Here is a 56,678-nt window from a genome sequence, read left to right on the forward strand (position 1 = left end):
GGGGTAGCGTCGGGCACGTCGAGGTCTTTCGGATGGATGGCGTAGGAACCTCCATCGTCGGGAGACCTCGACGTCTATCTGCGGACCGACGCGCCCGGCCGACCTACACCTTCATCTGGGAAGAGCCTGCAAAAATGAGTGTTGAAAAGTAGGTAGAACGAGTCGGGTAAGGGGATCCTCACGAAATACCACGGGCCGGATCCACTGCCGCGAAGGTCTGGTCCGGCGGAGTCTGGAAGACACCGAATCCGAGGGCTGGCATCTCCACCCCGTTGTTCAGGGTGACGTGTGGAGTGCTCCAGCCCTCTCCCGCTAGGTCGCCGGTGACCTGCGGAGGAGTCCCTATCGAACCAGGTACTCGCGGTGGTCTCCTACCGGAACGGAGCGGGCGAGGTCGTGCGCGTCGAGGTCCCTACCAGTCCTGGCGCCTCGAGTACGGGTTCCACGCCGCAGTGGCGCATGTGGCCTTCGGTGCCGCACCGGGGCAGTCCGGACCGAGGAGGAGGCAACGCTGGACGCCCTTCCCGACACGGATGCCCTGGTCTGCGGCTTCGACGGCGTCGCCGCGACCGTGCCGCCCCGGCCTCCGCACTTCGTGGAGTGCGGGGCCAGCGGGCACGGTGCGGATCTGGTCAGTCCAACTCGGGGTCCTCGGGCTTTTCCCGTTCCAACCCCGGGCGGGCGTCCTTCCAGTGGCCTCGGGTGAAGTCGGGCACTCGCACGGTGCCGCCTCGCTTGAGGGAGAGCTCCGACAGCGGCACCACCGCGGACAGCGAAGCCGAATCGTAGACGTCGATGTCGGGAGTGAGCCCCAGACGCATCAGCTGGATGGTCCGCCACTGGAGGATGTAGTCCATTCCGCCGTGGCCCCCGCCCTCATCACCGATCTCCTTCCAGAGCCAGTGGTCGTACTCCTCGTAGGAGTCGTCGAAGTCTCGCCATTGGTGGTCGTCGTGGCCGAGGGACTCCAGGCAGATCCGCTGCGGGTCGCTCATCCACACCCCACGTGTCCCGGCGAGGGTGTTGGCCCGGGAATAGGGGTGCGGCGTGTTCACGTCGTGTTCGACCCGGATCATCCTCCCCAGGGCGGTGCTGACCAGACAGGTGTTGCGGTCCCCGGAGATGTAGTCGTCTTCCCAGGCGGGGTGGTCGGAGTCCAGGTTCTCCTCGCGGTACTCGGTCAGGGCCAGCGCGGGGGAGGAGAACGACACCAACTGGTCCAGGCGGTCACCCCGGTTGATGTCCATGGCGGCGGTGATCGGAGCCATGCCGTGCATCGGGTAGTGGCTCGCGTTCATCCTGGTCTGCCAAGCGCGGCGCCAGTCCTCCGGGTGGTAGGCGCCGTGGAACAGGTAGGGGTCGCGAAGGTCGTGGACATATCCGCCGGACCCGTGCAGTAGGTCCCCGAAGAGCCCTTCCTTGGCCATCATGAGGATACGGAGCTCCTCCTGGCCGTAGTTGACGTTCTCCATCAGCATGCAGTGCTTGCGGGTGCGCTCGGACGTGCGCACCAAGTCCCAGATGTCGTCCAGCGTGACGGCGATGGGCAGTTCCACCGCGGCGTGCATGCCGTTCTCCATCGCGTCCTTGGCCTGGGGGTGGTGCAGCTCCCAAGGCGTCGCGATGAAGCACAGGTCGACGTCCTCGCGCGCGGTCAGCTCCTTCCAGGCATCGGCGGAACCGGCATGGACCGCCGGGCGTTCGCCGCCTGCCGCCTCCGCGGCGTCGGCGGCGCTCTCGGCCCGGTCCTGTTCGAGGTCGCACACGGCGGTCGCACGGACCCCGTCGATCTCCAGGAACCGCTCGAACATGCCGGTGCCACGGTTGCCGAGCCCGATGATTCCGAGCCGGACCTCGTCGTGGGGTTCGAAGGGGACGTCGGTCATCGTGGACTCATTGTCGGCACGCGGGGGTGCGTCGTCGGCGGATGCGGGTTGGGCGGTGACCGCGAGACCGGTGGCGGCACCGGCCGCGGCTCCGGTCCGGAAGAGGTCGCGGCGGCTGGGGGGACGGATCACGGGGGGGGTCCTCCTTGGGGGCTCCGGCTCGATCTGCTCGTGGGGTTTCCGGTTCGGTCAGTCCAGGTAGGGGTGTTCCTGGTCCTTCACGGTGTGGACCGCGTAACCAGCGGCCTCCATGGCCTCTCGGGCACTGCGGGGTAGCCGGTCGTCGGTGATGACGGACTGGAAGATGTCGGCCTTCCCGATAATGCCGAAGGACCGTTGGTCGTATTTCGAGGAGTCCGCGACGACGGCAGCCCGGCCGGACCGCTGGGCCATGAGCCTGTTGATGCTGGCTTCGTTCTCGTTCACGGTTCCGGCGCCGATCTCCGCGGAGAAGGAGTTCACCCCGATGAACGACCTGTCCAGCCACAGGCTCTTCAGTATCAGTTCGGCGAACGTGCCGACGAGCTCGTAACTCTTGCTGTTCAGTCGGCCGCCGGTGACCAGAATCGATATTTCCGGGTGAACGGCCAGGCGCCTGGAGATCTCCACCGAATTCGTGACCACCGTCAACTCGCTGTGCAGGTCATCCCGCCTGCCAAGGGCATCGGCGATCGCGTAGGTCGTGGTGCCTCCGGAGAGGCCTATCGCTTGACCCGGTGCGAAAGTCGACAGCGCGTATTCGGCGATGAGCTCCTTCGACCGCCGGTGCTGCTGTGTTTCGCCGCGAAGCGCCAGAGAATAGGAAACGGATCGGCGCCGAGCGCCGCCGTGGCGGCGCTCGATCAGGTTGTCCGCAGCCAAGTGGTCGAGGTCGCGCCGTGCGGTCGCCTCTGAAACACCGAGGGTATTGACGATATCGGTGATGGATATCGTCCCCGATTCCTCGATGGTCTCGAGAATGTAGTAGATGCGCTGCTGACGGCTCATCGGCCTCTGCCCCGCGCCGTGAGCCGTGTCTGGAGTCGCCCGAGCATGTGGTGTCCGGTCATCGAAACCCCGCCAAACCCGCATCACCGTGATGCAGGCCATGAAGTTAACACCAGATTCATGCTTGGTCTAGGGGTGTTCCCGTCATTAATGTGAGCGGTTTGGCCGCCAGGCCAGTCGTCCTCGCGCACTGCGGGGAACTCGCTCCGCAGTAGGTGCAGGACGGACTGGATCAGCGTCACGTGCAGAAGGTCCGGCGCCGCTGAGCGTTCGCGCATGCTGGTGCCGCGTCAGCCAAGGTTCACCCCGTCGCGACGCTCAGCACGACACCTCGCTGCATTGGCGAAAAGCCCACTTAGGAACCACTAGGAGGACTCTCCGCCGCCTTGCGATGCACCATCCTGAACGCCGCTCCGTAACGGGCAAACCCCGACTGACGCGGCACTAGAACGGTGACTCGCCGAACACCAGCGGGACCAAAGTGCAGAGCACGCCCATCAGTACGGCGAGGCCGACGACGTTGAGCAGGAAACCCCCTCGGACCATGGCACGGATGGGAAGCTCGCCCGAGGCGAACGCAACTGCGTTCGAGGGAGTGGCTACGGGCAACATGAAGGCGCTGCTGATCGCAAAGGTCACCATGACCGTCATGAGCAGCGGACTCATTCCGACGCCGACGGCCACCGCACCCATGATGGGGAGGAAGGCGGCTGCCATGGCCGTGTTGCTGGTCAGCTCGGTGAGCAGGATGAGGAGTGCGGCAGCGGCCAGGAGAATGACGACCGGGTGCAGGTGGGAGAGCCCGCTGACCCCGGAGCCGATCCAGTCGCTCAGTCCCGTCTCGGTGAACTGGGCGGAGAGTGTGAGTCCACCGCCGAAGAGTAGAAGCACACCCCAGGGGACTTCACGGGTCGCGGACCAGTCCAGAAGTGCTTCACCGTTGCCGCGGGAGCTCGGGATCGCGAACAACACGGCTGCGGCGAGGATCGCGATGCTCGTGTCGTCGAGCCTGCCCAGCAGAGGCACAGCTTGGGCCGCGGCCGGGATCGCCGCGATCAGCGGGAGAACGAGCCAGCAGAACACCGCGCTCCCGAAGACGTAGATCACGCGTCGTTCCTCGACGGTGACCCTGCCGAGCTTCGCCAGCTCCTCCTGGATCAGGCTGCGTCCGCCTGGGATTTCCGCGACCTCGGAACGGAAGACGATCTTGGTCAGCACGACCCAGATCAGCAGCAGCATGATCGCGGCGAAAGGCACACCGACCAGCATCCACTGCCCGAACCCGATGGTGATGTCGTGGCCTTCTTGGAGGTAGGCACGCATCATCGCCATCGGCGGCTGACCGATGAGCGTCGCCGCGGACCCCACAGTCACCGCGTAAGCGATACCGAGTAGAACCGCCGCGGTGAACTTCGGTGTCGCGTACTCCTCGCCGAGTGAACGGACCAGGCTGAGAATGGCAGCGCCGATGGGCACCATGATCACCGCCGTGGCGGTGTTGCTGACCCACATCGAAAGGAACGCGCTGGCCAGCATCAGGCCGAACACGATCTGGCTCGGTTTGGTGCCGACCATGAGCACGGTCACCAACGCGATCCTCCGGTGCAGGTTCCACCGCTGCGTCGCGAGGCCGAGCAGAACCCCGCCGAGTACGAGGAAGATCACCTCGTTGGCGTAGGGAGCGGCTGCCGGACCGATCTCGGCGACGCCGAACAGCGGGAAGAGCACGAGCGGAAGCATCGATGTCACCGGGATCGGGATCGCCTCCGTGACCCACCAGGTCGCCATCAGTCCTGCGATGGCAGCCACAGCCCTGGCCTCCAGTGCGAGACCGCTGGGTAGTGCCAAGAAGAGTGCCGTCGCCACCGCTGGCCCGAAAACGAGTAGCGCGGCCCGCTTCAACGGTGAGGCGGCCGCCCCCGTCCCTTTACCGGCCGCCGAAGTGGGTGGCGCACTGCTGGACGTCATACTTGCCGAACCTTTCGTGGGACTGGGCGCCAGCTGGTCTGGGCCTCCTAGCTGTCAGGGACGCCCTCGAGCAAGCGATTGGTCCGAATGCTGCGCGGAGTCGCGACTTCTTCGTCGCCCGCACTCGCGCTCAGAGGGGAAAGTGGTGGGTTCCCGTGGTTTCTTGCCGGGACCTACGTGTCCTGCTCACAGCATCTGTGCACGCTATGCGTACAATTCGAACGCTGTGCGTCACATGCGAGAGTGCACCAGCTCACAAGTAACGTCAAGCCTTCGGGCGTGAAAAGTTGCGGTTACGTGCTTGTCTGCGTCGATCGTCCGCCGGCGGGAGGGGATAGGCCGGGTTGCTGGTGCGCGATGGAGCCTGGGGCGTGTGCCGGGGCCGCTGCTAGTCGGCCTTGCCAACCTGCCCCTGCTCTCAGAGCCGGAGTACGCGCGGGCTCAGCGGAGCTGCCTGGTAGGGATTGATCCGGTTCTTGGCGGCGCAGATTCGTCCTGCAGGGGGATAGCCTCCCTCGCCCGGAAATGTCACATCCCCCGGCTACGGTCCGATCCAGGACTAGCGGGAGGTGTGTTGTGCGGTGTGGAACACCGACGGGGCCACCTCCGAGGGCGGATTGTTCGACCGCACCTTCCCCACCCGCACGGAGGCCGAACGCGAGCGCCGCCTGCTCCGTTGCGCGAGCATGGCGGAGCCTGCCAGTAGGGGAGGGAGACCTATGGGTTGCCGTGTCGCAGAAGCAGGAACCAGCTGTCGCAGGGATTCGGTCAGCGCCACCAGACTCCGGTCTGGTCGGAATCTCTCTCGTTTGAGGTAGTGGGGGAAGTCAAGCCCGTATCGTCGCGGTACGGTCGGCGCGGCAGGTGCAGGCACCCTGTCCGCTACCGGTACGTGAGGTGTCCCCGTACCCACTGAGCCTCCTAGAGGCGGAAAGGCAGTGGCTCGCGTCCCGAGCCCAGGTGCCCGATGGCCGACAACACCGCCAAGACCGACTTCAAGAAGACCCTCGACGCCTACCGGGCGCGACGGGGCCGGTTCCGGATCGTGGACGTGCCCGACATGCGGTACCAGATGGTCGACGGGCACGGCGACCCCAACCGTTCGCCGGCCTTCACCGGTGCCGTTCAGGCGCTCTACCCGGTGGCGTACAAGCTGAAGTTCGCCAGCAAGCGGGACCTCGGGCTCGACTACGTCGTTCCGCCCTTGGAAGGCCTGTGGTGGGCCGAAGACATGGACTCTTTCACCACCGAGCGCGACAAGTCCCGGTGGTCCTGGACCCTGATGCTCATGGTCCCGGACTGGATCGAGGCGGGCATGGTCGACGCCGCCGTCGAGCAGGCGGGCGCGAAGAACCGGCCGACGCGCCTCGACGACGTCCGCCTGGAGAACCTGTCCGAGGGGCGGTGCGTGCAGACGCTGCACGTCGGCTCCTTCGACGACGAAGCCCCTGTCCTGGCGCGGTTGCACCACGAGTTCGTCCCCGAGAACGGCCTGCGCATGGTCGGCAGGCACCACGAGGTCTACTTCAGCGACTTCCGCAAGACCGCACCCGAGAAGCTGCGCACCCTCCTCAGGCAACCGGTCACCGAGGCATCCGAGCGGTAGGGCCCACAGCGGTCCGGGGCTCCACACGGTCGATCTTGGTCAAGCAGTCGTGTGGGGGCCGGGGTGCACGCCGGAACGGCCGAGGGCTCGGCGGGCGGCGGGGGCCAGCCCTTCGGAGGCGGTGCGGGCCCAGGCCACGTGGCGGTCCGGCCGGACCAGGATCCACCCCTGCCGCGCGCCGAGCAGCCCGCGCAGGGTTCCGGAGGGGTCACGGTAACCGCCCGGGCCGACGTGCAGGACCGGCAGCCCCTCGGTCTCCGCGAGCCGGGCGGTATTCCCGGTCGGCACTTCTTGGTCGTCGAGGTGCAGGAGCGCGGCTCCGGCGGGCAGTGCGCCGTGCAACCGGAGGCGCTCACCCTCCGCTCCGCGGAGTTCGGGGTCGGGCAGCCGCACCCCGGCAGCGCGTTCGGCCGGGTCCAGCAGCGGTGAGGCGGCGTACCCGCGGTCGAGCATGGCGAGGCTGCGCAGGCTCCGGTTGCGTGCTGCGGGCACGGCCAGCGCGAGCCGCATCACCGCCAACATCGCGGAGCGCACGGCCCGGGGTGCCTGGACCCCCAGCCGCGCGCGGCGCTCGACGTACCGGGAGACGGCGCCCACGGCGTGACGGCGCTCCTCGTCGTAGGAGGCGAGCAGGGGCTCGGCGTCCCCGCCGTTCAGCGCGGCGGCGAGCTTCCACGCGAGGTTGTGCGCGTCCTGGATCCCGGCGTTCATGCCCTGGCCCATGACCGGCGGGAAGACGTGGGCCGCGTCCCCGGCGAGCAGGACCCGCCCCACGCGGTAGCGCGGCGCGGAGCGCCGCTGGAACTGGAAGCGGCTAGCCCAGATCACCGGTGCGGGGCCCGGACCCAGCACTTCGCGTACCCAGCCGTCCACCTCCTGCTCGGTGACGTCCCCGTCCCCGGTCTCGGCCCGTGTGCGGCCGCCCTTCGCCGTCCTGCCCGGGGAGGTTCCCTGCGACTCCACCCTGACCAGGCGCCAGTGCCCGGGTGCCAAGCGCTGCGCCCCGGTGAAGCCCCGCGCCCCGTTGTGGTTGCGCGGCCACGGCAGGCTGTCGCGCTCGTCCGCCACATGCACGTCGGCGAGCGTGGCCCGCACCGGCAGAGTGGCGCCGTCGAAGGAGAGCCCGAGGGAGGCGCGGACCATGCTGCCCGCCCCGTCGCAGCCCACTGCGTAGCGTGCGTGCACGACGCTGCTCACCCCCTCACCGGTGTAGGTGACGGCGGTGCTGTCCGTTTCGGGTTCCACCGAGGTGACGTCGGCGCCGAAGCGAATGTCGCAGTACCCGGTGGCCCGCAGCGCTTCGAGGAGCAGGCGCTCGGTACTGCCCTGTTCCAGGAAGAGGATCCCGGGCCGTTCGGCCTCCCCGGCCAGTCGGGTGAAGTCGAACTCCAGCATTCGGCGCCCGGAGGCCGTGTACACCGGCATCGTCTCCAAGAGGGTTCCGGCCTCCCGAAGGACGTGTTCCACCCCCCACTGCCGCAGGATCTCGCGGGTACGCAGGTGCAGGGCAGGGGCCTTGGAGCGCTCGCTGGTCGTCCGCTCGCGTTCCAGCAGCACCGAGCGGACCCCGTGCCGGGCCAGGCCCAGCGCCAGGCTCAGGCCGACCGGGCCCGCTCCGATGATCACTACGGGGACTGTCTGCGGCTCTTGGCTGTGAAGGGTCATGTCCTGAACGCTAGGATCTATTTCCTTATCCGTGAACACTCTGCCAACGGTGAGTCCGAGCCATAGGAAAGCGAAACCGGCATCAAGTCCGAATGAGAGCGGCATACTAGAGTTGTGCCACCTGTTGCGCGCGGCAGAGCATTGCAATGACTATCGTCTGTCATCCATACTCATTGCAATGGACCCTCGAGGGAGGTGCCGTATGCCGGGAGCAAGGCTGACCGGGAGGGAGCGCGAACGCATCGCGGCCGGTCTACGCGGTCGAGAAGGCTATGCCGCCATCGCGCGGGATATCGGCCGACCTACCTCCACCGTCAGCCGGGAGGTGGCGCGCAACGGCGGGCGCGCGGGCTATGCGCCCGATCGCGCGCAGCAGGAAACGCACCGGCGTGCCCGCAGGGGACGGAACGATCTCCACCGGTCCGCACACGCCACTCCGCGGACCGCCCCGGCCGACACAGAGACCGACACGGGACGGGTGCGCGAGTTCGCCGAGGGCTTCGCGGGCGTCATCATGCTCTCCGGTACACCGCGCATGCCCGCCCGCGTCCTCGCGCACCTGCTGGTCACCGACGCCGGGGCCCTGAACGCGCACGAGCTGTGCGTGAGACTCGCGGTGAGCCCCGGAGCGGTCTCCAAAGCGGTGCGCTTCCTGGAGGCCTTCTCCCTCGTCCGGCGGGAACGGTTGCCGGGCCAGCGGCGGGAACTCTACCGGTTCAGCGGGGACTGGGCGGAGACGTTCGCCCGGCGCGAGGAGCTCTTCTCCCCCTGGGAGGACGGAGCCCGGCGCGGTGCGCACCTGCTGGGTCCGGGGACCCCCGCCGGGGCGCGGATGGCCGAACTCGCCCACTTCATGCGGGTCGTGCGCGGCACCATCGTCCAGGTGGGTGAACGCTGGCGCCGCGCACGGCACCACAAGGCACCTCAGGGATAGCCGCCCGGTCTACCCGAGCGAGCCGAAGTGGGCCACCATGCGGTCGTGGTCCGGTGCGAGACCCGTGATGAGCTCGAACGCCTGGGCCGCCTGGAACACCGCCATGCCGCCGCCGCTCAGGGTCGCGCAGCCGATCCGCTCCGCCTCGGTGAGGAGCTCGGTGCGCAGCGGACGGTAGACGATGTCCGCCACCCACAAGGACGGGCGCAGGTGTTCGGCCGCCACCGGCATCCCCGGGTGGTGGGCCATCCCGATCGGGGTCGCGTTGACCAGTCCGTCCGCGCCCGCGATGAGCTCGGCCACCTCAGTGGTGGAGGAGGCGCGGCAGCGCTGTCCGGGGAAGCGCGCCTCCAGGTCCCGGGCCAGGGCGGTGGCGCGCTCTCCGTCCACGTCCGCGATCACCAGCTCGCGCACCTTCGAGGACAGCAGAGCGTGGGCGACGGCCGCACCGGCCCCGCCCGCGCCCAGCTGGACCACGCGGTCCCTGCCCGCACCGGGCAGGCCGAGTTCGAGTGAGCGGGCGAAGGCCGACCAGTCCGTGTTGTGCCCGACGGCGGTGCGGCCGTCGAACACCACCGTGTTCACCGCCCCCAGGGCCGCGGCGTCCGGGGTGAGGTCGTCCAAGTAGGGCAGGACGAGCTGTTTGCAGGGGTGGGTGATGTTGAGCCCGTCGAACCCGTAGTGCGGCGCCGAGCGCACGAGTTCGCCCACGGCCTCCGGCGGCAGGTTCAACACGTCGATGTCGATCCTGCGGTACACCAACCGCCGCCCCAGTTCGGCCGCCTCCCTCTCGTGCATGGGCGGCGTCAGGGAGGGGCCGATGCCCGAACCGATCAGCCCCACCAGGAACGAGGCCCTCTCGTCCCCGCCCGTCGAAGTGCCCATGGTCGTACCGTTTCCCCTGCTGGTCGTCGTGGCGTTCCCCGTACTGATCGTCATGCGGTGCGCCCCGCCCGGTGCGCCGCCATGCGGACCGGGGTGTTGACGGCCCCGTAGCCCTCGTATCCGCCGATCCGCTGTACGACCTCGAAGAACAGGCGGCCCTCCAGCAGCGGCGAATAGAGGTGCAGGAACTCGCCCGCCGTGTCCCTGTCGTGGAGGATCCCCAGTCCCCGCAGCTGTTCGCACCGTGCCGGGGACAGGTCCGTCCTGGCGGCGAGGTCGGCGTAGTAGTTGTCGGTGACGCGCAGCGGCGGCTCACCGGCGGCGACCATGGCCTCGGCCACCGCGACGATGTCGTCGCAGCTCAGCGCGATGTGCTGAGCCCCTCCGGCGGCGTCCGCCTGGTACCCGCGGCCGAGCACCGACACGTTCAGCGCGATCCGCGGACCGCTCGCGGGCTCCTCGCGGGTCAGCACCCGGCTGCGTACCAGGCCGTCGGGCGAGGCCAGGTCCGTGCTCTCCGACGGGTGGAGGCCGAACAGCGCTTGGTAGAACAGGGACGCCTCGTCGAAGTGGTCGAAGGGCTGGTGGAGCCCGACGTGGTCGATGCCCGTGACGGGGGTCGCCGTGCCCTCGCGGGCGTTCTCCACCGCCGGGGCGGAGAAATCCTCGGACCAGGTCATCTCTTCGGAGGAGCCAGCCGGGCACAGGAAGACGGCGGTCCCGTCCGGGGCGGCGACGGCGCGCAGCTTGGCTTCGGAGGGGTCGCGCCTGCGCGGCAGGGGAGGGGCGGACAGCTGTTCGGCCCGCGCCGCGGCGCGCTCCGGTTCGGCGACGCGGATCCCCAGCGCGGTAACGGCGGCGTCGTCACTCCAGGTGTGTCCGAGGTGCGGGTCGGCGGCGTTGAGGAGGATCCGCGTCCGGCCGTGCTCCCACAGTTCCACGGGTTTGGAGCGGTGGTCGCGGGTGTGCGCGAAGCCCAGGGCGGCCAGGACCGCGCGGGTACGCCGCGCGGCGGGTTCGGCCGCGGCGACCTCGACGAACCCGAAACCCTCGGTGTGCGTCGGGTCGGGCAGCCGGTTGAGCGCCACGGAATCGGAACCCGGGGTCCCGGCGCTACCGGACTCGGCGGGCTCCCGGAGCCGGGCCACGGAGTCCTCCAAGGCCGTCAGGGAGCGTAGGGCGTCCGCGGCGGTCCGGTCGGGGTCGGACGCCCGGAAGATGTCGTTGAACACCTCCAGGGAGAGGGGCCCTTCGTAGCCGGCCGCGATCACGTGGTCGGTGAACGCGGTCAGGTCGAATCCGCCCTGACCGGGGAAGCAGCGGTGGTGGCGGCTCCACTGGAGGACGTTCATGTCCATCCGCGGCGCGTCGGCCAGCTGGAGGAAGAAGATCCGGTCACCGGGGATGTCGCGGATCCCGGCGGGGTCGTCGCCCCGGGACAGGATGTGGAAGCTGTCCAGGCACACTCCGAGGGAGGAGTGGTCAGCCTCGGCGACGAGCTTCCACGAGTGCCCGTAGGTCGAGACGTGGCGCCCCCAGGCCAGGGCTTCGTAGGCGATTCGCACCCCGTACGGCTCGGCGGCCTCCGCGAGGGCGCGGAGCTGGGCGGCCGCCAGCCCGTCGTCGTCGACCGCCGCAGCGGTGGCGTTGGAGCAGACCAGGACGGTGTCCACACCGAGATCGACCATGAGGGAGAACTTGGCCTCGGCCCGGCGGAGGTTGGCGGCCAGGCGTGCGTCGTCGACCCCCTCGAAGTCCCGGAAGGGCTGGTAGAGGTCGATGCTCAGCCCGAGCTCCTCGGTCAGCGCGCGGATCTCGCGCGGTGCCATGGGTGAGGCGATGAGGTCGTTCTCAAAGATCTCCACACCGTCGAAGCCGACCCGGGCGGCCGCTCTCAGTTTCTCTTCCAGGGTTCCGCTGAGCGAAACCGTGGCGATGGATCGCCGCATGTCCTTCAAACTCCGATTCCGTTCGTGGGCGCGCGTACGGGGACGCCGCCAGGGGAGCGCGGTGGCCCTCGCCACCGCGCCGGCTGGTCTACTCGGCCTCGCGGAAGGCCTCGAAGAGCTCCAGCTCCTCGCCCTCGAGGGTGTCGAGGAAGTGGGCGTGGGACTGGTCGCGGAAGGCGTCCACGTCCACGTCCTCGACGACCTCCATGGCGCCGGAGGCCTCCCACTCGGTGAGGACCTCCTCCTCCGCTTCCTCCATGCAGGCGCGGTTCTCCTCGCGGACGTCGCTGACCGCCTCCTGCAGCACCTCCTGCTGCGCCTCGGAGAGCTGCTCCCAGGTCTGCCCGGAGACCACGATCATCTGCGAGCCGACCTGGTGCCCGGTGAGGCTGACGTGGGACTGCACCTCGGTGTAGTTGTCGGCGTCGATGGTCGCGATCGGGTTCTCCTGGCCGTCGACGGTTCCCTGCTGGAGGGCCATGTAGACCTCCTCGAAGGCGACCGTGGTGGGGCTCGCGCCCATCGCGTCGGCGTTGGCGAGGGAGATGGGCGAGTCCGGGAAGCGCATGCGCAGGCCGGAGAGGTCGCCCGGGTCGGTGATCGGCTCGTTGGCGGTGAAGTGGCGGTCGCCGAAGTACCAGATGTCGAGGATCTTGGTGTCGGTGGCCTCCTCGAAGTCCTCCTTGACGTCCTCGGAAGCTTCCGAGTCGAAGAACGAGAACATGTGGTCGGCGTCGTCGAAGGCGTAGGCGGCGTCGAAGACCCCGATCGGCTCGTAGGCCGAGCCCAGGGCGGCCGACCCCTGAACGTCCATGTCGATGTCGCCGGACATCACCGAGGCGAAGGTCTCGGTGTTGTCGCCGAGCTGGCTGTTGGGGAAGGTGTCGACGGAGAAGCCGGCGTCAGAGTCCTCCACCTGGTCGGCGACGAGGTCGATGCCGCAGCGGGTGTGCGGGTGGTCGTCGGTGTAGCTGTTGGAGAAGGTCAGGGTGGGACCGTCGCTGTCGTCGCCGCCAGAGCCGCAGGCGGTGAGGACGAGAGCGGCGGCCGGGACGAGTGCCGCGATGCGGATTCCGGTGTTCATGTTGGGACCTTCCTTGGGGGATGGTGCGCGGGTGGGGTGTGGCTGGAGGCCCGGGTGTCCGGGCGCGGCTACAGGCCGAGGTATCCGGGGAGGAAGAGGACGAGGTCGGGGGCGAGGATCAGCAGTAGGAGCACCACCACCAGGGGGATCATGAACGGCGTGGTGCCGCGGAACACCTCGTGCATCGGTGTCCGTGTCGCCGAACCCAGGACGAAGAGCACCCCGCCCAAGGGCGGTGTGAGCAGGCCGAGCATCAGAGTGATGATGGTGATCACACCGAAGTGCACCGGGTCGATCCCGAACTGCAGTGCGATGGGCAGCAGGACCGGGACGGTGATGACCAGGGCGGCGATCGGCTCGAGGACCGTGCCGACGAGGATGAGTGCCAGGCTCACCAGGAGCAGGAGTACCACCGGGCTTTCGGTGAAGCCCAAGAGGAACGAGGCGATGTCCTGCGGCACCCGCTCCCGGGCGAGGACCCAGCCGAGCAGTCCCGATGCGGCCAGGATGATGGCGATCGACGCGGCTGTGGTTGCGGTCTCGAGCGCGATGCGCCACAAGGAGCGCAGGGTGAGGCGGCGGTAGCAGAAGCCAAGGACCGTCACATAGGCGACTCCGACCGCGGCTGCTTCCGTGGGGGTGAAGAACCCGCTGAGGATGCCGCCGAGGAGGACTACGGGTGCCCCCAACGGCCCGATGACGCGCAGCGCCGCGGTGCGGAACGCGCCCGGAGCGGCCTTGCGCCCAGCAAGCTGGGGCTGTCGGCGGCTCCAGATGAAGACGTACAGCGCGAGGCCGCCCGCAATGAGGAGCGCGGGCACCACCGCAGCGGCGAACAGGGCCGCCGTGGACACGGCGGCAACTGAGGCGTACACGATCGCGGGGATGCTCGGTGGCATCACCGGGCTGATGAGGCTGGAGGAGGCGGTCAGGCCCAGGGCGAACCTGCGCGGGTAGCCGCGGCTCGTCATGGCCGGGACGAGCATCTTGCCCATACCAGCCACGTCGGCCAGGGCGGTGCCGCTGATCCAGGAGAAACCGACGCTCACCCCGATGTTCACGTAACCCAGGCTCGCCCGGACCCGGCCGAACAGCACCTGGGCGAAGGCGAAGATGCGGTCCGCGATGCCCGTGTGGTTGGCGACGACACCAAGCAGGATGAACAGCGGGACGGCGAGCAGGGGGAAGCTGTTGACCTCCTGCGCGGCGGTGCGCAGGCTCAGACCCGTCGACTGGTCGGTCACGACCATGTAGAGCAGGGTCGGTCCCAGGATCGCGAAGGCGACGGGCACACGCAGCAGGAGCAGGACGAGGATGCCGGTGACGACCAGGGCGGCGCTCATTCGACACGCTCCTCAGGGCGGGATTCCAGGGCCGGGGGTTCGGGCAGGAGCGTGTTCGCGAGGGCGCGCAGCGCTGCCAGCGACAGTCCGACCATGGGGATGACGTAGGTCCAGGACATGGGGATGTTCATGGCGGGTGTGGTCTGCGGGGAACCGCCGAAGACGAGCTCGGCGGACTCGACCACGAAGCCGATCGACACCGCGGCGATGACGAGGTTGGCCAGGATCCAGACGGCGCGCAGGACCCAGCCGCTGGCGATGTGGTCGACGAGCTTCAGGGTGATGTGATCGTCGCGGCCGACCAGGTATCCGGCCAGGGAGAAGGCCAGCCACACCAGGCCGAACCTGGCGAGCTCGCCGGTCCAGACCCACCCGTCGACCGGCAGGTGCCGCTGGGTGGCCTGGACGAGCATGGGGACGAAGATCACCGCCAGCAGCAGGCCGCCCGTGGTGAGTTCGGCTTTCTCCAGCCAGCGGATCAACGCCGGTTTGGCGGGCGGCGGCCCGGTGTCGTGCGGGTCGGGGGCCTTGCTCATCCCAGTCGGCTCCAGTCGGCAGGACACGGCTTTTCGCTGATCAGCGGCCGTGTGTGTGACGTGCATCAAACTTTCGTGAACTCTAGATTTCCGGCCCATGACATGGCAAGCGATTGCCAAAAGTTGTCATCCGAGGGTAGAAATGGGCCGAGATGAACACTCCCAAGCGCACGACCATCTACGACGTCGCCACCGAAGCGGGTGTGGCGGCCTCGACGGTCTCCCGAACCTTCAGCAACCCCCGCCGGGTGAACGCCACCACCCGGGAACACGTGCTGCGCGTCGCCGAACAGCTCGGATACCGCCCGAACCCGCTCGCCACCGCCCTGCAGTCCGGGCACAAGGCGACCATCGCCCTCCTGGTCCCCGACATCACGAACCCGCACTTCTTCGGCACCATCCGCGGGGCCGAGCGGCGCGCCAGCGAGGCCGGGGTCACCTTCATCCTCAGCAACACGGAGGAGTCGTCGGCCAACGAGCGCAACCAGATCGAGCGGCTGGACCACTCGGTGGACGGTTTCGTACTGGCCGCCAGCCGCATGAGCGACGACACCACCGTCGATGTCGCCCAGAACCACAACCTCGCCCTGGTGAACCGGCAGGTCGACGGCCTCCCCGGCGTGGTGGTCGACAGCGGGCCGGGGAGCTGGCAGATCGTCGAACACCTGGCGTCACTGGGGCACCGGTCGATCGTCTACCTCTCCGGGCCCCAGCAGTCCTGGCTGGCCAGCGAGCGCTGGAAGGCGCTGAAGGGCGCCGCGCAGGAGCGGGGAATCGCCGCCACCCGGCTCGGCCCGTTCCCACCCAAGGTCAGCGGGGGCGGGGCCGCGGCCGACGCGGCCCTGGTCTCCGGGGCGACCGCCATAGTGGCCCACAACGACCTGCTCGCCATCGGCGTCCTGCGCCGGCTCGCCGAACGGGGTGTCGGCGTGCCCGGACGGGTCAGCGTGGTCGGCTACGACGACATCTTCGGCGCGGACCTGTGCGTACCCACCCTGACCACCCTCGGGGGGCCGGAGGACGAGGCGGGCAGGGTGGCGGTCGAACTCCTGCTGCGCAAGGGCTCGCTGTCCACCGCGCACCCGGCGCCCCAGCGAGTGGTCCTCCCCTCCCACCTGGTCATCCGCGACTCCACGGGCCCGGCTCCCGAACCTCCGGCGAACTCCGGCGGGAGCTGACCCGGGCACGCGGGGCCAGGATTCCCGGGCCTGCGGCCTCCTGGTCCCTACAGCCCTTGGTCACGGCTCCAGGGAGACGACGCTCCCGGACTGCATGGCCACCCAGACGACCCCGTCGTCGGTGAGTGTGATCCCGTGGGGTTCGCTGGCGTGCGCGGGCAGGTCGAACAGGTCGATGCTGCCCTCCGCCGTGATGTGACCGACCCGGTTCGCGCCCCACTCGGTGAACCAGCATCCGCCCGCCGGGTCGGCGGCGATCGCGTGGGGGTGCGCGTCACGGTCCGGGAGGGGGAATTCTCGGATGTCACCGTCGGCGGTGATGCGGCCGACCTGCCCCGCGTGGATCTCCACGAACCACACCGCGCCGTCCGTCGCGGCGGTGACGCCGACGGGGCCCGCCTCAGGGGTCGGCAGCGGATGGACGGTGACCTGCCCGTCGAGGGTCACGCGGCCGATGGCGTTGGCCTGGTTGAGGGTGACGTAGAGGCCCGCATCCGGTCCCGGGCTGATGAACGAGGGGAACGCGCCTCGTGTCGGTAGCGGGAATTCGGTGACCTCGCCGTCCGCGGTGATGCGCGCGACGCGGTCGGTGTTCATCTCGGTGCACCACAGGGCCCCGTCGGGCCCGACCGTGATCCCGAAGGGCGTGCTGTCCGCGTTCGGCAGCGCGAAGGAGTCCGCCTGGCCGTCGAGGGTGATGCGCCCGATCCGGTTGTCCCGCATGCGGGTGAACCAGAGCGCCCCGTCGGGGCCCGCGGTGATGATCGAAGGGCCGCACGTGCCCGAGTCCAACGAGTACAGGGCCGCGGAACCGTCGCGGGTCAGGTGGGCGATCCGGCCGTCGTGGACCAGGGTGGTCCACAGGGAACCGTCAGGTCCGGCGGCGATGCCGTAGGGGCCCGAGCCGGGATCGGGCAGCGGGTGTTCGCGGACGGACCGGGGCCGGACGTGCTGTGTCAACGCAGTTCTCCGTTCGCGAGGTGGCCCAGGGGCTGGAAGCGATGGCCATCGTGTGCTCCGCGCACGCCATCGTGCTGGTGTTGCACGGTCCCCGCAACCGGTTTTCCGTATCGCTCCGTGCGGTCACAGGCACTGGACACGGACCCATGCCCGCGGACGTCGAGAACGCGTGGTGGGCTCCGTCCCAGGGTGAACGCGACCACAATGGGTCGTACCAGAACCGAGGAGAACCGTCATGGCCAAGTACCTGCTGCTCAAGCACTACCGCGGCGCCCCGGCCCCGGGCAACGACGTGCCCATGGACCAGTGGACGCCCAAGGAGATCTCGGACCACGTCCAGTTCATGCAGGACTTCGCGGACCGGCTCGAGGAGACCGGAGAGTACGTCGACAGCCAGGCGCTCGCCCCCGAAGGGCAGTTCGTCCGGTACGGCGGCGAAGGCCGCCCGCCGGTCACCGACGGCCCCTTGGCCGAGACCAAGGACCTCATCGCCGGGTGGATGGTGATCGACGTCGACAGCTACAAGCGCGCTCTCGAGCTGGCCGGAGAGCTGTCGGCAGCCCCCGGCGCGGGCGGGGAACCGCTCTACGAGTGGCTCGAGCTGCGCCCGTTCCTGTCCGAGCCGCCCACCATCACGGAATGACCTGAGATGGACGACGTCCTGCTCCGGAGCCTCACACCGGGCGTGCTCGGCATCCTCGTCCGCCGCGGCGCAGATTTCGCGGCGGCCGAGGACGCCGTGCAGGACGCGCTGGTGGAGGCGGTCCGGACCTGGCCGGGCGACCCGCCGAGGGCCCCCAAAGGCTGGCTGATCACCGTGGCCTGGCGCCGGTTCCTCGACGCGGCCCGCGCCGAGACCGCCCGCCGCCGACGAGAGGACCTCGTCGAGGAGGAGCCGGAGCCCGGGCCCGCCACCGCGCTGGACGACACGCTCCAGCTCTACTTCCTGTGTGCCCACCCGTCGCTGACACCGTCCTCCGCGGTCGCGCTCACACTGCGCGCCGTCGGCGGGCTGACCACCCGCCAGATCGCCCATGCCTACCTGGTGCCCGAAGCGACCATGGCGCAGCGCATCAGCCGGGCCAAACGCACTGTCTCCGGTGTGCGGTTCGACCGGCCCGGCGACGTCGCCACCGTCCTGCGCGTCCTCTACCTGGTCTTCAACGAGGGCTACTCCGGCGACGTCGACCTCGCAGCCGAGGCCATCCGGCTCACCCGGAAGCTCGCGGCCGTGATCGACCACCCCGAGGTGGCGGGACTGCTCGCCCTCATGCTCCTGCACCACGCACGGCGCGACGCCCGGACCGCGCCCGACGGCAGCCTGGTGCCGCTCGCCGAGCAGGACCGCCGCCAGTGGGACACCGGGTCGATCGCCGAGGGCGTCGGCATCCTGCAGGCGGCCCTGGCCCGCGACCGGCTGGGCGAGTTCCAGGCCCAGGCCGCTCTCGCGGCGCTCCACGCAGACGCCCCCACCGCCGAGGAGACCGACTGGGTTCAGATCGTCGAGTGGTACGACGAACTCGCGCGCCTGACCGACAGCCCGATCGTCCGCCTCAACCGCGCTGTGGCCGTGGGCGAGGCCGACGGCCCTCGTGCCGGACTGGCCGCGCTCGGGGAACTGGACGAAGCACTGCCCCGCTACGCGGCGGTGGCGGCCCACCTGCACGAGCGCGACGGCGACCTGGCGACGGCGGCACGGCTGTACTCCGAGGCGGCCCGGAAGGCCCCCAACCTCGCCGAGCGCGACCACCTGACCCGCCGGGCCGCCCGGCTCAACACACGCCGAGGCCGTTGACGGCGACGGGACGGGAGGGTTCCGGTGCCCGGACGCCGACCCGCGGACTCCGAGGGCTCACCACTTCCAGGACGTGTCGAGGCAGGCCCCGTTGATGCCCTGGCCGCAACCCGGGCGCTCGACCGTTCCCGGACGAACGAACCGACCACGTTGCTGGGGGTCAGCCGCCAGGTGGTGGTCTGGGGCCCGCGCACTGAGCTCAACGAGTCGCTCAGGGCCACCATCGTGCTGGACCTGTGCGCCCTCAACCTCGCAGACAGCTGCGCTGACGGGTTGTTGGGCGGGCCGACCGGGGGAGTAACCCAGGGCGCCCCACCGGGCCCCGCGTTCCGGCGGGGCCGCCGGTCACTGTTCTCTGCCGTCCCTCACCGGCCCCGGTCGGCTGGTTCCGCGTTCTCGGTCAGGTCCAGCGTGGGCGCCGACCGTCGGAACCCTCGGGTGACCCAGGCCAGGTAGCCGAGCCCGACAGCCATCCACCCGAGCCCGATGAGCAGGGTGAACGGGGCCAGGCTGGTCCACAGCCACACCGTCAGCAGGAAGCCCGTCCCGGGCAGGACCAGGTACACGACCGTGTCGCGCACGCCGTCGCGGCGCCGCTGGTCGATGTAGTAGTGCTTGACCACGGACAGGTTCACCGCGGAGAAGGCGGCCAGCGCGCCGAAGCTGATCATCTCCGCGATCAGGGCGAGGTCGACCACCACGGCCATCAGCGAGACCGCAGCGACCACGAGAATCGCCCCGACCGGGGTGGCGAAGCGGGCCCACAGCCGCCCGAACACGCGGGTGGGCAGCACGCCGTCGCGGCCCATCGAGAACAGGATGCGCGACACCGAGGCCTTCGAGGCCACCGCCGAGCCCAGGCAGCCGGCGATGTAGGCGGCAGTGAACAGGGTCGCCAGGAGCTGCCCGCCCGCCGCGAGCATGACGTCGAGCGCACCGGAGTCGACGTCGGTGAAGTCGTTGGACGGGAACACCAACTGGGCGACGTAGGACAGCAGGACGTAGAGGAGTCCGGCGCTGATGGTCGCGATGACGATAGCCCGCGGCACGTCGCGGCGGGCGTCCTTGGCCTCCTCGGCCAGCGCGGAGACCGCGTCGAAGCCCAGGAAGGACAGGCACAGCACCGCGGCGCCGGTGAACAGGGCGGCGTTCTCGGCCACCGTTCCGTCCCCGGTGAAGGGGGCCAGCAGGTCGACGTGCCCGGAGAGCGAACCGAGGCCGAGCGCGAGGAAGACGACGATGAAGAGGCCCTGGGCGGCGATGATCGCGAAATTGGCCCGGGTCACCGACACGATGCCGACGATGTTGAGTGCGGTCACCAGGGCGATAGCCGCGAGGATGAACACCCACGGTGGCACGGCGGGGATGGCCGCGCTCAGGTAGATGCCGATGAGGAGGTAGTTGATCGTCGGCAGGAACAGGTAGTCCAGGAGCAGCGACCAGCCCGCCATGAAGCCCAGCCCCGGGCCGAACGACTTCTGCGTGTAGGTGTAGGCCGATCCCGCGTACGGGAAGGCGCGCACCATCCGGGCGTAGGACAGCGCGGTGAAGGCCATGACGGCCAAGGTGATGAGGTAGGCGGCAGGGACGCGACCGCCGGTGATCTGTGTGACGAGGCCGTACGTGGTGAAGACGGTCAGCGGCACCATGTAGACGAGGCCGAACAGGACGAGGGCGGGCACGCCCAGCACCCGGCGCAGGCCGGGGCCGGTGGAGCCCGGTGCGGTGGTGGAGCTCAAGGGGGTCAGCCTCTCTGGCCCGGAACGCGGGCCGGTGGGTCAGGCGGTGTGGCGGTGGGGAGCCGCTTGGGTCTGCACGTTCGGCACAACGGTCGGGATCGCGCCGGGCCCTGGCGTGACCTGTGATGAATCGATTCCGCACTGCGTGGTGCAGGAGTTTAGATGCAACGCTCCGGGCGGTGTCAACGCCTACTGGGCGGAAACTTTGACCGGCGCTGTTACGGTGTGACCGTGCCGAAGGACCCCGCAGTGACCCTCAAGGACGTCGCCAGACATGCGGGGGTGTCGCGCACGACCGCCTCCCTCGCCCTCTCCGGAGGCGGGCGGATCTCCCAGGCCACCCGCGACCGGGTGCGCGCCGCCGCCAGGGATCTGCGCTACGAGGTCCACGTCGGGGCGCGCAACCTGCGCAAGGAGCGCTCCGGGGCAGTGGGGCTCCTCCTGCCCCGCCACACCTCCTCGCTCGCCTACTACATGGAAGTCGCCTTCGGTGCCGTCGACGCCGCCCAGCGCGGCGAACTCAGCGTCACCCTGGTCTCCTCCCGGCAGGCGGAGCAGGCCCCCGGGTCGCTGCACGTCGACGGTTTCCTGTTAGTGGACCCGCTGGCCGACGATCCCGCTGTCGCCGCCCTCCTGGAGGACCGCCGTCCCGTGGTCTCCGGCGAGGACGTGCCACCGGAGCTGCCCGCGCCCGCCGCGACCGTCTCCTCCGACCACCGCCGCGGTACCCGCCTCCTGCTGGACCACCTGGCCGAACAGGGGGCGGGCAGGCCCGCGCTCGTGGCGCCCGGGCCGTCCTCCTCCTGGGGCCGCGCCCTGCGGGAGGCCCACCGTGACTGGTGCCGCGAGCGGGGCATCGAACCAGGCGTGGCGGAGGTCCCGTTCGCGGCGACCGCCGACGACATGGCCCGGGCCACCCGTGAGCTGCTGGGAAGGGCCGACGCGCCGGACGCGCTCGTGGCCGCGCCCGACGGGGGCGCGCTCGCGGCGGTGACGGCAGCCCGCGAGATGGGCCGTCGGCCGGGAGAGGACCTGCTGGTGGCGTCCTGCGTCGACAGCACAGCGCTGCGCCTCTCGTCACCACAGATCACCGCGTTGGACCTGCACCCGCGCACCCTGGGCGCCGAAGGGCTGCGGGCGCTGCTGGACGTGCTCGAGAACGGGGCGCCCTCGGATCCAGGCCCGGCCGCGCGGATACCGATCGACCTCCGGGTGCGCGCCTCGACGTGCGCGGAAGCCTGACCCTGCGGTGAGCGGGGGAGGGCTGGGCCTGGCGCTGGCTCAGGTGCGCGGGAACCGGCAGCCGAGGACCGCCTCCGCATAGGCGCACACCAGGTCCAGCGCCCGTGCGCGCCCCATGGATCCGTCGCCGGTGACGATCTGGATGCCGTACGCGTCCTCCAAGGCGACCAGGTGTTCGCCCACGGTGCGCACGGGAAGGCGCGGAGCGAACACCCCGGCCTCCGCCCCGGAGGTCACCACCTGCTCGAACATCCCCACCTGGCGGTCCCAGAAGGCGGTCACCGCCTGTGCGTGCCGCTCATCGGTGCGGGCCATGCCGAACATCCGCACGACGGCGGCGACGAGCGTGTCGTCCCTGCCGGTGGGCAGTCCGGCCGCGGCCAGCGCGACCAGGAGCGCGGCGGGATCCTCGGTCCGTGCCGCGATCTCTTCGCGGGCGACGCAGAAACGGCGTACGGCGTCGTCGCGGACTGCGGCGGCCAGGTCGTCCATGCGCGGGTAGTAGTACATGACCGTGGGCGGGGAGACGCCCGCCCGGGCGGCGACCTGGCGCGCCGAGAGCGCGTCCGCGCCGCGTTCGGCGATCGCGGAGGTGGCGGCGTCGAGCAGGGTGCGCCGCTGCCGCTCCTGGTTCCGGGGCCGAGCCATGTTCCTCCCCCCGGTCGACCGCATCGATCCTAGCGCCCCTACACCCCTGGTGTGCTGGGGGCCACAGCGGTTACAGTTCTTCGAACGATCGTTCAGATAATGGAGGGGCCGTATGGAGGACGTGACGCTCTGGACCGGAGGCACCGTGCGGACGGGGCGCGGCGACACCACCGCGCTGGCCGCCTCGGGCGGCCGGATCATCGCCCTCGGGGACGAGGCCGCGGCCCAGCGCTCGCGGGCCGCGGAGGTCATCGACCTGGAGGGCGGCCTGCTCATGCCCTCTTTCGGCGACGGTCACGCCCATCCGGTCTTCGGCGGAATGGAGGCCCAGGGGCCGCCCGTGGGCGAGCTGACCGACCCCCGCGCGATCGTCGACGCGGTCGGCGCGTGGGCGACGGAGCGGCCGGAGGCCGAGTGGATCGTCGGCGGCAGCTACGACCCCGCGATCGTCGCCGACGGGGTCCTTGACGCCCGTTGGCTGGACGCCGCCGTCCCGAACCGCCCCGTGGTCCTGCGGGCCGCCGACTACCACACCGTGTGGGTCAACTCCGAGGCCCTGCGCCGGGCCGGGATCACCGAGCACACCCCCGACCCCGCCAACGGTGAGATCGTGCGCCGCGAGGACGGCAGCCCGGCCGGGACCCTGCGCGAGTGGGGCGCGGTGAACCTGGTCATGGACCTGGTGCCCGACCCGGGACCGGAAGCCCGCGCGCAAGCCCTGGCCCTGGCGGGTGAGCGCTACGCGCGGAGCGGGCTCACCTGGTACCAGGACGCCTGGGTCGAGCCCGACCTGGCCGAGGTGTACTTGGCCGCCGCCCGGCAGGGCACGCTCAACACCCGCGTCGACCTCGCCCAGCGCGCCTCCCCGAACCGCTGGCGCGAACAGCTGCGCACCTTCCCCGAACTGCGGAAACGGGTCCGCGCGGAGCCCGGGGCGCGGGACATGCTCACCGCCCGGACTGTGAAGTTCTTCGCCGACGGGGTGATCGAGTCCGGGACCGCCGCCCTGCTGGCCCCCTACGCGGACTGCCCCCACTCCCACGGGATGCCGGTGTGGGAGGCCGCCGAACTGGCCGAAGCGGTGGCCGCCTTCGACCGCCTCGGTTTCGGTATCCACATCCACGCCATCGGTGACGCGGGGATCCGCATCGCCCTCGACGCGGTGGCCCACGCCCGCGAGCGCGAACCCGGCCGCGAACGCCGCCCGGTTATCGCGCACACCCAGCTGGTGGACCCCGACGACCTGCCGCGCTTCCGGGAACTGGGGGTGATCGCCAACTTCGAGCCCTACTGGTCCCAGCCCGACCCCCTGCAGACCGTCCTGACCGTCCCGCGCCTGGGCGAGCGCCGGGCCGCGCTGCAGTACCCGACGGCCACGCTGCTGCGCGCCGGGGTGCCGATCAGCTTCGGCAGCGACTGGCCGGTGAGCAGCGAGCGCCCCCTGGACGGGATCCAGGTGGCGGTCACCCGCCGCACCTTCGACGGCGACCCGGAGGAGGGGTGGCTGCCGCACGAGCGCCTGACCGCGGAGGAGGCGTTGCGCGCCTACACGTCCGGCGTCGCCTACCAGGCCGGTGCCGAGACGTCCTGGGGGACCCTGGGCACGGGTGCCTTCGCCGACCTGGTGTGGCTGGACCGCGACCCGCGCGCGGTCGACCCCATGGAGATCGCCGAGATCACCGAACGCGGCACCTGGTTGTCGGGTGCGCGCCTGTACCGAAGTGCGTGCCTGTACTGACCTGGTCCGGCCGTCTGCTCGGCTCCTTCTCAGGGGCGGAGCCGAACGGGCCGCCGGCCCACCCCGGCTGGACACGGACACGCCGGAGCTGGCACGCTCCCGGGGCATGCCAAGGGAACTCGGGCGGCCGGACGACCGCAACCTGATCACCGCGGTCTTCGCCGAACACCGGGATCGTCACCGGAACACGGCACGATGACCGGCGGTTTCCTCGTCCTGCTCGCGGCGACGGTCGCGGTCGCGGCGTTCGTCCAGGGGACGAGCGGCCTGGGCTTCGCCCTGATCGTGGCGCCCGTCGTGGGAATGGCGGCTCCGGAGCTCCTCCCGGGGTTCCTGCTGGCCGTCATGGTCCCGCTCAACCTGTACATCGCCTGGCGCGAGCGGGAGGCGCTGGACCTCCGAGGGGCTAGCTGGATCACGATCGCCCGTCTGGCCACCACGCCGGCCGGTGTCCTCCTGCTCGCCGCGGTCTCCGAACGATCGCTGGAGTTCCTGGTCGGGCTGTCCATGGTCCTCGCCGCCCTGGTGAGCCTCGCAGCCCCCGTGTTCGTCCCCGGCCGGAGGACCTTCCTCGCCGCCGGGGCCGTCACCGGTGTCACCGAGACCGCGACCGGAATCGGCGGCCCGCCCCTGGCCCTCGCGTACCAGCACCGCCCGCCGGCGGAGATGCGCGCCACCATCTGTGCCTGCTTCCTGGTCGGTCAGGTCGTCTCCCTGGCCGTGCTGGGCGCCGCCGGACAGGTGCACACGGAACAGTTCCGGTCGGCCGCGCTGGTCCTGCCCGCCCTGGCCGCAGGGGTATGGCTGAGCCGTCTCCTGCACCACCGAGTAGACGCGTCCACACTCCGGTTCATCGTGCTTGCCTTCGCCGTCGTCTCGGGAGGCGTCCTCATGCTGGGGCTGTGATCGTCGTGGACGGGGTGAGGGACATTTTCGCCCCGTACCCGTGGGCGGGTATTCCTACAGAACGAGGAAGCGATGCCCTGAACTCCCGACTGAGCGCGGTGTTCTCAAGGCCGCTCACATTCGAGACTCGACCTACCAGACCGCGGTTTCCACGGAGGTCGAGCATGTCAGCACCGCCCAGTATCATCGGCTGGTCCCACACCAGGTTCGGCAAGTCAGCGCACACGGACGTGGAGGACCTGGTCGCTGAGGTCGCCCCGGACGCGATCCGCGACGCGGGCCTGGAACCGTCCGATATCGACGCTGTCTACGTCGGAGTGTTCAACAACGGTTTCTCCGCACAGGGATTCGAGGCGGCCCTCGTCGGCACCGCCCTGCCCGAACTGGCTCGAACACGGGCCACTCGTGTGGAGAACGCCTGCGCGACCGGGAGCGCGGCGCTGTTCGCTGCGCTCGACCACCTCGACTCCGGGCGCGGGCGTACCGCACTCGTCGTCGGCGCGGAGAAGATGACGGCTGTGCCCTCGGAACGGACGGGCGACGTCCTCCTGGCGGCCTCCCACCGGCGGACCGAAGCCGGGGCGGGCAGCTTCGCCGGGATCTTCGGGTCACTGGCCGGTCAGTACGCCGACCGGTATGGGGATCCGCGCAAGGCACTCGCGTCGATCGCGGCGAAGAACCACGGCAACGGGGTGGCCAATCCCTTTGCCCACGTACGCAAGGACCTGGGAGTGGACTTCTGCACGACCGAGTCTGAGCGGAACCCGCGAGTGGCCGGCCCCCTCCTTCGTACCGACTGCTCGATGATCTCCGACGGAGCCGCGGCCGTGGTCGTGGCGGTGCCCGACGTCGCCCGCGCGGCACGACGCGCCGTGACCGTCCGGGCCCGCGCCCAGGCCAACGCGCCCCTGCGCCTGAGCCGTCGCGATGATCCGCTGCGGTTCGACGGAGCCGCCGAGGCCTTCTCCGCGGCCCTGGAGGGTGCGGGGCTCTCCGTGTTGGATCTCGACCTGCTCGAGACCCATGACTGCTTCACCCTGGCCGAACTGCTCCAGTACGAGGCCTTCGGGCTCGCGGCACCCGGTCAGGGAGCCGAGGTGATCGCCGACGGTGTCACAGATCGGACCGGCGCACTTCCCACCAACGTGTCCGGCGGGCTCAAGTCCAAGGGGCATCCGATCGGAGCCACCGGAGTGTCGCAGCACGTGATGGCCGCAATGCAGCTCACCGGCGAGGCTGAGGGGATGCAGTTGCCCCGCGCAGGACTCGCGGGTGTGTTCAACATGGGCGGTGCCGCGGTCGCCAACTACGCGTCGGTCCTGGAGGGGCAGCGATGAGGCGTCGAACGGACCGCGCGGTGAACCTCGCGCACCTGCTCACCCAGACCGCGCGCAGGCTTCCCGAATCCACTGCCCTGGTCAGTGGCGAAGCACGGTGGACCTGGCGCGAACTCGACCGGGCGGCGAGCGGGCTCGCTCGGGAACTGCGCGAGCGCGGTGTCGGCCACGGTGACCGCGTCCTGCTGCACAGCCCGAACCACGTCGAGTTCGTCCAGTCCATGTTCGCCGTGTGGCGTCTCGGTGCGGTGTTGGCGCCCACCAACGCGCGGCTCACCCCGTCGGAGGTGGCGACCATTGCGGGTGTGTGCCGCCCGAAGGCGGCCCTGTGCCATCGCGGCCTCGCCGAACACGCTCAAGCTGTAGCCGACGCCCACGGATTGCCTGCGGGCACACTCCTGATCGGGGCTGAGGCGGGCGATGGCGACGCGGTCGCCTCCGTGGCCGCCTCCGATCTGGCGGACGCGAGTGTGGGGGTGGACGATCCGTGCTGGTACTTCTTCACCTCCGGTACCAGCGGAACACCCAAGGCCGCGGTCCTCACCCACGACCAGATGGGGTTCGTGATCACCAATCACCTGGCCGACCTGATGCCCGCGACGACCCACGAAGACGTGTCCCTGGTAGTGGCACCGCTGTCGCATGGGTCGGGTATCCACCTGCTGCCCCAGGTGGCCAGGGGCGCGGCCTCTGTGCTGACCTCCTCCGCGCGGTTCGACGCCGAAGAGGTCTGGCGGCTGGTCGAGCGCGAGCGCGTCTCCAACGTGTTCACCGTCCCCACCATCCTCAAACGGATTGTGGAGCACCCGGCTGTCGGCCGCCACGACCACTCCAGCCTGCGCTACGTGGTCTACGCGGGGGCTCCCATGTACGACGCCGACCAGGAGCGCGCGCGGGATGTCCTGGGCGAGGTGCTCGTTCAGTACTACGGCCTTGGCGAAGTCACCGGGAACATCACCGTGCTCACCCCCGGCGAGCACGGGCGACCGCGGCCCCAGGGCGTGGGCATCGGTACGTGCGGCCGTCCGCGGACCGGTATACAGATCAGCGTCCAGGACGGGGACGGACGTGAGCTGAGCGCGGGTGAACAGGGGGAGATCTGTGTCGCCGGACCGGCGGTCTTCTCCGGGTACCTGGACAACGAGACCGCCAACGCCGCCGGGTTCCGCGACGGGTGGTTCCGGACCGGGGACCTGGGCCTGCTGGACGAGGAGGGGTACCTGTACGTCACGGGCCGCGCTTCGGACATGTACATCTCCGGTGGATCGAACATCCACCCCCGCGACATAGAGGAGAAGCTCCTGCTTCACCCCGGGGTCGCGGAGGCGGCGGTCCTGGGCATGCCCGACCCCGACTGGGGCGAGGTCGGTGTGGCGGTGTGCGTCCCCAAGCCCGGTGCCGCTCCCTCCCCTGACGAGCTCCGGGAGTGGCTCGACGGCCGCCTTGCCCGCTACAAGCTTCCCCGGCACTTCCTCCTGTGGTCAGACCTGCCCAAGTCCGGGTACGGCAAGGTCGTCAAGCGGACCATTCGCGGCCTGTTGGAGGACGCCGGATGGGATCCCCAAGCGCGAGTGAGTGCGCACACCTGATCGGTGAGGTGAACGCCCTGGATGCGCCGCTGGCCGCCGGGGTCGCGTGCGACGTGCCACGCGGCCCCCGGACCGGCCGGGCTCAGACGCACCGCTGGGAGAGCCCTCCGTCCACGGCGAGTGCCACTGCGTTGACGTAGGCCGCCTCGTCGGAGGCGAGGTAGAGCGCCGCCGCGGCGACGTCCCACGGGCTGCCCATCCGCCCGGTGGGGCTGGCCTCGTCGCGTCGCCGCTGGCTCTCTTCCCCCGAGGCGACCTGATTGGTGACCATCGGAGTGTCGATCAGGCCGGGTACGACCGCGTTGACACGTACACCGTCACGCGCGTAGCGCAGCGCCAACGAGACCGTGAGCTGGTTGACGGCCGCCTTCGCTGCGCTGTAGCCGGGGTAGGAATAGCCGACGGCGCGGATCGCGGCGACGGACGACACGTTGACGATCGCTCCGCCGCCGGCGGTGACCATGCGGGGTACGACGTGCTTACAGGTCAGGAACATGCTCGTCACGTTGATGTCGAGTGCAGCCTGCCAATCCCGCAGACCTAGTTCTGTCAGGTCACCCATCTGGGCGAACCCCACGTTGTTGTGCAGGACCGAGGGCGTGCCCAGGAGTTCCTCGGCCGCGCCCACGGCCGCCTGAACCTGGTCCTCGGCGGTCACGTCGGCTGTCAGGGCGACGGCACTGCCGCCCTCGGCCGTGATCTCCTTCGCCGTGCGCCGGGCCTGGTCGGCGTCGACGTCGATGGCAGCGACCTTGGCGCCTTCCCGGGCGAAGGTCAGGGCCGCCGCCCGGCCGTTGCTGACCCGTTCACCGCTCGATCCCGCGCCGAAGACCAGCGCGACCTTACCCGCCAACCGGTCACCCATGTTCGCCACCCGGAGTCTCCTCGGTTACCAATAGTTCGAAGGTGACGGCCACGAGGTTGCGGCCGCGGGCCAGGCGTCCGGCGTGGACCGCCCCGTGCCGGTCGACGAGGACGGTGGACAGCTCGCCGTCGAACCCGCCGCAGTCCGTCGCGCGCAGCGTCCCCGTGGCGTTGACGACCTCGGTCGCGGGTCCGTCCACGTAGACGAGGCCGTCTCTCCGGTGCAGGTCTGCGCCGATGAGGCTCCCGAGGCTGGCGTGGACCACGGCCAGGTCGAAGCCGTGGCGGCGGCAGACCTCTTCGACCGCCCCCGTGATCTCCTCGCCCGGCCGGACCCGGGACAGGACAGCCCTCGCCGTGGGGTCCGCGCTGCCGACCACACTGTGGTGCGTCCCCGTTCGCGGTGTGAACACGGGCATGCCGGTCTCGGGATCCTCTTCGCTGACCAGATCCACCCCCGGCAAGAGGTGGACGACCGCGTGGACGGGCACAGCGCCCACTGTGGTCTCGGGCCACAGGTGCCCGGCGTGCAGCTCCCCCTCGGAGTCCAACCAGGCGGCGTGGCAGTGCATGAACCTGCGCCCTTCGCGGTGTCCGAGCGTGGCTGAGGCAGTGACCAGCTGGGCCGGTGCGACCGCCTCCTTGACCGGGCTGAAACCGACCGCGGAGGAGCTGCTCGCAGCCGCGTCGGGCGTGCTGTAGCTGACACGGTCCAGAGTGCCGCCCATGATCTCGGCCTGGGCGCTGGTACAGCCCACTGCATCGACGACCTCCGCGAGCGCGTCGAGGAGCCGCTTTCCGGCCGGTAGGCGTACACGCCGGGCGAAGGTGTGCGCGCTCACCGATGTGAGGCGGTCAGCCGCCCGCGGACCTGGATGGTCGAGGGCCTCGCGGCGTGGCTGTTCCGTTCCGTCACGGAACTGGATCATGGTGTTCCTCCTCCGCGGGGCGGCGGCGCACCGGGGTGGTGGTACGCATTGCCGTGCACCCTCTGGTCCAGCGTGCGCTTTGGGGCAAGTATCTGCACCTTCCCGCCGACCAGGACACCTCCGGGAGTCGAAAGGGTGGGAACAACCTTCCTCTATCCGTAGAAAAAGCATGTTCAGCGCTTCTAATATGAGACGCCGGAAGGAGGTGTGCGGTACCAGAGCACGCACGGTAGGCCAGCATGGGAGAGAACGAACTGCAGCGCATCGTCGATGCCCTAGCGGACGAGATCGGCCGGTCCGTCGCGGTCAACGACCCCTCACTCCACGTGCTGTGCGCGAGTCGGCACTTCGGTGAACAGGACGAGGTACGCGTGCACGCGATCCTCCAACGAGTCGCCTCGACCGAGGCGATCCGTCACCTGCTCGATCAGGGGATCACCATGTGGACCGAGCCGGGGATCGTTCCGGCCCGTCCTGACTTGCGTATGAAAGCGCGCTACTGTGCGCCGGTCCGCTGGCGCAACACCTTGCTGGGCCTGCTCACGGTGATCAACCCGGATGACTCGCTCAGTGACGAGCAGGTCCGGACCATCGGGGAGGCCGTGTCGGCCATGGCCGCGGTACTCAGCCGGGATACCGGTGCCAACAAGGGGCGTGCGGCCGAGCACGAGGCCGCCCTGGAAGGGTTCCTCGGCCCCGCGGATGCACAGCGCGCCGTCAGCCGTCGGGCCCTTGAGCGCAACGGCTGGTTGAAGGAGGCCCGGTACGCGCAGGTGAGCGTCGTGGACGTGATAGAGGCCCCGGACGCGGAGCCCGCCCAGGTCGACACCGCTCTCCGTGCCGCCCTCACGTCGGTCACGAGAGGCCGCGAACAGGAGCTCTCCTTCTTCATCCGAGGAAACCGGGCCGTCATGCTGTACACCACCAACAGGAAGTGCGGGGATGACGAGGCGCGGCGCAGGGCGGCCTCGGCGAGGCACGACGTGCACGGCTTCCTCGGCGGGTCCGCGTGGTGCGTCGTCGGCGTCGGAGGGCCCACCCGAGACATCGACCAAGCCTGGTCCTCACGGGAGCAGGCGGAGACCGCGGTACGCGGGGCCCGCCTCGTGGCCGCGACCGGGGGCATCGCCCTGTGGTCCGAACTGGGTGTGTACCGAACCCTGTTGGCCGTCCCAGCCGATCACCTCACCCCCGCACTGATCCCCGACGGCCTTCGGGAGCTGACCGCCAGGGACCCGCACGGGACGCTCGTGGAGACGCTCCGTGCCTATCTCGAACACGCGGGTTCCAGTCCGTCGGCCGCTTCGGAGCTGCATATCCACCGGACCTCCCTGTACTACCGGTTGCGGCAGATCGAGAACATCACCCGGTCGGACTTCTCGGACGGCGGCGTCCGCCTCAGCTTCCACCTGGGACTGCGGTTGCTCGAACTGGTCGAAGGCCCCGTGCCCCGTCCCCGAACCGGGCACGACGCCGCGGTGAACTCCGTGTTTCGACAAAGCGAGGAACCGGTTTCCGGAAATCTCGACACCCGGCGGTCGTGACCCCGGTCACATTGACTGCATACTCGTGGCTATCCGGGCCAGCAGATCGCTATCACCCGCGACCACATGGCGCGGATGCACCGCGTCAGCACCACTTGGTCCCACTCGAGCGGCGGGTGACGGGGTGACCTAGGGAGCCATCGAATGAAGGTGAGTTTGAGAGTGCCGGGCCTCGTCATGGCGGGCTGCCTGACACTCACGGCCTGCGGCGTCAACGCCACGGCGGACGACGGCGGGGCCCGCTACGTCTGGGACATGACCGTCACCGTCGGTACCACCTCTACCTGGTTCGAGGGTGCCGAACACTTCGCCGAACTGGTGGAGGAGCGGTCCGACGGGAGAATGAGCATCCGGATCTTCCCCAACGAACAGCTCTCCGCCGGGGACCCCGCCGCGGGGGTCGAACAGCTCATGCGCGGTGACAAGGACTTCTCCTATAACTCGACCATCATCTACGCCGGGATCGACCCGCGGTTCGGTGCGATCAACGCCCCTTTCCTCTACACCGACTACACCGAGGCGGACGAGGCCATCGAGTCGGGAGCACTGGACGCCTACACCGAGCTCGCCGCAGAGCGGGGCGTCGAGATGCTCGGTTTCGGTGAGAGCGGATTCCGCCAGGTCACCAACAACACCCGCCCGATCCGGGCCCCCGAGGACCTTGAAGGCATCAAGGTCCGTATCCCCGGCATCGGCCTGTTCACCGATATGTACCAGGAGCTGGGCGCCAACCCGGCGACGATGAACTTCGCCGAGGTCTTCACCTCACTGCAGCAGGGGACCATCGACGGCCAGGAGAACCCGATGGACGTGATCTCCTCGGCCGGGCTCGAAGAGGTCCAGGACCACCTCACGGTGTGGAACTACGTGTACGACCCGCTCGTGCTCGGGATGAACCAGGACCTCTTCGAATCCCTGCCCCCCGAGGACCAGGAGATCGTGCGGGGTGCCGCCGCGGAGGCCAACGAGCTCCAGGTCGCGAGCAACCGGGACTTGGAGGAGTCACAGCTGGCGGAGCAAGCCGAACTCATGGAGGTGATCACCCTGGACGACGAACAGATCGCCGCCTTCCAGGACACCCTGCGCCCCCTTCACGAAGAGTACGAGTCGGTGTGGGGCGAGCAACTCACCGACGCCGTGCGCCCCCAGGAGTAACCATGCTCGACAATGCCCTCCGTCACGTCGAGAACGCCCTGGCGACCGCTGTCTTCGCGGCCGTGGCGACCCTGGCGCTCCTGAACGTCGTCAGCCGCTACTTCCTCGGTGGGTCACTCGCATTCACCAGCGAGATCACCGTCAACCTCGCCGTCTGGCTCATCATGATCGGGTCGGTCATCGGTCTGCGTGAAGGCGCCCACCTCGGCTTCAGCCTCCTGTACGACAGGACGACCGGCACCGCCAGGGCGGCCATGACGGTTCTCATCACCGTCGCCGTGCTCGCCTATCTCGCCGTGTTCATCGCCTACGGTACGCAGCTCGTCGTTCACCAGGTCGAGCTCGGCCGGGCCACGCCCGCGATCGGGATTCCGCACTGGCTGTTCACCCTCGCGCTGCCGGTCGGCGGGGTCCTGGGTTCGGTACGCGCGATCCAGGCGGCCGTCGTCAGCATCCGTATGGCTGGCGCCGACAACACCGTCGATCCCATCGAAACCGCGGACGAAGGAGCGCAGCGATGATCGCCCTCGTACTCTTCGGCACCTTCTTCGTTCTCCTCTTGCTGGGCGTTCCGGTGGCCTTCGCCCTCGGGCTGTCGGCGGTGGCCGGGCTCATCGCGATGGGCGGCTTCGCTGAACTGTCCATCGTGCCGAGTGTCTTCTACGCCTCAGCCGCTGCCGAGACCCTGCTGGCCATCCCGTTCTTCATTCTGACCGGCGTCCTCATGATCAAGGCCGGGATCTCCAAACGGCTGGTGGACTTCGCCCAAGCCTGTGTGGGGGCCCGTAAACACGGACTCGCCTTCGTCGCCATTGTGGCGACCTTCCTCTTCTCGGCGATCGCCGGTTCCGGACCGGCGACCGTGGCGGCGATCGGCGCCATCCTGATCCCGGCCCTGGTCCGGCACGGCTACCAGACCCGCCACGCGACCTCCCTCCTGGCGACCGCGGGCTCGATGGGGATCATCCTGCCACCGAGCATCACCTTCATCATCTTCGCGGTCATCGTGAGCGACTTCGCGGGGGTGTCGATCGCCAGGCTCTTCATGGCCGGGGTCGTCCCCGGCATCATGCTTGCCGTGGCCCTCATGATCGCTTGCCTGTTCCTGCCCCGAGAACAGGTGACGGCTGAGCGGACCCTTGAGGCGGCCGGAGCGCGGGGGCGGAAAGGGGGCGGCACGTCCGCGCCGATGACCTCCGGCAGCGCCTCCAAGGAAGGTGCGGCCGCCGACACCGAGGACGGCGGCGCGCGCTTGGACGGAATGCGCGGTCTGGGGAAGGCGTTCGTGCGCGCTCTTCCCGGCCTCCTGGTCCCCGTCATCATCCTGGGGGGAATCTACAGCGGGGTCGTCACTCCGACGGAGTCCGGCATCGCCTCGGCCTGCTACGCACTAGTGGTCGGCCTCTTCGTCTACCGCGAACTGCGGTTCGACGCGCTTCCGCAGGTCTTCGTCGCGGCGACACTCCAGACGTCCGTTGTGATGTTCATCGTCGGCTCCGCATCGGTCTTCGCCTACGTGGTCACCTCCAACGAGCTGGCCACCTCCGTGGCGGACCTCCTTTTCACCATCACCGAGAACCGCGTGCTCATCACGCTGGTCGCGATCGTGATCCTGCTCGTCATCGGGGCGTTCATCGACGCGGTTTCCGCGCTGTACCTGCTGGTGCCGATCATCGCCCCGGTCCTCCTCGCGGTGGGGGTCGATGTCACGACCATCGGCGTCATGATGACCGTGAGCCTGGCGCTCGGGCTCATCACACCGCCGATCGGCATCAACCTCTTCGTGGCCGCGGGCATCGCGCGAGCCCAGCTCGGCGAGGTTCTCTCGGGTATTCGACCGTTCCTGGCCGCAGGCCTCATCGTCCTGTTCATCGTCGCCTACGTACCGGCGGTGTCCAACTGGCTTCCCGATCTGCTGGGCTTCTAGGAAAGGGCAACCACGAATGACATCCTTCGATCTGACCGGACGCGTGGCCCTGGTGACGGGTGCCGCACAGGGCATCGGCCTGGAGATCGTCAGGGCCCTGGCCCGACAGGGTGCCAGCGTCATGCTCGTCGACGTCGCGGACGCCGAGGAACAGGTCCTAACGCTGCGGCGCGACATCCCCGGGTCCGTGTTCGAGTACTCGCGGGTCGACGTGCGCGACCGTGAACAGGTGCGGGGATCGGTGACCGGGACCGTTGGGCGCCTCGGCTCGCTGGACATCGTGGTCAACAACGCCGGCACCGCGAGCCGCGACGACCTGGAGATGATCGGTGATGAGCACTGGAATCGCGACCTGGACACCAATCTGCGCGGTGCTTTCCTCTACACCCAGGCCGCCGTCTATCCGCACATGCGGGACCAAGGCCGGGGCAGGATCATCAACGTCAGTTCGATCTCCGGGTTCATGGGCGGTCCGAGCTCCGGGAACGGGTCCCTCGGCCGCTCCGGACCCGCCTACGCAGCGTCCAAAGGGGGCGTGCTCGCCCTGACCAAGTGGGTGGCCAAGGAGGTCGGTGACTGGGGCATCACCTGCAACTCCGTCGCCCCGGGGCCGATCGCCACCGCCATGACGCGATCGGTGGCCTATTCCCTGGAGGGCCAGGCCATCAAGCGCATGGGCCGACCGGAAGAGGTCGGCGCGGCGGTCGCCTACCTGGCCTCGCCGGGCGCCGCCTTCACCACCGGCCAGGTCCTCAGCGTGTGCGGGGGCGCCGGAATCCACTGACCGTCAGGGTTCGCGACGTCCCACACGGCGCAGGCGCGCGGACCGGTGTTGCAGAAGCACGTCCGGGTTGAGCAGGTGTTCCAGGCCGGTGCGCTCCAGGCGGGTGAGCAGGTCCGCGTGGCTGGAGCCCAGGGCCTCCGCTGCCAGGTCGGTCCGCCACCCGGTCTCGTCGAGCACACGCAGAAGGTGGCCCCGGCGGACCTGGGCGGGGGACAGGCGGAAGGCGCTCAGGTAGGCAGTACGCCCGTCCGGACACGTGACGACCTCGCCCACGTACTGGCCAGTGCCCCGGGTGAAGGGCGGCCGGAACCGGCGCAGCATGAAGCCGCCGTGTTCCCCGGCCTTCCGGAGCGTGCTGTCCTGCTCGGTGAGGGAGGAGAGCATGAGCTCGTCGTGGTTCCTCACCGATGCGGCGCGGCTCTCGGTGACCGCGCGGCGCAGGTCGGCCAGCGTCCGAACCCCCTCCTCGCGGATGGGCTGGTACAGGGACGGCGCCGCGAGTGTCAGCAGCCCGCGCGTGTACAGAGTCTCCCCGAACAGGTCCAGCAGAAGCGACGGGTGCAGGAGCCGGTAGTCGTGCGGATGCGGGGCGAGGTGGACTGCGGCCAGTTCGTCCGTGACGTAGAGCGCCAACCCGCACTGTTCGGGGTGGATCTCGAACAGCTCCAGCGCCCGGGCCAGATCGCCGATCTCCTGGCCGAGGTAGGCGGCCTCGGCGGGGGCGCCCATGCGGCCAGTGCGCAGCAGGGTGCGGTTCAGGTGCTCCCAGGCGATGTCGGGGGAGTCGAAACGCAGTGCCAGGTGACCTTCCACGTTCAACCGCCACGGCAGGTACCGGGGCCGGTCGCGCTCGAACCGGCTCACTTGGCCGCGGCGGGAGGACAAGTGGACGCGTGCGGGGTCCGGCCGGTCCCAAGGGGAGAGCAGGTGGGTTCCGTAGACGGCACCGGGCAGCGGGTCGTCGCCCCAGCAGGAGGCGACGTAGGCGTGCGGCAGGTAGGCCACCGGCTCCGGATCGGGGCTCTCCGCTCCCTCCGGGGTTTCCTCGGGGCGGTCGGGCGTGATCCCCGACAGCGCCGGGTGCAGGCGCAGCCCTTCGACCCCTTCCCCGCGCAGCAGAGGGACCAGGCGGACGTTGCCCCAGCGCTGGTCGGGGCCGGTGCGCACCCCTTCAGCGATCAACGGTCCTCCAGATAGGCGGTGACGGTCGCCTCCAGGTGCGCGCGCAGGTCGGACAGGCCGAGGTGCCCCGCACCGAACCGGGCCAGCTCCACCAGGGACGGCAGGGTCGCCGGATCGTGCAGGCCGATGGTGGGCACGGCCGGGCTCAGCGGTCGCATGCCCAGGTGGTCGGCGTCGAAGGCCGGATTGAGGTGGACCACGGTGGTGGCATGGCCCGGGTCCAGGCGGCGGCGCCACAGCAGCAGGGTGTCCGCCAGCAGGGCGGGTTCGGAATCGTGGCCGTCGGAGACCACGACCACCCGGTCGGGGCGGAGCTCCAAGGCGTCCAGGATGCGCTCAGCCAGGTGGGTGGGGCCCAGCGGGCGCACGGTCAGGTGGTCGGTGTGTCCCGACAGCCAGTGGGTGGTGGCCCCGGGGGACAGAACCGACACCAGATAGTGGCAGGCCAGGGCGGTGGCCAGCGGACGGTTGCGCCTGGTGGGGGAGCCGAACGACGAGTAGCTGTCGTCCAGGACCAGCGCGGTGGGCGGCCAGGTCCCGGCCAGCGCACCGGCCGTGCGCCCGGCCGAACGCTCCAGCGCGTGTTCGAGTTCGCGCCGCCGTTCCCGCCGCTCGTGCGGCGCCAGGCCCAGCACGTACGAGCACAGCCGGACCAGAGGCGCGTCGTCCAGGGCACCCAAGGGCGCAACCCCTGCACGGCGGGCGGTGTCGGTCAGCCGTGTCCGTTCCGCGCCAGTGGTGCGCTCCCGGATGAGTTCCAGGAAGCGGGCTCGGGGGACCCGGTGGCGGGCGGCGAACCCCTCGGCGACGGTGAACGGCAGGTCGTACAGGTCCCGCGCGGAGTGGTGGGCGCGGCCGTGCGCGCGCAGCAACGGGGAATCCGGGTACCGGTGGCGGCGGCGCCCGCTGGGGGAGGAGAAGAGGAACCGGCCGACGTCCTCGGGCAGGCGCGGGCGGGCGTGGCGGGCGGCGTCGCGCAGGCCCTTGCGGTACTTCACCGCGTCCAGGGTCAGGTCCGGGCGCTGCTCCAGCCAGTGGCGGATGGTGGCCCGCGTGCGCCGGTTGTTGACCCGCTCCGCGGCCAGACGGCGGAAGAGCCGGTAGACGCGCTGGGGCGGGGTACGGGCCAGGCGGCGGCGGATGAGTGCGTTCTCGCGGGCGCGCTCGTCCGCGGAGGCGTCGGTCCGGGGCCGCGAGAGCAGGGTGTGCACGATGCGCATGGCGTTGTGGTCGTTGACGTGCAGCGCCAGCGTGGCCGCGTACAGGTCCGGGAGGCTGTGGTGGACGTAGTCGTGCAGGAAGTCGAGGGACAGTCGCTGGTCCCCGGCAGCGGAGTGGAACTCGCGCTGGCCGGTGGCGGAGATGGCGGCGCTGGCGAACAGCAGCAGGTCCTCGCAGGCCAACAGGTCGGTGTAGGTGTCGCTCATGGGGAGGCTTCCGGCTGGACAGGGGGTCGGCCGGGGAGCGGCGGCGCGATCAGCGTGAAGGATGCTTTCGAAGGCAGTTCTCGGAAGTCGCGGTCAAGTCCCACGGCCGACCCGGGCACGACGTTAACGGACGCCCGAGTCCACGGGGCTCCCTTTATGCCGATCTGCTGCGGAGCGGCTGGCTCGGGGCGGGCGCCACGGACACGGTCCGGCCGGTGGCCGCCCTCCCGTCGGCGAACCCGGGTGAGCGCTCCCGGCCGTCCTGGACGACCCGCACGAACGCGTCGAACTCCTCAAGGTAGGCCTCGCGGCAGCGGTCGAGGAAGAAGTGCAGAGAGGGCTCGACGGCTCCGGTCGACGCGGACCCGTATGCGCGACGCGCGTCGGTGCCTGGTCGGTGGCCTGGTTGCTCGGGGCCATGGCGTCCTCGAGCACCGGTCCCTGCACGGCATCCGGTGTCAGCCTCACTTGCACGACCAGCTTCGTGGTCGAGCACACTGACGAAGCCGAGCCGGGTGGTGGGGCAATACCGCGAGACTTCCTGACCAACGATGTGTCCGCCCCGCCCTTGATCGTAGGCGGGGCGGGTGTGGGACCGTACCCGCGCGTCCTCGTAGAGGGCCGAAGTGCGGACGGTGGGAAACTCTGCGTCGGGTCTGGGTCGACGGGCGCTTCTTTCCGGGCGTGTACGCTCCGGGGTTCCGCGCCGCATCAAGCTGAAGTGGCCTGAGTTTCCGGGACGTGGGCCGACCGGAGACCGGGAAACCGGTCTCAGCCGGTCAGGGTGAGTTCGAACGAGTAGCGCGAGGCGCGGTAGAGGTGCGAGCCCACCTCGATGACGCGGCCGACGTCGTCGTAGACGGTGCGGTCCATGGTCAGCAGCGGCGCTCCGCGGGACTCGTCCAGGACCCTGGCCTCGGCGGCGGTCGCGTTGCGGGCGCTGATGCTCTGCGAGGCGATCTTCAGGCTCAGGCCCGCCCCGCGCAGCAGCCGGTAGAGGCCACTGTGGGACAGCTTTTCCCGGTCGAGCTCCACCCGGCCGAGGGGCACGTAGTTGTGCATCAGCGCCAGGGGTTCGTCGCGGGCGTAGCGCAGCCGCTCGATCACGTACACCTCGGTGCCCGGTGCCACCTCCAAGAGGGCGGCCACGGCGTCCGGTGGCGCCTGCTTCTCCAGGTGCAGAACCTCGGTGCGCGGCTGTTCGCCAACCCGGTCGAGGTCGTCGTAGAGGCTGGACAGTTCGACCGGCCGACGCACCCGTGGGCGGACCACCTGGGTCCCGACCCCGCGTTTGCGCACCAGCATGCCCCGGTCCACGAGGTACTCGATGGCCCTGCGCAGGGTCGGGCGGGACAGACCGAGGCGGTCGGCCATGTGCAGTTCGTTCTCCAGCTTGGTGCCCGCAGGTATGTCGCCTTCCAGGATGCGGTGTTCGAGTTCCTGGGCGACCTGGAAGTAGAGCGGTACGGGGCTGCTGCGGTCCAGGGCGATCGACAGCGGGGTCTGGGTCACGAGCACGTCCTTTGTGTCTTTGCGGGAGTTTTCCCGAGGCCAGTGTAGTCAACATACTGATGGCTTGATATTAGGACGTATATATGTCTAGACAAAGTGTTGACACTGATATGCCGTCAGCGTGACCATGGGGTTCCACATGTGGCGCACACGACACACAGGTGAGACCTGAGGCACGATGAGGCAAGGGGAGCTATGCGTATTGGCTTGGTGGGAACCGGACGCATCGGACACGCGCACGCGGTGGCGGTGAGCGCGCGGCCCGAGGTGGAGGAGCTCGTTCTCGCCGACGCCGACCCCGAACGCGCGCGGGGCACGGCGCTGCGCGTGGGCGGCCGGGCCGTCGAGCGGGTCGCGGAACTGTTCCACCCCGGCACCGTCGACGCCCTGATCATCACGGCCGCCACTGACGCCCACCCCGACCTCATCCTGGCCGGTGTCCGCGCCGGACTCCCGGTCTTCTGCGAGAAGCCCGTCGCCTCCACCGTCACGGAAACCGTGCGCGTGCGCGACGAGGTCGAGGACGCCAAAGCCCAGGTCCACATCGGCTTCATGCGCCGCTTCGACGCCGGATACCTGCGCGCCCACGAGGCCGTGCACTCGGGTGAACTGGGCGACGTGCACCGCATCCACGCCGTGACCTGCGACATGGCCCCGCCGCCCGCGGAGTACGTGGGCACCTCCGGCGGTATCTTCCGCGACTGCCACGTGCACGACTTCGACATCCTGCGCTGGCTGACCGGCCGCGAGGTGGCGGAGGTCTACGCGCACGGCGCCAACCGGGGCGCGGACTACTTCACCGAGGCCGGTGACGTCGACACCACCGCCGCCGTCCTGCGCCTGGACGACGGCACCCTGGTCACGCTCCAGGGGTCGCGCTACAACGGCGGCGGCTACGACGTGCGCATGGAAGTGGCCGGCTCGCGCGCCACGATCGCGGTGGGCCTGGACGACCGTGCGCCCCTGCGCTCGGCGGAAGCCGCCACGGCCTTCCCGGGCCAGGCGCCCTGGGAGGAGTACTGGTCGCGCTTCACCCCCGCCTACGAGGCGGAGATCTCCGCCTTCACCGCCATGGTCCGCGACGGCGGACCCAGCCCCTGTACGGTGTCCGACGCTCTGGAGGCGGTGCTGGTGGCCGACGCCGCCGACCTCTCCCGCCGAGAACACCGCCCCGTACGCGTAGCGGAGGTCCGGCCCTGAACCGAACCGGTCCAGACCAACGAGGCGAGGAGTGACCTTGGACAGCACGCAGTGTTCCGTCGGCGGGGACCCACTGGAAGTCATCACCATGGGCCGGGTCGGTGTCGACATCTACCCCGAGCAGATCGGTGTCGGCCTGGACGCGGTGCGGTCCTTCGGCAAGTTCCTGGGCGGTAGCGCGACCAACGTCGCCGTGGCCGCCGCCCGGCACGGACGCGCCTCCGCGGTCGTCACCCGCACCGGGGAGGATCCCTTCGGCCGCTTCGTCCGCCAGGCGCTCGGCGGGTTCGGTGTGGACGACCGCTTCGTGGGGGCGGTGCCCGGGACCGCCACCCCGGTCACCTTCTGCGAGATCTTCCCGCCCGACGACTTCCCGCTGTACTTCTACGGCCGCGACCCCGCCCCGGACCTGCTCATCGAGGCCGAGGAGCTGGACCTGCCGGCGGTGGCCGGGGCCGACCTGTTCTGGGCCACGGTCACCGGGCTGTGCCGCGAACCCAGCCGCACCGCCACCCTGACCGCCCTGCGGGCCCGCAAGCCGGGGCAGTTGACGATCCTGGACCTGGACTACCGTCCGATGTTCTGGGACTCCCGCGAGGAGGCCCGGCGCTGGGTGGCCGAGGCGCTCCCGCTCGCCACCGTCGCCTGCGGCAACCTCGACGAGTGGGAGACCGCCGTGGGTACTCGTGACCCGGAGGAGGCCGCCCGGCGCGGCCGTGACGTGGGCCTGTCCTTGGCCGTGGTCAAACAGGGCCCGGGCGGGGTGCTCGCCGTGGACGACACGGGCGCCCACCACGTGCCCCCGGTTCCGGTGGACGTGGTCAACGGTCTGGGCGCCGGGGACGCCTTCGGCGGGGCGCTCTGCCACGGCCTGCTCTCCGGCTGGCCGGTCGAGCGGGCCACCCGGTTCGCGAACGCGGCCGGGGCCGTCGTCGCCTCCCGGCTGTCCTGCTCGGACGCCATGCCCACCAGCGCCGAGGTGTGGGAAGCGCTGGAGGTGGCCCATGCTGGCTGACCGGCTCCGCGAGATCACTCAGACCCGGCTGCACCGGCCTTCGGCCATCGCCGAGGCCGCAGCCCGCAGAGTCCGTCCCGGCTCCCCGGTGGGCGACTCCGGGCGGGCGATGATCGTCGCCGCTGACCATCCGGCGCGCGGGGCGCTGCGTTCGGGTGACCGCCCCATGGCGATGGCCGACCGCGCCGACCTGCTGGACCGGCTGCGCACCGCCCTGTCCCGGCCCGGCGTGACCGGGGTCCTGGCCACCGCCGACATCGTCGAGGACCTCCTACTCCTCGGTGCGTTGGAGGGCAAGTCGGTCTTCGGCTCCATGAACCGGGGCGGACTGGCCGGAGCCCCCTGGGAGATCGACGACCGCTTCACCGGCTACACCACCGAAGGGCTGATCCGCTCCGGCCTGGAGGGCGGGAAGATGCTGCTGCGCCTGGACTACTCCGACGAGCGCACCGCCCGCACCATGGCGAGCTGCTCCCAAGCGGTCAACGAACTCAACGACGCCGGTCTGGTGGCGATGGTCGAACCGTTCATCTCCCACCTGACCCACGGCGTGATCCGCAACGACCTGTCCGCGGACGCCGTCACCAGGTCGGTGGCGATCGCCTCCGGGCTCGGCCACACCTCAGCCCGTACCTGGCTCAAGCTCCCGGTGGTCGAGGACATGGAACGCGTCATGGCCGCCACCACCCTGCCCACCGTCCTGCTAGGCGGCGAGGTCAGCAACGACCCCGACGCCGCCTACGCCCGATGGGCCAAGGCCCTCGAGCTCCCGACCGTCGTGGGGCTGACCGTGGGCCGTTCGCTCCTGTACCCGGCCGACGACGACGTCGAGGCCGCCGTCGACACCGCAGTGGAGTTGCTGTGACAGACAACATGCACCACCTTCCGGCGCTGAGTACCGCGTCGCCGCCCTTCCGCACGGTGATCACCCCGGACACGGCGGGATGGGGCTACTCGGGGCTGCGCGTGCTCGAACTGGCGCCGGGACAGTCCGCCGAGGTGCACACCGGGGACTCCGAGACCCTCGTCCTGCCGCTCGACGGCGGGTGCACGGTCGTCCTGCCCGGCACGGCCTTCGAGGTCCAAGGGCGCGACGACGTGTTCTCCCGCGTCACCGACTTCGTCTACCTGCCGCGGGACGCGCGCGCCACGGTCGCCAGCGGGGGCGGGGGCCGGTTCGCGCTCCCCGCCTCCCGCTGCGACCTCACCCTGCCGGCCCGCTACGGACCCGCCGAGGACGTCCCGGTGGAGCTGCGCGGCGCCGGGCAGTCCAGCCGCCAGGTGAACAACTTCTGCGTGCCCGGGGCCTTCGACGCCGACCGGCTCATCGCCTGCGAGGTCCTCACCCCCGGCGCCAACTGGTCTTCCTACCCGCCGCACAAACACGACGAGGCCACCGCGTCCGAGGTCGAACTGGAGGAGATCTACTACTTCGAGGTCGCCGAGGGGCCAGCGGGCCCCGGTGTCGGCTACCAGCGCGTCTACGGCAGCACCGATCGGCCCATCGAGGTGCTGGCCGAGGTGCGCTCGGAGGACACCGTCGTGATCCCGCACGGATGGCACGGCCCGTCCATGGCCGCCCCCGGCTACGACCTCTACTACCTCAACGTGATGGCGGGACCCGGCAGCGAGCGGGTATGGCGGATCAGCGACGACCCCGCCCACGGCTGGGTGCGCCGCACCTGGGAGGACCTGGACATCGACCCGCGGCTGCCACTGTGCACCGCCCAGGGGAGGTGAGGCCGACGATGAGCGAGGAGACCGTCCGCCTCACCACGGCCCAGGCGCTGGTGCGCTTCCTGGCGGCCCAGTACACCGAGCGCGACGGCGACCGCCACCGCCTCTTCGCCGGCGTGTGGGGCATCTTCGGGCACGGCAACGTCGCCGGGCTCGGCCAGGCCCTGCTCCAAGCCGCGACCACCGGGGAGGCCGACCTTCCATACCACCTGGCCCGCAACGAACAGGCCATGGTGCACGCCTCGGTCGGCTACGCCAAGACCCGCGACCGCCTGTCCACCTTCGCCTGCACCGCCTCCACCGGGCCCGGCTCCACCAACATGGTCACCGGCGCCGCCCTGGCCACCACCAACCGCATCCCGGTCCTGCTACTGCCCTCGGACATGTTCGCTACCCGCGTCCCGGACCCCGCCCTGCAGCAGCTGGAGGACACCCGTGCGGGCGACGTCACCGTCAACGACGCCCTGCGCCCGGTCTCCAAGTACTGGGACCGCCTCACCCGGCCCGAACAGCTCGTCCCCGCCGCGCTCGCGGCCGTGCGGGTGCTCACCGACCCGGCCGAGACCGGCGCGGTCACCCTGTGCCTGCCCCAGGACGTGCAGGCCGAGGCCTTCGACTGGCCCACCGCCCTCTTCCGTGAGCGGGTCTGGCACGTGGGCCGCCCGCTGCCCGAACCCGGCGCGCTGGGCCGCGCCACTGAGGTGATCCGTGGCGCCCGGCGCCCGCTGCTCGTGGCCGGGGGAGGGGTGGTCTACGCGCGGGCGACAAGGGAACTGCGCGCCTTCGCCGAGGCCACCGGCATCCCGGTCGCCGACACCCACGCGGGCAAGGGCGCCCTGCCCTGGGACCACCCGCGCGCGGTCGGCGGACTCGGCTCCACCGGGGCCCGCAGCGCCAACGAACTCGCACGCGAGGCCGACGCGGTCATCGGCGTCGGCACCCGCTACAGCGACTTCACGACCGCCAGCCACACCGTTTTCGGCGACCCGGACGTGCGCTTCGTCAACGTCAACGTCGCCCGCCCCGACGCCGCCAAGCACGCCGCCACCCAGGTGGTCGCCGACGCCCGCGAGGCCCTGACCGCCCTGCGCACGGCGCTGGACGGGTGGCGGGTCGATCCCGGACACGAAGAGCGGTCCGGGGAACTGGCCCGGGCTTGGGCGGGCGAGGTGGACCGGTGCCACCGGGCGCGGGGCCGCGACGGCCTGGTCGCGCAGACCGCCGTCATCGGCGCGCTCAACGACGCGCTGGACGACCGCGACGTGGTCATCAACGCCGCCGGGAGTATGCCCGGCGACCTGCAGATGCTCTGGCGGGCCCGCGACCCCAAGGCCTACCACGTCGAGTACGCCTACTCCTGCATGGGCTACGAAGTGGCCGCCGGGCTCGGCGTGAAGATGGCCGCACCCGACCGCGAGGTCGTGGTCCTGGTCGGCGACGGCTCCTACCTGATGATGGCCCAGGAGATCGCCACCACGGTCTCCGAGGGCGTCAAGGTCGTCATCGTCCTGGTCCAGAACCACGGATTCGCCTCCATCGGCGGCCTGTCGGAAGAGGTGGGATCCCAGCGCTTCGGGACCGGCTACCGCTACCGCGACCCCGACACCGGACTCCTGGACGGGGCCGTCCTCCCGGTCGACCTGGCCGCCAACGCCGCCAGCCTCGGCGCGCACGTCATCCGCGCCGAGGACCTCACCGGTTTCCGCGAGGCCCTCGCCAAGGCCCGGGCCGCCGACACCACCACCCTCGTCCACGTGGAGACCGACCTCTACGGCCCCAACCCGCCAGGCAGCGCCTGGTGGGACGTACCGGTCAGCGAAGTCTCCGCCTTGGACTCCACCCGCGGCGCCCGCGAAGTCTACGACGGGCACAGGAGCGGGCAGCGCCACTACCTGTGAGCCCACCAAGACGCACCACCAGGAAAGGTCACACCCTCCATGACAGCCACCGACGACACCGCGGCACTCCGGAGCGCCAAGGACCGCCTCGTCCTGGGGTCGGCCCCCGACTCCTGGGGCGTGTGGTTCCCCGACGACGAACACCAGACCCCGTGGCACCGGTTCCTGGACGAGCTCGCCGAGTCCGGCTACGACTGGCTCGAACTGGGCCCCTACGGCTACCTGCCAACCGACCCGAAGCGCCTCAACGACGAGGTGGGCCGACGCGGCCTGAAGGTCAGCGGCGGCACCGTCTTCGGCGACCTGCACAACGCCCGCAACTGGGAGGACACGGTCGCCACCGTGCGCGCCGTCGCCGAGCTGACCGCCGCCGCAGGCGCCCACCACCTGGTCCTCATCCCGCCCATGTACCGGGACGAGAAGACCGGTGAGTTCTCCGAGTCACCCACCCTGGACGCCGACCAGTGGGCGAACCTGACCCGGTCGGCCGACGAACTCGGCCGGGTCCTGCTGGGCGACTACGACGTGCGCCTGTGCCTGCACTCGCACGCCGACTCCCATATCCAGACCCAGCCGGAGATCGAGCGCTTCCTGGACGGGACCGACCCCGATCTCGTGTCGTTGTGCCTGGACACCGGCCACGTCGCCTACGGGGGCGGCGACGCCGTGGACCTGATCCGCCGCTACCGCGAGCGCGTCGGCTACGTGCACATCAAGCAGATGGACCCGGAGGTCCTGCGCCAGGTCAACGACGAGAAACTCAGCTTCGGCGAGGCCGTCAAGCGCGGAGTGTGCGTGGAACCGCCCGCCGGGGAGCCCGCGCCCGCGGCCGTCGTGGACGCGCTCGCCGACGTGGACGCCCGCGTGTTCGTCATCGTCGAGCAGGACCTGTACCCGTGCGCGCCCGACGTGCCCAAACCCATCGCGCTGCGCACACGCAAGTACCTCAACAGCTGCGGCCTGGGGGCGCGCCACCAGAAGAGCCCCTGAAACAACACGAGTATCCGGAGAGAGAACAGCACGGCACCGACACCGGCAGCCCGGTGCCCACCGCGGCGGGAGCCGCCACACGCAGCACGGACATCCCCCAGGACGAAAGTTGTCGACCATGAAACGCGCACACGTCACCACAGGAATCGCACTCGGCTCCGCCGGGGTCCTCCTGCTCGCCACCGCGTGCAGTGAGGAGGGCGGCCGCGAAGAGGCTGCCGAAGGGGCCGACACCCCGGAGATCACCATCGCGATGATCACCCACGAGGTCCAGGGGGACACCTTCTGGGACATCGTCCGGTCCGGCGCGGAGGTCGCCGCGGCCAAGAGCAACGTCGATCTCGAGTACGCCTCCGACCCGGAGGCGCGGGAACAGGCCAGCCTCGTGCAGAACGCCGTCGACCGCGGGGTCGACGGCATCGCGGTGACCCTTTCCACCCCCGACGTACTCGAAAGCGCCATCGAGGCCGCCGCCGAAGCCGACATCCCGGTGGTCGCCTTCAACGCGGGCATCGACGAGTGGGAGGAGATGGGCGTCCAGCAGTACTTCGGAACCGACGAACACCTGGCCGGAACCGCCTTCGGTGAACGCCTCAACGAGGAGGGCGCCGAGAACGTCATCTGCGTCATCCAGGAACAGGGACACGTCGCCCTCGAAACGCGGTGCGCCGCGCTGGAGGAGGAGTTCGAAGGCGACTCCGAAGTCCTCTACGTCGACAGCGCCAACATGCCAGAGGTCCGGACCAGCATCGCCTCGCGCCTGGAGGAGTCCACCGACATCGACCACGTCGCCACCCTCGGCGCACCCATCGCCATGACCGCCGTCGACGCCGTCGACGACGCCAGCAGCGAGGCCGCCATCGCCACCTTCGACACCAACGCCGAACTGGTCGGCGCCCTCGAGGACGACGACGTCCTCTGGGCCGTGGACCAGCAGCCCTACCTGCAGGGATACCTGGCCATCGACTCGCTGTGGCTCTACAACACCAACGGCAACACCTCCGGCGGCGGCACCGAGCCCGTCCTGACCGGCCCGGCGTTCATCGACGACACCAACATCGACGAGGTCGCCGAGTACGCCGAGGAGGGGACCCGCTGACCATGGGACAGACACTGGCACCCCAGGTGCCGCCGCCAGCGGGCAGCGGAGGGGAGAAGTCCCTGCGCGTGAGCGCCCGGAGCCCGCTGCGCCGCTTCATGACCCGGCCCGAGGTCGGCTCCCTGCTGGGCGCGGTGGTCGTCTTCACCGTGTTCTTCAGCATCGCCGAACCCTTCCGCACGGGTTCGGCCCTGGCCACCATCCTGTACGCCAGCTCCACCATCGGCATCATGGCCGTCGGGGTGGCGCTGCTGATGATCGGCGGCGAGTTCGACCTCTCGGCCGGGGTCGCGGTCATCAGCTCCGCGCTGGCCGCCTCCATGTTCGCGTGGTGGTTCTCGGTCAACGTGTGGGTGGGCGCGCTCTTCGCGCTCGGAGTGTCACTGACCATCGGGTTCGCCAACGGGTGGATCCTCACCCGCACAAGACTCCCGAGCTTCCTGGTCACCCTGTCCATGTTCCTGATGCTCCAAGGCATCAACATCGCGGTGACCCGGCTGGTCACCGGCAGTGTGTCCACGCGCAACATCGCCAATATCGACGGCTTCGACTCGGCCCGCGCCGTTTTCGCCTCCAGCTTCAACATCGCCGGGATCTCGGTCCGGATCACCGTGCTGTGGTGGCTGCTGTTCGTGGCGCTGGCCACCTGGGTGCTCATGCGCACCCGCGTCGGCAACTGGATCTACGCGGTCGGCGGCAACCAAGAGAGCGCCCGCGCAGTGGGTGTGCCGGTGACCAAGGTCAAGATCGGCCTGTTCATGACGGTGGGCTTCATGGCCTGGTTCTCCGGCATGCACCTGCTCTTCGCCTTCAACACCGTGCAGTCCGGAGAGGGCATCGGCAACGAGCTCCTCTACATCATGGCCGCGGTGGTGGGCGGGTGCCTGCTCACCGGCGGCTACGGCACCGTGATCGGCGCCGCCATCGGCGCGTTCATCTACGGCATGACCCGCCAGGGCATCGTCTACGCGGGCTGGGACAACAACTGGGTGATGTTCTTCGTCGGGGCGATGCTGCTGTCCGCCGTGGTCATCAACGGCTGGGTCCGCACACAGGCGAACAAGAGATGAGGCAGGGCTGGTGAGTACTGTGAGCAGTGCAGCGACCGCGGACACCACCGCACCGGGGGCCGCCGAGACACGTACCCCGCTGCTGGAACTCAGCGACATCGACAAGTCCTTCGGCAACATCCGAGCGCTGGAGGGCATCCACCTCAGAGTCCACGCGGGTGAGGTCACCTGCATCCTGGGCGACAACGGCGCGGGCAAGTCCACGCTGATCAAGATTCTCGCCGGGCTGTACGCACCGTCCGTGGGCACCTACCTGGTGGACGGGGAGAAGGTGGCCTTCTCCTCACCGCGTCAGGCGCTGGACCGCGGCATCGCCACCGTCTACCAGGACCTGGCGATGGTGTCCTTGATGCCGGTGTGGCGCAACTTCTTCCTCGGATCCGAGATCCGCCGCGGGTTCGGCCCCTTCATGATGCTCGACACCGCGCGCATGCGCGCCATCGCCGACGCCGAACTGAAGAAGATGGGCATCGACCTGCCCGACATCGACGCCCCGGTGGGCAACCTCTCCGGAGGGCAGCGCCAGGTGGTGGCCATCGCTCGCGCCATCTACCTCGGCGCCCGGGTGCTGATCCTGGACGAGCCCACCGCCGCGCTGGGCGTCAAGCAGTCCGGGGTGGTCCTGAAGTACGTCAACGCCGCCCGCGACGCCGGGCTGGGGGTCGTGTTCATCACCCACAACCCCCACCACGCGTACATGGTCGGCGACCACTTCGCCATCCTCAAGCTCGGCCGGACCGAGTTGGACGAGCCGCGCGAGCGGTTGAGCCTGGACGAGCTGACCCACCACATGGCCGGCGGCGCCGAGCTCGACACCCTGCAGCACGAACTCGACACGGCGCCGCGATCACCCCGCGACCAGAGGGGGGATGATGTAGACGATTGAGATGGCCTCGTAGACGGCGCCGATGATCAGCAGCGCCAGCGCGGGCAGGCTCAGCCAGCCGAACAGCTGGAGCCCGCGCACGTATCCCCGCAGGCGGTTGGGCGCACTGACCGTGGTGGGACGCAGCCAGGCCATCGCGAAGACGTAGGAGCCGAGCGCGAGGATGATGTAGGCCTGGAACTCGAGGAACAACGTCAGGGAGTGCGGGATGAGGGTCGTCGCCATGTCCTCGTTGATGGGGGCGAGCATCAGGCCGAGCTCGAACGTCTTGTGCAGGAGGAAGGCGATCCCGGCGAAGGGCACGACCAGGGAGGGCAGCAGGATCAGCAGCAGGGAGACCGTCAGCACGTTGACCGCGAGGATGGCCGGGGCGGACAGCCAGACGTTGCTGAACAGCGATATCACCTGTTGCAACATCTCGTCCTCCTCCATGCTGGTGACCGGCGCCGCCCTCAGGTCGGGGAAGAGGACCCCCAGCACCATCCCGGCCAGGAGTACCCCGTAGACGAGGGCGTTGAGCACGAGGTAGGCGCGCAGGTTCGCGCGGATGATCCGGAAGGGTTCGCGTAGGCGTCGCATGTGGTCTGTCTCTCCTGTTGGCAAGTGTGAGTTCGTTCTGTCCGGGGTGCCGTGGGCCCGCTGGCCCCCGCGCGGTCGTCCGGGGGCGGTCAGTCCGAACTGTCCAGCACCGGGTTCCAGCGCAGTCGGGTCGCGTGTTCCACGCTGGCGCGGTGTCCCTCCGCGGAGCGCGGGGCGGGGCGAGCCAGTGCTCGGTGCTGATGCCTATTGCAAACCCTGCCCTCGGGGCAGAGTCAAGCTCCGGAGAGGTTTGATCCTGCCCCGGGGGAAGGGTGTTGACTGTGGGCGCGGTGCGGGACCGCCGCAGTGGCGGAGTGGAGGGTGGTAACACGTGGCGTGGAGTACCCAGCAGGTCGCCGATTTCGCCGGAACGACGGTCAAGGCCGTCCGGTAGTGCCACCAGGTCGGGTTGCTGGACCTGACCGAGCGGGCGGCGAACGGATACAAGCGGTACGAGGTACCGCACTTGGTCCGGTTGCTGAAGATCAAGCGCCTGGTCGACCTGGGATTCCCGCTGTCCGCCGTGGCGTCGATGGAACGGGCTGACGAGGAGCCGGACAAGGCCATCCACGTCCTGGACAAGGAACTGGAGGCGACGGTCAACCGGCTCAACCGGGTACGGGGGAGTTGGCCGTCATCCTGCGCCACCGCGCGCCCGCTTACGTCCCGCCGGGGTTCGCGCAGATCGCCGGCAACCTCTCCGACCGACAGCGGTCCCTGCTGATGGTCTTCTCGACCGTGCTCAGCGAGGACTCCGTCGAGTGGTTCCGCGAGCTGATGAGTGAAACCGAGGAGATGGACGAGGAGTTCGAGGCTCTGCCGCCGGACGCTCCAGGAGGCGAGCGGAACGCGAAGCAGACGATTGCCGAGGCGGTAGCGCAGTTGTACAACCCGGCACAGCTGCGGGTGCTGAAGCGGGCGAACGAGCCCTTGGCGGAGGCTGCCGCGAACGACGGCGCACCGGATGGAACCGTGGGGAGCGCGCCCTCGTCCTCTTGCGGAGTTAATCCTGGATAGTTAATATCCATAATTATGCGAATGAGCGAAGGGGTCGAGTGGGCGCTGCACAGCTGCCTCAACCTCGCCTGGGTCGGTCCAGAGCGGGCGGTGACCAGTACGAGACTGGCCGAGTACTACCAGCTGCCCGCCGCCTATATGAACAAACAGCTCCAGGCTCTGGCCAAGGCCGGGATCGTCTACTCCACCCCCGGGCCGGGCGGGGGGTTCCGGCTGGCCCGCGTGCCTGAGGAGATCACGCTCATGGACGTGGTCTCGGCGATCGAGGGGCGCGACCACGCCTTCCGCTGCACGGAGATCCGCCAGCGCGGGCCCGGCGCCGCCGAGCCCGAGCCCGGAGACCTCTGCCAGATCGACCGCGCCATGCGCCGTGCCGAGCTCGCGTGGAGGCGTGAACTCGGTGCGCAGACCCTCAGTGAGGTGAAGGCCTCCGTGGAGAGGGAGGCGCCCGAGGTGCCCGTGCGCACCCGCAGCTGGTTCGCGACCCGCTGACCCGCCCACGCCCGCAACAACCCGAACCAACACCGGCCCCTCCGCGGAGGGGCTCAGAACGGAGGTAATTCTAGATGTTATATATCCAGATTAATGAAGAGGGAGGACGTGGCCGTGTCCGCCCAGTCGACCACCCCTGAGCAGGGACCGCCGACCAAGGCCGCCCCGTCGGCGCGGGCGGCCGTAGTCACCGTCGCCTTAGGGATCTTCACGCTCATGACCACGGAGCTGCTCCCCGCCGGGCTCCTCGGCCCGATCGGCGCCGACCTGGCGGTGAGCGACGGCGCCGTGGCGCTCATGGTGACCGTGCCCGGCCTGGTCGCCGCCGTCTCCGCGCCGGTGGTCACCGTGGTCCTCGGGCAGTGGGATCGGCGCACCGTACTCACCGGCCTCATCGCCCTGATGACCGCGGCCAACGCCGTGTGCGCGTGGACCGACCAGTTCTGGGTCGTGCTGGCCGCCCGGGTCCTGGTGGGGGTCAGCATCGGAGGATTCTGGGCCATCGCCGGAGGACTGGCTCCCCGGCTCGTCTCCGAACGCCACGTTCCGCGCGCCACCGCGATCGTCTTCGGCGGGGTGTCCGCGGCCTCCGTCCTGGGCGTCCCACTCGGCACGCTCCTCGGGGACCTGCTCGACTGGCGGGCGGCCTTCCTCGCCGTCACGGGGCTGGGACTGGTCTCGTTCGTGCTGCTCCTGGCCCTGCTGCCCCCGCTGCCAACACGGACGGCGCTCCGATTCGCGGACCTGTCCGCGCTGCTGCGCCGACACGGGGGAGTGCGTGCGGGGCTGCTGCTCACGTTCCTGCTGGTGACCGGCCAGTTCTGCGCCTACACCTTCATCCGACCCCTGCTCACCGATGTGGCGGGACTGGACCCCGCACTCACCGGGGTGCTGCTCCTGGGCTACGGCGCGGCCGGTCTCGCCGGCAACTTCCTGGCCGCCGCCGGGCGCGACGTCCGGCGCACACTCTTCACCATCACGGCCCTGCTCACCCTGGCGCTGGCGGTGTTCGTCCTGCTCGGCGGCGCACCCGTGGTCGCCGTCGCGGCGCTGCTGCTGTGGGGCCTGGCCTACGGAGGTGTGTCCGTCAGCCTCCAGACCTGGATGCTGCGCACCGCGCCGGAGACCACCGAGGCGGCGACGTCGCTGTTCGTCTGTGCTTTCAACCTGTCCATCGCCCTGGGCGCACTCCTGGGCGGCCTGGTGGCTGACTCGCACTCCGTGGCCGCCACCCCGTGGCTGGGGGCAGCGTTCTTCGTCCTCACCGCGACCGTCCTCGCTTTCGCCCGTCCGAACCCCCGCTGAACACGTCTGTCCGAACACGCGCGTCCGAATATTCGCAGAAGGAGCCACCATGCACGTGATCAACCCGACCGACCTGCACAACCCCGTTCCCTTCGGGTACTCGCACGCCGTCGACCCCGGCACCGGACTGGTCTCCGTCGCCGGCCAGTACGCCTCGGATTCTCAGGGGCAGGTGGCGGTGTCGGAGTTCGGCGCCCAGGTGGAGCTGGCCTTCGCGCACCTGGGCACCGCCCTGCGCGCCGCCGGTCTGGACTACCGGCACGTGGTCCGACTCGGCACCTACGTCGTCGACCACGACACCGACCGCTTGGCCGTGGTCGGAGCCCACGTCAACACCCTCTGGAGGGGTCATCCTCCGGCCCAGACCCTGCTCGGGGTCGCCTCGCTCGCACTGCCGGGAATGCTGTTCGAGGTCGACGCCCTCGCGGTCAGGACGTGAGGTGGTCTTCCAGGGCGTTGAGCAGGCGATCGACTTCCCTCTCGGTGGTGTAGGGGGCCATGCCCACGCGCAACCCGGCGTCGTCGTCCAGGTTCAGGCGGGCGAAGGCCTCGAGGGCGTAGAAGCTGCCCGCGGGGGCGAGGATGTCCTGCCTGGCCAGAGCCCGGGAAACGTCGCCGCTGCGCCGCCCGGGAAAGGTCATGTACACGGTCGGGGTCCGCTCGGCCGCCCGCGAGTGCACCACCACCCTCTCGCCGAGGTCGGCCAGCCCCGCTTCCACTCGCTCACGCAGCGCCAGTTCGTGCTCCTCGATCAACCCCTGGGCGGCGGTCACGCGGGCGCGCCGGGAGGCGCCGGGAACCGGGTCCGGGGCGAGACCGGCCAGCAGCTCGACCGCCTCGGTGGCGCCCGCCATGGTCTCGTACGGCAGCGTGCCGAACTCGAACCGCTCCGGCACGGCGTTCGTGGAGGGTAGAAGCTTGTCCGGGGACAGGCTCGCCAAGAGGGTAGGACTGGCCGCCAGGACCGCGCAGTGCGGGCCCAGGAACTTGTACGGGGAGCAGACCAGGAAGTCCGCGCCCAGCCCTGCGAGATCCACGACCTCGTGCGCCGCGTAGTGCACGGCGTCCACGTACACCAGCGCGCCCACCCGGTGGGTGCGGTCGGCGACGGCGCGCACTGGGGGCCGGGTACCGAGCAGGTTCGAGGCGGCGGTCACCGCGACCAGCCGGGTGCGTTCATTGACCACGGTGTCCAGGTCGGAAAGGTCCAGTTCGGCGGTGTCCGGGTCCAGGTCGAGCCAGCGCACCGTGGCGCCCGCCCGGTCGGCCGCCTGGATCCACGGCCGCACGTTCGAGTCGTGGTCCAGCCTGGTCACCACGACCTCGTCACCCGGGCCCCACCCCCGGGAGTCCTGGCTCACGGCCAGGTGGCGGGAGAAGTCGTAGGTGATCTGGGTGGCGCTGCGGCCGTAGACGATGCCGGAGGGGTCGGCGCCCAGCAGATCGGCGTAGGCGCCACGGAACGCGCTGACCGCCGCCTCGGCATTGGCCTCCGAAGCGAGAGTGGTGCCCCGGTTCGACAGGGGACCGGTCAGTGTGCGGGCGACGGCTTCACCCACCCGCGCCGGGGTCTGGGTACCGCCAGGGCCGTCGAAGTGGGCGATACCGGACTTCAGGGAGGGGAACCCGGATCGGAACGAGGCGAGGTCGAAGGCTGGCATGCGGCTCCTTCTGGGCTGAGGGTACTCGGCGACCAGATTCGCACACTGTCCCGCCCGGCCGGGAAAGCCGGTCGGGGGTGGTCGAAGGGCCCCGTTCCGGCCCCGCTACGATGCGCGCATGCTCTCCCCTGCCCGCTTCCTCACCCCACCCGTGCTCATCGCCGTCGGCGCCCTCGCCCTGTCCGCCTGCTCCGTTCTGGACGGCGAAGACGAGGTCCAGTCCCCGGACCCGTCGGCGATCAGCCCGGACACCGTGATCAGCTGCGAGGACGCCGGTGACTGCGGCGAGGAAGGCGCGGTGCGCTGGTCGATGCCGATGGAGGGGGATTACTACGTCGAGCGGTTCGAGGGGGAACCGCCGCTGATGCGTCCCGTCGGGACGTGGATGGACTACAGTCACCCGTCTCCAGGGGTCGTCGAGGCCGACGGGGTCCTGTACGTCCACATGGGTGATGTGATCACCGCTCTGGACACCGCCGACGGCCAACCGCTGTGGACCGAGTCCCTCGACACCGACGTCGTCGATCTGCGGGTGGTGGGCTCCACCCTGCTGGCGAACGGGCTGGAGCTGCGGGAGGAGGAGGTGGAACAGCGCCTCCTGCACGTGGACCGCGAGGGGGTGCGCACGGCGGAACCGGACCAGCCCGACGAAGTGGAGCAGTGGGCCGTAGTGGCCTCCGACGACACCCATCTCGTGTTCCGGGAGACGTTGGATTTCCATGAGGAAGAGGATCCTCGCTACTACCTGGTGGACGCGGCCACCGGCGAGGTGGAGTGGTCGACCCGGGTGGAGTCCGCGAGGTCCCACTCCCTCACCGAGGGCACCCTGTACCTGCAGTACTCCGGCGAAGACGAACCGGGCTACGTCGTCGCGGTCAGCGACGGGGAGGACACCGCGGAGTTCGGGGTCCCCGAGGAGGCCGGGGACCGCAGCAGTGTGGAGGCCGAAGCAGACAGCCCGCTCCTGTTCGACACCCACGGATGCGCCCCGGGAGGGGACAGCTGCGGGGACCCGCGGATCACCGGCGTCGAACCCGACGAAGGCGAGGTCCTGTGGACCCACTCGGCTCCCGGGGCGGTCATTGCCCAGGACGCGGGTTCCGACGGAGGCGGACCCCGCGTGCACGTCCATGACGAGGACGGCTACCGGACACTGGACGCCCGCACCGGTGAGGTCGTCGCCGAGGACGACGAGGTCGACCCCGCCGCCCTGCTGACGGAGTTCGGTATCGACGAGTGGTACCTGGAGGACGAGTTCGAGGAGGGGGAGCTGACCGAGGAGGAGTACGACCTTCTCCCCGTCCGCCCCACCGGTCCAGGCGTGGACGTCGAACCGCTCGACGGCCTGGCGGCAGGGGCGGCACATCTGACCACCTATGAGGGGCCAGCGGGGGAGTTCGTCGGTGTCTACTCCGGCTGCGCCCCGGACGGGCTGCGAGAGCCCGCCCTGGACGAGCCCACCGGTGAGAGTCCGTGCGCCGAACCGCGCCTGTTCGCTGTGGACTACTGACCCCGGCTTCGACGCCAACGGGGACGGGGAGGCCAGCTGGGGCACGGAAGACTCCGAGCGGGTCAATCCGTGGTTCGACGGTGAGGAGTACGGCCAGGGCGACAACCAGACCTGGCGCGATGTCGCCAGCGCCAACTGCTAGGCCCGGTGCTCTCAGTGGCGTTTCCCCGGAAGGGGCTCCCTGCACCTGACCGGTCCCCGTGCCCAACACCGTTGCCTTAGGGCGCGGGGTGGAGGTTGCCTTCCGGGCTGGGGTTCCCCGTTTCCTGCCGCTTGATGGTGGCCGTCTTCGCTGCGCGCTCAAGGTCGTCGCCATCGAGCGCTTCGCGCGTCAGTGGCGCTCCACCTTGACCCGCTTCGCTGCGACGGCGGGTTGGCGGCTATCAGGAAACGGGGGAGGTGTGGTCGGGGTAGCGGTGGCCCCTTCGGGGCCCGAAGGGCCCCACAGCACAAGCACGGCCTGACGGCCGTCAACCGCCACTCCACCGGAGCGATGACGCCTGGCGGTGTCGCGGCCGGTGACGGCGTAGGGCGAACGGCCACGGCCTTCGGCCGGTGGGCCACTCCGCCGGCGCGTTGACGGCTGGCGGTGTCGCGGCCGGTCCATGTGCGCGGCGAAAAGCACCACCGCAAACACAGAAACCTGGAATTCCAGGTGGGTGTAAACACCGAACCAGGTGGCCTGAATTGGAAGACCCAAAGAAAGTCAGGGGGCATCCCGGGCGAAAGTCATGAATTCAGTTCGAGCCAGTGGCAGGCTTCCATTCTCCGACCTTTTCGCTTACAATAGAAGAATGGTGATCTCTCCTGAAGCACCCACCACCACCGGGCACACCCCGGTGGATACCGCGGTGGCCGCTGCCCGGGACGAGACCACCGCCTTCTTTAACCGGGACGTGCCCCTGGGGGCGGCGGGCGAG

At 69.9% G+C, this 56,678-nt stretch carries 49 protein-coding genes and 1 pseudogene (1 of these 50 running past the window's edge); 31 read left to right on the forward strand and 19 right to left on the reverse strand.

Going from position 1 to position 56,678, the window contains the following annotated elements:
- Nucleotides 1-632: 632 nt before the first annotated feature.
- The 3 genes from ACYVD1_RS04135 to ACYVD1_RS04145 all read right to left on the reverse strand — a co-directional run bounded on the left by ACYVD1_RS04135 (nt 633) and on the right by ACYVD1_RS04145 (nt 4,841).
- Nucleotides 633-2,018: a Gfo/Idh/MocA family protein gene (locus ACYVD1_RS04135; RefSeq protein ID WP_460767945.1), complete on the reverse strand. Its 1,386-nt coding sequence runs from the start codon at nt 2,016-2,018 to the stop codon at nt 633-635.
- 57 nt (nt 2,019-2,075) lie between these two features.
- Nucleotides 2,076-2,873: a DeoR/GlpR family DNA-binding transcription regulator gene (locus ACYVD1_RS04140; RefSeq protein ID WP_460767948.1), complete on the reverse strand. Its 798-nt coding sequence runs from the start codon at nt 2,871-2,873 to the stop codon at nt 2,076-2,078.
- A gap of 444 nt (nt 2,874-3,317) precedes the next feature.
- Nucleotides 3,318-4,841 carry an SLC13 family permease gene (locus ACYVD1_RS04145; protein WP_460767951.1) on the reverse strand — a complete coding sequence of 508 codons (1,524 nt, stop codon included), beginning with the start codon at nt 4,839-4,841 and terminating at the stop codon, nt 3,318-3,320.
- A 967-nt stretch (nt 4,842-5,808) separates the two neighbouring features.
- Between ACYVD1_RS04145 and ACYVD1_RS04150 the strand changes: the two genes are divergently transcribed.
- Nucleotides 5,809-6,447 (forward strand): GyrI-like domain-containing protein, encoded by a 639-nt coding sequence (locus ACYVD1_RS04150; RefSeq protein WP_460767954.1) that lies wholly within the window; start codon nt 5,809-5,811, stop codon nt 6,445-6,447.
- 39 nt (nt 6,448-6,486) lie between these two features.
- Here the strand turns inward: ACYVD1_RS04150 and ACYVD1_RS04155 are convergent, their stop codons facing one another.
- Entirely contained in the window at nt 6,487-8,112 is a 1,626-nt protein-coding gene (locus ACYVD1_RS04155; RefSeq protein WP_460767957.1) for an FAD-dependent monooxygenase, read from the reverse strand.
- 202 nt (nt 8,113-8,314) lie between these two features.
- Between ACYVD1_RS04155 and ACYVD1_RS04160 the strand changes: the two genes are divergently transcribed.
- Nucleotides 8,315-9,046 (forward strand): GbsR/MarR family transcriptional regulator, encoded by a 732-nt coding sequence (locus ACYVD1_RS04160; RefSeq protein ID WP_460767960.1) that lies wholly within the window; start codon nt 8,315-8,317, stop codon nt 9,044-9,046.
- A 9-nt stretch (nt 9,047-9,055) separates the two neighbouring features.
- Here the strand turns inward: ACYVD1_RS04160 and ACYVD1_RS04165 are convergent, their stop codons facing one another.
- From ACYVD1_RS04165 to ACYVD1_RS04185, 5 genes are all read right to left on the reverse strand, one after another.
- Entirely contained in the window at nt 9,056-9,931 is an 876-nt protein-coding gene (locus tag ACYVD1_RS04165) for a shikimate dehydrogenase (protein WP_460767963.1), read from the reverse strand.
- 50 nt (nt 9,932-9,981) lie between these two features.
- Complete coding sequence (locus ACYVD1_RS04170) at nt 9,982-11,880, reverse strand: TIM barrel protein (RefSeq protein ID WP_460767966.1); 1,899 nt, start codon at nt 11,878-11,880, stop codon at nt 9,982-9,984.
- Between the two features lie 88 nt (nt 11,881-11,968).
- Nucleotides 11,969-12,964: a DctP family TRAP transporter solute-binding subunit gene (locus ACYVD1_RS04175; protein ID WP_460767969.1), complete on the reverse strand. Its 996-nt coding sequence runs from the start codon at nt 12,962-12,964 to the stop codon at nt 11,969-11,971.
- A 68-nt stretch (nt 12,965-13,032) separates the two neighbouring features.
- Entirely contained in the window at nt 13,033-14,307 is a 1,275-nt protein-coding gene (locus ACYVD1_RS04180) for a TRAP transporter large permease (protein ID WP_460767972.1), read from the reverse strand.
- The gene (locus ACYVD1_RS04185) at nt 14,304-14,843 is read right to left on the reverse strand and encodes a TRAP transporter small permease (protein ID WP_460767975.1); all 540 of its coding nucleotides are present in this window, start codon (nt 14,841-14,843) and stop codon (nt 14,304-14,306) included. Before ACYVD1_RS04185 ends, ACYVD1_RS04180 begins: the two co-directional genes overlap by 4 nt.
- Nucleotides 14,844-14,995: 152 nt before the next feature.
- Between ACYVD1_RS04185 and ACYVD1_RS04190 the strand changes: the two genes are divergently transcribed.
- Nucleotides 14,996-16,021 carry a LacI family DNA-binding transcriptional regulator gene (locus tag ACYVD1_RS04190; RefSeq protein WP_460767978.1) on the forward strand — a complete coding sequence of 342 codons (1,026 nt, stop codon included), beginning with the start codon at nt 14,996-14,998 and terminating at the stop codon, nt 16,019-16,021.
- A 60-nt stretch (nt 16,022-16,081) separates the two neighbouring features.
- Here ACYVD1_RS04190 and ACYVD1_RS04195 read toward each other — a convergent pair whose 3' ends face one another.
- A complete protein-coding gene (locus ACYVD1_RS04195) occupies nt 16,082-16,981 on the reverse strand; it encodes a Vgb family protein (RefSeq protein ID WP_460767981.1) in 900 nt (299 codons plus the stop codon).
- Nucleotides 16,982-17,216: 235 nt separating this feature from the next.
- On the opposite strand from ACYVD1_RS04195, the gene ACYVD1_RS04200 reads away from it, so the two are divergent.
- Entirely contained in the window at nt 17,217-17,624 is a 408-nt protein-coding gene (locus tag ACYVD1_RS04200) for a YciI family protein (protein WP_460767984.1), read from the forward strand.
- 6 nt (nt 17,625-17,630) lie between these two features.
- Entirely contained in the window at nt 17,631-18,776 is a 1,146-nt protein-coding gene (locus ACYVD1_RS04205) for an RNA polymerase sigma factor (RefSeq protein ID WP_460767987.1), read from the forward strand.
- 365 nt (nt 18,777-19,141) lie between these two features.
- Here ACYVD1_RS04205 and ACYVD1_RS04210 read toward each other — a convergent pair whose 3' ends face one another.
- Nucleotides 19,142-20,515: an APC family permease gene (locus ACYVD1_RS04210; RefSeq protein WP_460767990.1), complete on the reverse strand. Its 1,374-nt coding sequence runs from the start codon at nt 20,513-20,515 to the stop codon at nt 19,142-19,144.
- 231 nt (nt 20,516-20,746) lie between these two features.
- Between ACYVD1_RS04210 and ACYVD1_RS04215 the strand changes: the two genes are divergently transcribed.
- The gene (locus ACYVD1_RS04215) at nt 20,747-21,757 is read left to right on the forward strand and encodes a LacI family DNA-binding transcriptional regulator (RefSeq protein ID WP_460767996.1); all 1,011 of its coding nucleotides are present in this window, start codon (nt 20,747-20,749) and stop codon (nt 21,755-21,757) included.
- A 39-nt stretch (nt 21,758-21,796) separates the two neighbouring features.
- Here the strand turns inward: ACYVD1_RS04215 and ACYVD1_RS04220 are convergent, their stop codons facing one another.
- Nucleotides 21,797-22,405, reverse strand: a complete 609-nt coding sequence (locus ACYVD1_RS04220; RefSeq protein WP_460768001.1) for a TetR/AcrR family transcriptional regulator — start codon at nt 22,403-22,405, stop codon at nt 21,797-21,799.
- A gap of 112 nt (nt 22,406-22,517) precedes the next feature.
- Here ACYVD1_RS04220 and ACYVD1_RS04225 point away from each other — a divergent pair, with 112 nt between their 5' ends.
- The 4 genes from ACYVD1_RS04225 (at nt 22,518) to ACYVD1_RS04240 (ending at nt 27,975) form a co-directional block, all read left to right on the forward strand.
- Nucleotides 22,518-24,143 carry an amidohydrolase gene (locus ACYVD1_RS04225; protein WP_460768006.1) on the forward strand — a complete coding sequence of 542 codons (1,626 nt, stop codon included), beginning with the start codon at nt 22,518-22,520 and terminating at the stop codon, nt 24,141-24,143.
- A 195-nt stretch (nt 24,144-24,338) separates the two neighbouring features.
- Nucleotides 24,339-25,049: a TSUP family transporter gene (locus ACYVD1_RS04230; protein WP_460768009.1), complete on the forward strand. Its 711-nt coding sequence runs from the start codon at nt 24,339-24,341 to the stop codon at nt 25,047-25,049.
- Nucleotides 25,050-25,213: 164 nt separating this feature from the next.
- Nucleotides 25,214-26,386 (forward strand): thiolase domain-containing protein, encoded by a 1,173-nt coding sequence (locus ACYVD1_RS04235; protein ID WP_460768012.1) that lies wholly within the window; start codon nt 25,214-25,216, stop codon nt 26,384-26,386.
- Nucleotides 26,383-27,975, forward strand: coding sequence for an acyl-CoA synthetase (locus ACYVD1_RS04240; RefSeq protein WP_460768017.1), 1,593 nt, complete (start codon nt 26,383-26,385; stop codon nt 27,973-27,975). Before ACYVD1_RS04235 ends, ACYVD1_RS04240 begins: the two co-directional genes overlap by 4 nt.
- An 82-nt stretch (nt 27,976-28,057) precedes the next feature.
- On the opposite strand, the gene ACYVD1_RS04245 is transcribed toward ACYVD1_RS04240, so the two are convergent.
- Complete coding sequence (locus tag ACYVD1_RS04245) at nt 28,058-28,840, reverse strand: SDR family NAD(P)-dependent oxidoreductase (protein ID WP_460768237.1); 783 nt, start codon at nt 28,838-28,840, stop codon at nt 28,058-28,060.
- Complete coding sequence (locus ACYVD1_RS04250; RefSeq protein WP_460768021.1) at nt 28,833-29,768, reverse strand: PCC domain-containing protein; 936 nt, start codon at nt 29,766-29,768, stop codon at nt 28,833-28,835. The genes ACYVD1_RS04245 and ACYVD1_RS04250 overlap by 8 nt, the downstream gene beginning before the upstream one ends.
- Nucleotides 29,769-30,007: 239 nt before the next feature.
- Here ACYVD1_RS04250 and ACYVD1_RS04255 point away from each other — a divergent pair, with 239 nt between their 5' ends.
- From ACYVD1_RS04255 to ACYVD1_RS04275, 5 genes are all read left to right on the forward strand, one after another.
- Entirely contained in the window at nt 30,008-31,312 is a 1,305-nt protein-coding gene (locus ACYVD1_RS04255; RefSeq protein ID WP_460768023.1) for a PucR family transcriptional regulator, read from the forward strand.
- Between the two features lie 144 nt (nt 31,313-31,456).
- Nucleotides 31,457-32,467: a DctP family TRAP transporter solute-binding subunit gene (locus ACYVD1_RS04260; RefSeq protein WP_460768025.1), complete on the forward strand. Its 1,011-nt coding sequence runs from the start codon at nt 31,457-31,459 to the stop codon at nt 32,465-32,467.
- Between the two features lie 2 nt (nt 32,468-32,469).
- Nucleotides 32,470-32,988 (forward strand): TRAP transporter small permease, encoded by a 519-nt coding sequence (locus ACYVD1_RS04265; protein ID WP_460768027.1) that lies wholly within the window; start codon nt 32,470-32,472, stop codon nt 32,986-32,988.
- Entirely contained in the window at nt 32,985-34,394 is a 1,410-nt protein-coding gene (locus tag ACYVD1_RS04270) for a TRAP transporter large permease (protein WP_460768029.1), read from the forward strand. Before ACYVD1_RS04265 ends, ACYVD1_RS04270 begins: the two co-directional genes overlap by 4 nt.
- Nucleotides 34,395-34,410: 16 nt before the next feature.
- Complete coding sequence (locus ACYVD1_RS04275) at nt 34,411-35,178, forward strand: SDR family NAD(P)-dependent oxidoreductase (protein WP_460768031.1); 768 nt, start codon at nt 34,411-34,413, stop codon at nt 35,176-35,178.
- A gap of 3 nt (nt 35,179-35,181) precedes the next feature.
- Here ACYVD1_RS04275 and ACYVD1_RS04280 read toward each other — a convergent pair whose 3' ends face one another.
- The 3 genes from ACYVD1_RS04280 to ACYVD1_RS04290 form a co-directional block, all read right to left on the reverse strand.
- On the reverse strand, nt 35,182-36,360 hold the full coding sequence (locus ACYVD1_RS04280) for an ARPP-2 domain-containing protein (protein WP_460768034.1): 1,179 nt from the start codon (nt 36,358-36,360) through the stop codon (nt 35,182-35,184).
- Nucleotides 36,357-37,787 carry a hypothetical protein gene (locus ACYVD1_RS04285; RefSeq protein WP_460768036.1) on the reverse strand — a complete coding sequence of 477 codons (1,431 nt, stop codon included), beginning with the start codon at nt 37,785-37,787 and terminating at the stop codon, nt 36,357-36,359. Before ACYVD1_RS04285 ends, ACYVD1_RS04280 begins: the two co-directional genes overlap by 4 nt.
- A gap of 771 nt (nt 37,788-38,558) precedes the next feature.
- The gene (locus ACYVD1_RS04290; RefSeq protein WP_460768038.1) at nt 38,559-39,299 is read right to left on the reverse strand and encodes a GntR family transcriptional regulator; all 741 of its coding nucleotides are present in this window, start codon (nt 39,297-39,299) and stop codon (nt 38,559-38,561) included.
- A gap of 195 nt (nt 39,300-39,494) precedes the next feature.
- On the opposite strand from ACYVD1_RS04290, the gene ACYVD1_RS04295 reads away from it, so the two are divergent.
- The 9 genes from ACYVD1_RS04295 (at nt 39,495) to ACYVD1_RS04335 (ending at nt 49,194) form a co-directional block, all read left to right on the forward strand.
- Complete coding sequence (locus ACYVD1_RS04295) at nt 39,495-40,499, forward strand: Gfo/Idh/MocA family protein (RefSeq protein WP_460768040.1); 1,005 nt, start codon at nt 39,495-39,497, stop codon at nt 40,497-40,499.
- Nucleotides 40,500-40,536: 37 nt separating this feature from the next.
- On the forward strand, nt 40,537-41,514 hold the full coding sequence (gene iolC, locus ACYVD1_RS04300; protein ID WP_460768042.1) for a 5-dehydro-2-deoxygluconokinase: 978 nt from the start codon (nt 40,537-40,539) through the stop codon (nt 41,512-41,514).
- Nucleotides 41,504-42,379 (forward strand): Cgl0159 family (beta/alpha)8-fold protein, encoded by an 876-nt coding sequence (locus ACYVD1_RS04305; protein ID WP_460768045.1) that lies wholly within the window; start codon nt 41,504-41,506, stop codon nt 42,377-42,379. Before iolC ends, ACYVD1_RS04305 begins: the two co-directional genes overlap by 11 nt.
- A gap of 8 nt (nt 42,380-42,387) precedes the next feature.
- A complete protein-coding gene (gene iolB / locus ACYVD1_RS04310; RefSeq protein ID WP_460768240.1) occupies nt 42,388-43,254 on the forward strand; it encodes a 5-deoxy-glucuronate isomerase in 867 nt (288 codons plus the stop codon).
- Nucleotides 43,255-43,262: 8 nt separating this feature from the next.
- Entirely contained in the window at nt 43,263-45,149 is a 1,887-nt protein-coding gene (gene iolD / locus ACYVD1_RS04315) for a 3D-(3,5/4)-trihydroxycyclohexane-1,2-dione acylhydrolase (decyclizing) (protein ID WP_460768048.1), read from the forward strand.
- A gap of 39 nt (nt 45,150-45,188) precedes the next feature.
- Nucleotides 45,189-46,139: a TIM barrel protein gene (locus tag ACYVD1_RS04320; RefSeq protein ID WP_460768050.1), complete on the forward strand. Its 951-nt coding sequence runs from the start codon at nt 45,189-45,191 to the stop codon at nt 46,137-46,139.
- Between the two features lie 118 nt (nt 46,140-46,257).
- Nucleotides 46,258-47,238: a substrate-binding domain-containing protein gene (locus tag ACYVD1_RS04325; RefSeq protein WP_460768051.1), complete on the forward strand. Its 981-nt coding sequence runs from the start codon at nt 46,258-46,260 to the stop codon at nt 47,236-47,238.
- A 2-nt stretch (nt 47,239-47,240) separates the two neighbouring features.
- On the forward strand, nt 47,241-48,308 hold the full coding sequence (locus tag ACYVD1_RS04330) for an ABC transporter permease (RefSeq protein WP_460768053.1): 1,068 nt from the start codon (nt 47,241-47,243) through the stop codon (nt 48,306-48,308).
- 19 nt (nt 48,309-48,327) lie between these two features.
- On the forward strand, nt 48,328-49,194 hold the full coding sequence (locus ACYVD1_RS04335; RefSeq protein WP_460768055.1) for an ATP-binding cassette domain-containing protein: 867 nt from the start codon (nt 48,328-48,330) through the stop codon (nt 49,192-49,194).
- Here ACYVD1_RS04335 and ACYVD1_RS04340 read toward each other — a convergent pair.
- Complete coding sequence (locus ACYVD1_RS04340) at nt 49,156-49,773, reverse strand: stage II sporulation protein M (protein ID WP_460768058.1); 618 nt, start codon at nt 49,771-49,773, stop codon at nt 49,156-49,158. The genes ACYVD1_RS04335 and ACYVD1_RS04340 overlap by 39 nt on opposite strands.
- A gap of 409 nt (nt 49,774-50,182) precedes the next feature.
- Between ACYVD1_RS04340 and ACYVD1_RS04345 the strand changes: the two are divergent.
- The 4 genes and pseudogenes from ACYVD1_RS04345 (at nt 50,183) to ACYVD1_RS04360 (ending at nt 53,026) form a co-directional block, all read left to right on the forward strand.
- Nucleotides 50,183-50,790: pseudogene (locus ACYVD1_RS04345) on the forward strand (helix-turn-helix domain-containing protein).
- 21 nt (nt 50,791-50,811) lie between these two features.
- Nucleotides 50,812-51,282: an RrF2 family transcriptional regulator gene (locus ACYVD1_RS04350; protein ID WP_460768060.1), complete on the forward strand. Its 471-nt coding sequence runs from the start codon at nt 50,812-50,814 to the stop codon at nt 51,280-51,282.
- A 93-nt stretch (nt 51,283-51,375) separates the two neighbouring features.
- A complete protein-coding gene (locus ACYVD1_RS04355) occupies nt 51,376-52,587 on the forward strand; it encodes an MFS transporter (RefSeq protein ID WP_460768063.1) in 1,212 nt (403 codons plus the stop codon).
- Nucleotides 52,588-52,636: 49 nt separating this feature from the next.
- Nucleotides 52,637-53,026: a RidA family protein gene (locus ACYVD1_RS04360; protein ID WP_460768065.1), complete on the forward strand. Its 390-nt coding sequence runs from the start codon at nt 52,637-52,639 to the stop codon at nt 53,024-53,026.
- On the opposite strand, the gene ACYVD1_RS04365 is transcribed toward ACYVD1_RS04360, so the two are convergent.
- A complete protein-coding gene (locus ACYVD1_RS04365) occupies nt 53,016-54,248 on the reverse strand; it encodes a cysteine desulfurase-like protein (RefSeq protein ID WP_460768067.1) in 1,233 nt (410 codons plus the stop codon). The two genes, ACYVD1_RS04360 and ACYVD1_RS04365, sit on opposite strands and share 11 nt — an antisense overlap.
- Before the next feature lie 118 nt (nt 54,249-54,366).
- Here ACYVD1_RS04365 and ACYVD1_RS04370 point away from each other — a divergent pair, with 118 nt between their 5' ends.
- From ACYVD1_RS04370 to ACYVD1_RS04380, 3 genes are all read left to right on the forward strand, one after another.
- On the forward strand, nt 54,367-55,758 hold the full coding sequence (locus ACYVD1_RS04370; protein ID WP_460768069.1) for an outer membrane protein assembly factor BamB family protein: 1,392 nt from the start codon (nt 54,367-54,369) through the stop codon (nt 55,756-55,758).
- A complete protein-coding gene (locus tag ACYVD1_RS04375; protein ID WP_460768072.1) occupies nt 55,712-55,900 on the forward strand; it encodes a hypothetical protein in 189 nt (62 codons plus the stop codon). Before ACYVD1_RS04370 ends, ACYVD1_RS04375 begins: the two co-directional genes overlap by 47 nt.
- A gap of 652 nt (nt 55,901-56,552) precedes the next feature.
- On the forward strand, nt 56,553-56,678 hold the 5' end (the start) of the coding sequence (locus ACYVD1_RS04380; RefSeq protein ID WP_460768076.1) for an HNH endonuclease signature motif containing protein. 1,200 nt of this gene lie beyond the right edge of the window; 126 of the gene's 1,326 nt are visible here — the first part of the coding sequence; its start codon is at nt 56,553-56,555; its stop codon lies beyond the right edge, outside the window.

Source organism: Nocardiopsis nanhaiensis, from assembly GCF_054778635.1.

What these genes read in the sequence shown, in the direction of transcription:
- ACYVD1_RS04140 (WP_460767948.1), bottom strand. Translation starts at nt 2,873, where the DNA reads ATGAGCCGTCAGCAGCGCATCTACTACATTCTCGAGACCATCGAGGAA.
- ACYVD1_RS04145 (WP_460767951.1), bottom strand. Translation starts at nt 4,841, where the DNA reads ATGACGTCCAGCAGTGCGCCACCCACTTCGGCGGCCGGTAAAGGGACG.
- ACYVD1_RS04150 (WP_460767954.1), top strand. Translation starts at nt 5,809, where the DNA reads ATGGCCGACAACACCGCCAAGACCGACTTCAAGAAGACCCTCGACGCC.
- ACYVD1_RS04155 (WP_460767957.1), bottom strand. Translation starts at nt 8,112, where the DNA reads ATGACCCTTCACAGCCAAGAGCCGCAGACAGTCCCCGTAGTGATCATC.
- ACYVD1_RS04160 (WP_460767960.1), top strand. Translation starts at nt 8,315, where the DNA reads ATGCCGGGAGCAAGGCTGACCGGGAGGGAGCGCGAACGCATCGCGGCC.
- ACYVD1_RS04165 (WP_460767963.1), bottom strand. Translation starts at nt 9,931, where the DNA reads ATGGGCACTTCGACGGGCGGGGACGAGAGGGCCTCGTTCCTGGTGGGG.
- ACYVD1_RS04170 (WP_460767966.1), bottom strand. Translation starts at nt 11,880, where the DNA reads ATGCGGCGATCCATCGCCACGGTTTCGCTCAGCGGAACCCTGGAAGAG.
- ACYVD1_RS04175 (WP_460767969.1), bottom strand. Translation starts at nt 12,964, where the DNA reads ATGAACACCGGAATCCGCATCGCGGCACTCGTCCCGGCCGCCGCTCTC.
- ACYVD1_RS04180 (WP_460767972.1), bottom strand. Translation starts at nt 14,307, where the DNA reads ATGAGCGCCGCCCTGGTCGTCACCGGCATCCTCGTCCTGCTCCTGCTG.
- ACYVD1_RS04185 (WP_460767975.1), bottom strand. Translation starts at nt 14,843, where the DNA reads ATGAGCAAGGCCCCCGACCCGCACGACACCGGGCCGCCGCCCGCCAAA.
- ACYVD1_RS04190 (WP_460767978.1), top strand. Translation starts at nt 14,996, where the DNA reads ATGAACACTCCCAAGCGCACGACCATCTACGACGTCGCCACCGAAGCG.
- ACYVD1_RS04200 (WP_460767984.1), top strand. Translation starts at nt 17,217, where the DNA reads ATGGCCAAGTACCTGCTGCTCAAGCACTACCGCGGCGCCCCGGCCCCG.
- ACYVD1_RS04205 (WP_460767987.1), top strand. Translation starts at nt 17,631, where the DNA reads ATGGACGACGTCCTGCTCCGGAGCCTCACACCGGGCGTGCTCGGCATC.
- ACYVD1_RS04220 (WP_460768001.1), bottom strand. Translation starts at nt 22,405, where the DNA reads ATGGCTCGGCCCCGGAACCAGGAGCGGCAGCGGCGCACCCTGCTCGAC.
- ACYVD1_RS04225 (WP_460768006.1), top strand. Translation starts at nt 22,518, where the DNA reads ATGGAGGACGTGACGCTCTGGACCGGAGGCACCGTGCGGACGGGGCGC.
- ACYVD1_RS04230 (WP_460768009.1), top strand. Translation starts at nt 24,339, where the DNA reads ATGACCGGCGGTTTCCTCGTCCTGCTCGCGGCGACGGTCGCGGTCGCG.
- ACYVD1_RS04235 (WP_460768012.1), top strand. Translation starts at nt 25,214, where the DNA reads ATGTCAGCACCGCCCAGTATCATCGGCTGGTCCCACACCAGGTTCGGC.
- ACYVD1_RS04240 (WP_460768017.1), top strand. Translation starts at nt 26,383, where the DNA reads ATGAGGCGTCGAACGGACCGCGCGGTGAACCTCGCGCACCTGCTCACC.
- ACYVD1_RS04245 (WP_460768237.1), bottom strand. Translation starts at nt 28,840, where the DNA reads ATGGGTGACCGGTTGGCGGGTAAGGTCGCGCTGGTCTTCGGCGCGGGA.
- ACYVD1_RS04250 (WP_460768021.1), bottom strand. Translation starts at nt 29,768, where the DNA reads ATGATCCAGTTCCGTGACGGAACGGAACAGCCACGCCGCGAGGCCCTC.
- ACYVD1_RS04255 (WP_460768023.1), top strand. Translation starts at nt 30,008, where the DNA reads ATGGGAGAGAACGAACTGCAGCGCATCGTCGATGCCCTAGCGGACGAG.
- ACYVD1_RS04260 (WP_460768025.1), top strand. Translation starts at nt 31,457, where the DNA reads ATGAAGGTGAGTTTGAGAGTGCCGGGCCTCGTCATGGCGGGCTGCCTG.
- ACYVD1_RS04265 (WP_460768027.1), top strand. Translation starts at nt 32,470, where the DNA reads ATGCTCGACAATGCCCTCCGTCACGTCGAGAACGCCCTGGCGACCGCT.
- ACYVD1_RS04270 (WP_460768029.1), top strand. Translation starts at nt 32,985, where the DNA reads ATGATCGCCCTCGTACTCTTCGGCACCTTCTTCGTTCTCCTCTTGCTG.
- ACYVD1_RS04275 (WP_460768031.1), top strand. Translation starts at nt 34,411, where the DNA reads ATGACATCCTTCGATCTGACCGGACGCGTGGCCCTGGTGACGGGTGCC.
- ACYVD1_RS04285 (WP_460768036.1), bottom strand. Translation starts at nt 37,787, where the DNA reads ATGAGCGACACCTACACCGACCTGTTGGCCTGCGAGGACCTGCTGCTG.
- ACYVD1_RS04295 (WP_460768040.1), top strand. Translation starts at nt 39,495, where the DNA reads ATGCGTATTGGCTTGGTGGGAACCGGACGCATCGGACACGCGCACGCG.
- ACYVD1_RS04305 (WP_460768045.1), top strand. Translation starts at nt 41,504, where the DNA reads ATGCTGGCTGACCGGCTCCGCGAGATCACTCAGACCCGGCTGCACCGG.
- iolB (WP_460768240.1), top strand. Translation starts at nt 42,388, where the DNA reads ATGCACCACCTTCCGGCGCTGAGTACCGCGTCGCCGCCCTTCCGCACG.
- iolD (WP_460768048.1), top strand. Translation starts at nt 43,263, where the DNA reads ATGAGCGAGGAGACCGTCCGCCTCACCACGGCCCAGGCGCTGGTGCGC.
- ACYVD1_RS04320 (WP_460768050.1), top strand. Translation starts at nt 45,189, where the DNA reads ATGACAGCCACCGACGACACCGCGGCACTCCGGAGCGCCAAGGACCGC.
- ACYVD1_RS04325 (WP_460768051.1), top strand. Translation starts at nt 46,258, where the DNA reads ATGAAACGCGCACACGTCACCACAGGAATCGCACTCGGCTCCGCCGGG.
- ACYVD1_RS04330 (WP_460768053.1), top strand. Translation starts at nt 47,241, where the DNA reads ATGGGACAGACACTGGCACCCCAGGTGCCGCCGCCAGCGGGCAGCGGA.
- ACYVD1_RS04340 (WP_460768058.1), bottom strand. Translation starts at nt 49,773, where the DNA reads ATGCGACGCCTACGCGAACCCTTCCGGATCATCCGCGCGAACCTGCGC.
- ACYVD1_RS04350 (WP_460768060.1), top strand. Translation starts at nt 50,812, where the DNA reads ATGAGCGAAGGGGTCGAGTGGGCGCTGCACAGCTGCCTCAACCTCGCC.
- ACYVD1_RS04355 (WP_460768063.1), top strand. Translation starts at nt 51,376, where the DNA reads ATGAAGAGGGAGGACGTGGCCGTGTCCGCCCAGTCGACCACCCCTGAG.
- ACYVD1_RS04360 (WP_460768065.1), top strand. Translation starts at nt 52,637, where the DNA reads ATGCACGTGATCAACCCGACCGACCTGCACAACCCCGTTCCCTTCGGG.
- ACYVD1_RS04365 (WP_460768067.1), bottom strand. Translation starts at nt 54,248, where the DNA reads ATGCCAGCCTTCGACCTCGCCTCGTTCCGATCCGGGTTCCCCTCCCTG.
- ACYVD1_RS04370 (WP_460768069.1), top strand. Translation starts at nt 54,367, where the DNA reads ATGCTCTCCCCTGCCCGCTTCCTCACCCCACCCGTGCTCATCGCCGTC.